The 57,671-nt window shown below is 41.7% G+C and carries 54 protein-coding genes and 1 other annotated feature (2 of these 55 only partly in view); of the genes, 3 read left to right on the top strand and 51 right to left on the bottom strand.

What is annotated here, in order from left to right; all coding sequences use genetic code 11:
• The 43 genes from EKQ44_RS02800 to EKQ44_RS02590 all read right to left on the bottom strand — a co-directional run.
• A protein-coding gene (locus EKQ44_RS02800) for a dihydroorotate dehydrogenase (RefSeq protein WP_237661991.1) crosses the window boundary here: on the bottom strand, positions 1-828 show its 5' portion. Its footprint begins 114 nt before the window's first position; 828 of the gene's 942 nt are visible here — the first part of the coding sequence; it begins with the start codon at positions 826-828; the stop codon falls past the left edge of the window.
• Positions 825-1,601: a dihydroorotate dehydrogenase electron transfer subunit gene (locus tag EKQ44_RS02795; protein ID WP_237661990.1), complete on the bottom strand. Its 777-nt coding sequence runs from the start codon at positions 1,599-1,601 to the stop codon at positions 825-827. The genes EKQ44_RS02800 and EKQ44_RS02795 overlap by 4 nt, the downstream gene beginning before the upstream one ends.
• Positions 1,601-4,816, bottom strand: a complete 3,216-nt coding sequence (gene carB / locus EKQ44_RS02790; protein WP_237661989.1) for a carbamoyl-phosphate synthase large subunit — start codon at positions 4,814-4,816, stop codon at positions 1,601-1,603. Before carB ends, EKQ44_RS02795 begins: the two co-directional genes overlap by 1 nt.
• Positions 4,801-5,898, bottom strand: a complete 1,098-nt coding sequence (locus EKQ44_RS02785; protein WP_237661988.1) for a carbamoyl phosphate synthase small subunit — start codon at positions 5,896-5,898, stop codon at positions 4,801-4,803. Before EKQ44_RS02785 ends, carB begins: the two co-directional genes overlap by 16 nt.
• Positions 5,895-7,184 carry a dihydroorotase gene (locus tag EKQ44_RS02780; RefSeq protein WP_237661987.1) on the bottom strand — a complete coding sequence of 430 codons (1,290 nt, stop codon included), beginning with the start codon at positions 7,182-7,184 and terminating at the stop codon, positions 5,895-5,897. The genes EKQ44_RS02785 and EKQ44_RS02780 overlap by 4 nt, the downstream gene beginning before the upstream one ends.
• Positions 7,150-8,076, bottom strand: a complete 927-nt coding sequence (locus tag EKQ44_RS02775) for an aspartate carbamoyltransferase catalytic subunit (protein WP_237661986.1) — start codon at positions 8,074-8,076, stop codon at positions 7,150-7,152. Before EKQ44_RS02775 ends, EKQ44_RS02780 begins: the two co-directional genes overlap by 35 nt.
• A 161-nt stretch (positions 8,077-8,237) precedes the next feature.
• Positions 8,238-9,557 carry a solute carrier family 23 protein gene (locus tag EKQ44_RS02770; RefSeq protein WP_237661985.1) on the bottom strand — a complete coding sequence of 440 codons (1,320 nt, stop codon included), beginning with the start codon at positions 9,555-9,557 and terminating at the stop codon, positions 8,238-8,240.
• 153 nt (positions 9,558-9,710) lie between these two features.
• Positions 9,711-10,253, bottom strand: a complete 543-nt coding sequence (gene pyrR, locus EKQ44_RS02765) for a bifunctional pyr operon transcriptional regulator/uracil phosphoribosyltransferase PyrR (protein ID WP_237661984.1) — start codon at positions 10,251-10,253, stop codon at positions 9,711-9,713.
• 207 nt (positions 10,254-10,460) lie between these two features.
• Entirely contained in the window at positions 10,461-11,375 is a 915-nt protein-coding gene (locus EKQ44_RS02760; RefSeq protein WP_237661983.1) for an RluA family pseudouridine synthase, read from the bottom strand.
• Positions 11,372-11,839 (bottom strand): signal peptidase II, encoded by a 468-nt coding sequence (lspA, locus tag EKQ44_RS02755; RefSeq protein WP_237661982.1) that lies wholly within the window; start codon positions 11,837-11,839, stop codon positions 11,372-11,374. The genes EKQ44_RS02760 and lspA overlap by 4 nt, the downstream gene beginning before the upstream one ends.
• Positions 11,840-11,968: 129 nt before the next feature.
• A complete protein-coding gene (gene ileS, locus EKQ44_RS02750; protein ID WP_237661981.1) occupies positions 11,969-14,737 on the bottom strand; it encodes an isoleucine--tRNA ligase in 2,769 nt (922 codons plus the stop codon).
• A gap of 350 nt (positions 14,738-15,087) precedes the next feature.
• Positions 15,088-15,329 (bottom strand) — a binding site (T-box leader).
• A 95-nt stretch (positions 15,330-15,424) separates the two neighbouring features.
• Entirely contained in the window at positions 15,425-15,925 is a 501-nt protein-coding gene (locus EKQ44_RS02745) for a DivIVA domain-containing protein (protein WP_237661980.1), read from the bottom strand.
• A 79-nt stretch (positions 15,926-16,004) separates the two neighbouring features.
• Positions 16,005-16,778 carry a YlmH family RNA-binding protein gene (locus EKQ44_RS02740; protein WP_237661979.1) on the bottom strand — a complete coding sequence of 258 codons (774 nt, stop codon included), beginning with the start codon at positions 16,776-16,778 and terminating at the stop codon, positions 16,005-16,007.
• 67 nt (positions 16,779-16,845) lie between these two features.
• Positions 16,846-17,115 carry a YggT family protein gene (locus EKQ44_RS02735; RefSeq protein ID WP_237661978.1) on the bottom strand — a complete coding sequence of 90 codons (270 nt, stop codon included), beginning with the start codon at positions 17,113-17,115 and terminating at the stop codon, positions 16,846-16,848.
• 6 nt (positions 17,116-17,121) lie between these two features.
• Complete coding sequence (locus EKQ44_RS02730) at positions 17,122-17,583, bottom strand: cell division protein SepF (RefSeq protein WP_237661977.1); 462 nt, start codon at positions 17,581-17,583, stop codon at positions 17,122-17,124.
• Between the two features lie 16 nt (positions 17,584-17,599).
• Positions 17,600-18,289, bottom strand: a complete 690-nt coding sequence (locus EKQ44_RS02725; protein ID WP_237661976.1) for a YggS family pyridoxal phosphate-dependent enzyme — start codon at positions 18,287-18,289, stop codon at positions 17,600-17,602.
• Positions 18,286-19,119 (bottom strand): peptidoglycan editing factor PgeF, encoded by an 834-nt coding sequence (pgeF, locus tag EKQ44_RS02720; protein WP_237661975.1) that lies wholly within the window; start codon positions 19,117-19,119, stop codon positions 18,286-18,288. The genes EKQ44_RS02725 and pgeF overlap by 4 nt, the downstream gene beginning before the upstream one ends.
• Before the next feature lie 105 nt (positions 19,120-19,224).
• On the bottom strand, positions 19,225-19,485 hold the full coding sequence (locus EKQ44_RS02715; protein ID WP_237661974.1) for a YlmC/YmxH family sporulation protein: 261 nt from the start codon (positions 19,483-19,485) through the stop codon (positions 19,225-19,227).
• Positions 19,486-19,685: 200 nt separating this feature from the next.
• A complete protein-coding gene (gene sigG / locus EKQ44_RS02710) occupies positions 19,686-20,465 on the bottom strand; it encodes an RNA polymerase sporulation sigma factor SigG (protein WP_060665819.1) in 780 nt (259 codons plus the stop codon).
• Positions 20,466-20,604: 139 nt separating this feature from the next.
• Entirely contained in the window at positions 20,605-21,324 is a 720-nt protein-coding gene (sigE, locus tag EKQ44_RS02705) for an RNA polymerase sporulation sigma factor SigE (protein WP_010193070.1), read from the bottom strand.
• Positions 21,325-21,495: 171 nt separating this feature from the next.
• Positions 21,496-22,425 (bottom strand): sigma-E processing peptidase SpoIIGA, encoded by a 930-nt coding sequence (gene spoIIGA, locus EKQ44_RS02700; protein ID WP_237661973.1) that lies wholly within the window; start codon positions 22,423-22,425, stop codon positions 21,496-21,498.
• Positions 22,426-22,830: 405 nt separating this feature from the next.
• Positions 22,831-24,006 carry a cell division protein FtsZ gene (ftsZ, locus tag EKQ44_RS02695; protein WP_237661972.1) on the bottom strand — a complete coding sequence of 392 codons (1,176 nt, stop codon included), beginning with the start codon at positions 24,004-24,006 and terminating at the stop codon, positions 22,831-22,833.
• A 204-nt stretch (positions 24,007-24,210) separates the two neighbouring features.
• The gene (gene ftsA, locus EKQ44_RS02690) at positions 24,211-25,503 is read right to left on the bottom strand and encodes a cell division protein FtsA (RefSeq protein ID WP_237661971.1); all 1,293 of its coding nucleotides are present in this window, start codon (positions 25,501-25,503) and stop codon (positions 24,211-24,213) included.
• Between the two features lie 114 nt (positions 25,504-25,617).
• Complete coding sequence (locus EKQ44_RS02685; RefSeq protein WP_047970782.1) at positions 25,618-25,980, bottom strand: small basic family protein; 363 nt, start codon at positions 25,978-25,980, stop codon at positions 25,618-25,620.
• Positions 25,981-25,982: 2 nt separating this feature from the next.
• The gene (locus EKQ44_RS02680) at positions 25,983-26,708 is read right to left on the bottom strand and encodes a DUF881 domain-containing protein (protein WP_237661970.1); all 726 of its coding nucleotides are present in this window, start codon (positions 26,706-26,708) and stop codon (positions 25,983-25,985) included.
• A gap of 62 nt (positions 26,709-26,770) precedes the next feature.
• On the bottom strand, positions 26,771-27,457 hold the full coding sequence (locus tag EKQ44_RS02675; protein WP_237661969.1) for a DUF881 domain-containing protein: 687 nt from the start codon (positions 27,455-27,457) through the stop codon (positions 26,771-26,773).
• Complete coding sequence (locus EKQ44_RS02670) at positions 27,441-28,232, bottom strand: cell division protein FtsQ/DivIB (RefSeq protein WP_237661968.1); 792 nt, start codon at positions 28,230-28,232, stop codon at positions 27,441-27,443. The genes EKQ44_RS02675 and EKQ44_RS02670 overlap by 17 nt, the downstream gene beginning before the upstream one ends.
• A 108-nt stretch (positions 28,233-28,340) precedes the next feature.
• Complete coding sequence (gene murB, locus EKQ44_RS02665; protein ID WP_237661967.1) at positions 28,341-29,249, bottom strand: UDP-N-acetylmuramate dehydrogenase; 909 nt, start codon at positions 29,247-29,249, stop codon at positions 28,341-28,343.
• A gap of 905 nt (positions 29,250-30,154) precedes the next feature.
• Entirely contained in the window at positions 30,155-31,255 is a 1,101-nt protein-coding gene (gene spoVE / locus EKQ44_RS02660) for a stage V sporulation protein E (protein WP_237661966.1), read from the bottom strand.
• A gap of 155 nt (positions 31,256-31,410) precedes the next feature.
• Positions 31,411-32,760 carry a UDP-N-acetylmuramoyl-L-alanine--D-glutamate ligase gene (gene murD, locus EKQ44_RS02655; RefSeq protein WP_237661965.1) on the bottom strand — a complete coding sequence of 450 codons (1,350 nt, stop codon included), beginning with the start codon at positions 32,758-32,760 and terminating at the stop codon, positions 31,411-31,413.
• Between the two features lies 1 nt (position 32,761).
• Positions 32,762-33,736 carry a phospho-N-acetylmuramoyl-pentapeptide-transferase gene (mraY, locus tag EKQ44_RS02650; RefSeq protein WP_237661964.1) on the bottom strand — a complete coding sequence of 325 codons (975 nt, stop codon included), beginning with the start codon at positions 33,734-33,736 and terminating at the stop codon, positions 32,762-32,764.
• Between the two features lie 315 nt (positions 33,737-34,051).
• A complete protein-coding gene (locus tag EKQ44_RS02645; protein WP_237661963.1) occupies positions 34,052-35,521 on the bottom strand; it encodes a UDP-N-acetylmuramoyl-L-alanyl-D-glutamate--2,6-diaminopimelate ligase in 1,470 nt (489 codons plus the stop codon).
• A gap of 242 nt (positions 35,522-35,763) precedes the next feature.
• Positions 35,764-37,701 (bottom strand): stage V sporulation protein D, encoded by a 1,938-nt coding sequence (locus EKQ44_RS02640; RefSeq protein ID WP_237661962.1) that lies wholly within the window; start codon positions 37,699-37,701, stop codon positions 35,764-35,766.
• A gap of 162 nt (positions 37,702-37,863) precedes the next feature.
• Positions 37,864-40,065 carry a penicillin-binding transpeptidase domain-containing protein gene (locus EKQ44_RS02635; protein ID WP_237661961.1) on the bottom strand — a complete coding sequence of 734 codons (2,202 nt, stop codon included), beginning with the start codon at positions 40,063-40,065 and terminating at the stop codon, positions 37,864-37,866.
• Positions 40,066-40,103: 38 nt separating this feature from the next.
• Positions 40,104-40,463 (bottom strand): cell division protein FtsL, encoded by a 360-nt coding sequence (gene ftsL / locus EKQ44_RS02630; RefSeq protein ID WP_237661960.1) that lies wholly within the window; start codon positions 40,461-40,463, stop codon positions 40,104-40,106.
• A 33-nt stretch (positions 40,464-40,496) separates the two neighbouring features.
• Entirely contained in the window at positions 40,497-41,435 is a 939-nt protein-coding gene (gene rsmH, locus EKQ44_RS02625) for a 16S rRNA (cytosine(1402)-N(4))-methyltransferase RsmH (protein WP_237661959.1), read from the bottom strand.
• A gap of 127 nt (positions 41,436-41,562) precedes the next feature.
• Positions 41,563-41,994 (bottom strand): division/cell wall cluster transcriptional repressor MraZ, encoded by a 432-nt coding sequence (gene mraZ, locus EKQ44_RS02620; protein WP_237661958.1) that lies wholly within the window; start codon positions 41,992-41,994, stop codon positions 41,563-41,565.
• A gap of 764 nt (positions 41,995-42,758) precedes the next feature.
• Positions 42,759-44,387 carry a bacillithiol biosynthesis cysteine-adding enzyme BshC gene (gene bshC / locus EKQ44_RS02615; RefSeq protein WP_237661957.1) on the bottom strand — a complete coding sequence of 543 codons (1,629 nt, stop codon included), beginning with the start codon at positions 44,385-44,387 and terminating at the stop codon, positions 42,759-42,761.
• 85 nt (positions 44,388-44,472) lie between these two features.
• Positions 44,473-44,862 (bottom strand): DUF3397 domain-containing protein, encoded by a 390-nt coding sequence (locus EKQ44_RS02610; RefSeq protein WP_237661956.1) that lies wholly within the window; start codon positions 44,860-44,862, stop codon positions 44,473-44,475.
• Between the two features lie 27 nt (positions 44,863-44,889).
• On the bottom strand, positions 44,890-45,792 hold the full coding sequence (locus EKQ44_RS02605; RefSeq protein WP_237661955.1) for a 2-dehydropantoate 2-reductase: 903 nt from the start codon (positions 45,790-45,792) through the stop codon (positions 44,890-44,892).
• Between the two features lie 151 nt (positions 45,793-45,943).
• Positions 45,944-47,488: an acyl-CoA carboxylase subunit beta gene (locus EKQ44_RS02600; RefSeq protein ID WP_237661954.1), complete on the bottom strand. Its 1,545-nt coding sequence runs from the start codon at positions 47,486-47,488 to the stop codon at positions 45,944-45,946.
• Between the two features lie 36 nt (positions 47,489-47,524).
• Positions 47,525-47,737 carry an acetyl-CoA carboxylase biotin carboxyl carrier protein subunit gene (locus EKQ44_RS02595; protein WP_237661953.1) on the bottom strand — a complete coding sequence of 71 codons (213 nt, stop codon included), beginning with the start codon at positions 47,735-47,737 and terminating at the stop codon, positions 47,525-47,527.
• A 32-nt stretch (positions 47,738-47,769) separates the two neighbouring features.
• A complete protein-coding gene (locus EKQ44_RS02590; RefSeq protein ID WP_237661952.1) occupies positions 47,770-49,113 on the bottom strand; it encodes an acetyl-CoA carboxylase biotin carboxylase subunit in 1,344 nt (447 codons plus the stop codon).
• A gap of 218 nt (positions 49,114-49,331) precedes the next feature.
• Here EKQ44_RS02590 and EKQ44_RS02585 point away from each other — a divergent pair, with 218 nt between their 5' ends.
• On the top strand, positions 49,332-49,832 hold the full coding sequence (locus tag EKQ44_RS02585; protein ID WP_237661951.1) for an N-acetyltransferase: 501 nt from the start codon (positions 49,332-49,334) through the stop codon (positions 49,830-49,832).
• A gap of 77 nt (positions 49,833-49,909) precedes the next feature.
• On the opposite strand, the gene EKQ44_RS02580 is transcribed toward EKQ44_RS02585, so the two are convergent.
• The 6 genes from EKQ44_RS02580 to EKQ44_RS02555 form a co-directional block, all read right to left on the bottom strand.
• On the bottom strand, positions 49,910-50,539 hold the full coding sequence (locus tag EKQ44_RS02580) for a methanogen output domain 1-containing protein (RefSeq protein WP_237661950.1): 630 nt from the start codon (positions 50,537-50,539) through the stop codon (positions 49,910-49,912).
• A gap of 18 nt (positions 50,540-50,557) precedes the next feature.
• Positions 50,558-50,968, bottom strand: a complete 411-nt coding sequence (locus tag EKQ44_RS02575) for a thiol-disulfide oxidoreductase DCC family protein (protein WP_237661949.1) — start codon at positions 50,966-50,968, stop codon at positions 50,558-50,560.
• A gap of 181 nt (positions 50,969-51,149) precedes the next feature.
• On the bottom strand, positions 51,150-51,767 hold the full coding sequence (locus EKQ44_RS02570) for an RsfA family transcriptional regulator (protein WP_237661948.1): 618 nt from the start codon (positions 51,765-51,767) through the stop codon (positions 51,150-51,152).
• Between the two features lie 92 nt (positions 51,768-51,859).
• Positions 51,860-52,618 carry an enoyl-CoA hydratase/isomerase family protein gene (locus EKQ44_RS02565; protein WP_237661947.1) on the bottom strand — a complete coding sequence of 253 codons (759 nt, stop codon included), beginning with the start codon at positions 52,616-52,618 and terminating at the stop codon, positions 51,860-51,862.
• Between the two features lie 548 nt (positions 52,619-53,166).
• Complete coding sequence (rpmF, locus tag EKQ44_RS02560) at positions 53,167-53,340, bottom strand: 50S ribosomal protein L32 (protein WP_047970756.1); 174 nt, start codon at positions 53,338-53,340, stop codon at positions 53,167-53,169.
• 47 nt (positions 53,341-53,387) lie between these two features.
• On the bottom strand, positions 53,388-53,903 hold the full coding sequence (locus EKQ44_RS02555; protein WP_237661946.1) for a YceD family protein: 516 nt from the start codon (positions 53,901-53,903) through the stop codon (positions 53,388-53,390).
• A gap of 160 nt (positions 53,904-54,063) precedes the next feature.
• Between EKQ44_RS02555 and EKQ44_RS02550 the strand changes: the two genes are divergently transcribed.
• The gene (locus EKQ44_RS02550) at positions 54,064-55,308 is read left to right on the top strand and encodes a nucleotidyltransferase (RefSeq protein ID WP_237661945.1); all 1,245 of its coding nucleotides are present in this window, start codon (positions 54,064-54,066) and stop codon (positions 55,306-55,308) included.
• A 127-nt stretch (positions 55,309-55,435) separates the two neighbouring features.
• Here EKQ44_RS02550 and EKQ44_RS02545 read toward each other — a convergent pair whose 3' ends face one another.
• Positions 55,436-56,461 carry a SepM family pheromone-processing serine protease gene (locus tag EKQ44_RS02545; protein WP_237661944.1) on the bottom strand — a complete coding sequence of 342 codons (1,026 nt, stop codon included), beginning with the start codon at positions 56,459-56,461 and terminating at the stop codon, positions 55,436-55,438.
• Positions 56,451-57,248, bottom strand: a complete 798-nt coding sequence (locus tag EKQ44_RS02540) for a patatin-like phospholipase family protein (RefSeq protein WP_237661943.1) — start codon at positions 57,246-57,248, stop codon at positions 56,451-56,453. The genes EKQ44_RS02545 and EKQ44_RS02540 overlap by 11 nt, the downstream gene beginning before the upstream one ends.
• A 340-nt stretch (positions 57,249-57,588) precedes the next feature.
• On the opposite strand from EKQ44_RS02540, the gene ylbJ reads away from it, so the two are divergent.
• Positions 57,589-57,671, top strand: the start of a protein-coding gene (ylbJ, locus tag EKQ44_RS02535; protein WP_237661942.1) for a sporulation integral membrane protein YlbJ. 1,159 nt of this gene lie beyond the right edge of the window; the window shows 83 of its 1,242 coding nt (coding positions 1-83); it begins with the start codon at positions 57,589-57,591; its stop codon lies off the right edge, out of view.

Genomic DNA, 57,671 nt, shown 5'->3' with positions numbered 1-57,671 from the left:
CGGACAGATAAAAGGATCTACAAAGTTTGCAGTCCCGACAGCGACGGCGCTTGCTCCTGCAAAAAGGTATTCCAAGACATCATCAGCCGACTGGACACCGCCCATGCCAATGATAGGGATGGAAACCTTTTGGCTAACTTCATGGATCATCCTGATGGCTACCGGCTTAATTGCCGGACCGGATAATCCTCCTGTTCCATTCGCCAATACTGGGCGTCCTGTTTTCAAATCTATTCTCATCCCAAGCAATGTGTTGATCATCGTCAACCCATCGGCTCCAGCCTGCTCAATTGCCATAGCAATCTCTGAAATGTTTGCAACATTTGGGGATAATTTAACGTAAACAGGCACTTCTGAAACTTCCTTTACTGCCTTTGTGACCTCAAAAGCTACCGCAGGATCTGTGCCGAATGCAATTCCCCCTGTTTTAACGTTTGGGCAGGAGATGTTCAATTCCAAGGCGTGAACATTCGGTGCCGCAGAGATTTCTTTTGCAACCTTTACATAGTCCTCAATCAACGATCCTGCCACATTGGCGATGATAGGCACATTGTAGTTGGCTAAAAACGGTAACTCTTCCGACAGGACCTTTTCCAGTCCGGGATTTTGCAGCCCAATTGCATTGAGCATTCCTGCGTTGGTTTCTGCAACCCTTGGAGTAGGATTACCAAACCTAGGCTCAGCAGTGGTAGCTTTTATCATGATCGCTCCAAGAATATTCAAGTCATAGAGCTTGGCATATTCCCTACCGAATCCAAAGCATCCGGATGCTGGCATAATCGGATTCTTCAAGTCCAGCCCTGGCAAATTAGTAGATAAGCAACTCATAGAACAACCTCCCCTGCCCGGAATACCGGTCCATCTGTACAAACTTTTTTGTAAGAATATCCTTGTGGATCGTTTTGAAGGTGACAGACACATGCAAAACACGCACCGATGCCACAGCCCATCCGCTCTTCAAGAGATAGATAGACATTCTCATCCGGGAAAAGGTTTTCAAGTGCTGCAAGCATTGGTGTTGGGCCACAAGCGAAGAGGGTATTAAATGATGGCTGAATCTCATCCAACACATTTGTAACAAATCCTTCCGTTCCATATGTCCCGTTTACCGTTGCTACATAGGTGTCTCCGAAGTATGCAAATTCATTTTTATAAAATACATCTTCTTTCGACTGGAAGCCAAGTACGTGGGTGGTGCGTACTCCTTTACGGTTCAATTGCTTGGTCAACTCTAGGAGTGGTGGGACACCGATCCCACCTCCAACAATCAATGCATGATCTTCGCGTTGTAATTCCTCTACTTGAAAACCGTTTCCCAGTGGCCCCAAAATGTCTAGCTTTTCACCTGGCTGTTTTCTGGCCAAAATCATTGTTCCTTTACCCTCAGCTCTGTATGTGATCTTACATTGTCGTTTTTTCTTATCAATGCATGATATACTGATCGGACGCCTTAAAAGGGTTTCGAATCCTTCTGTCACACGGATATGAACGAACTGACCAGGGGAACTCATCAGATCGACGAGTTCTCCTTCTAAGGTCATTTCATAGATGTTCCGTGCAATATTAGTTTGAGAGATGATGGTCATCCAGGCTTTTTTCATTAGCTGTACACCGCCTCTTTTTCTTTGCTTTCCAAGGTTTCAATCGATTCGATGGAGAATGTCATTGATTCTAGCACTCTCAAGATCGCTTTTGCTGTATCAAGTGATGTCAGGCAAGGGATCCCATTTTCCACTGATTCACGGCGGATTCTGAATCCGTCACGTGCTGGTTGTTTGCCTTTAGTCAGGGTGTTGATAACGAATTGTGCCTGCCCTTTTCTAATGACATCAATCAGGTTCGGAGACTCTCCACCAATTTTATTAACAACTGTTACAGGAATATCCGACTCCCCGAAGAACTCGGCAGTTCCGGCTGTTGCCAGAAGTTTATAGCCGATACGGTGAAACCTTTTCGCCAGTTGAAGAGCTTCTTCTTTATCTTTGTCAGCAATGGTGAACAATACAGAGCCGTATGTTTTTATGGAAATTCCTGAAGCAACCAATCCTTTATATAGTGCTTTTTCAAGGGTGATGTCTTTCCCCATCACTTCCCCAGTAGACTTCATCTCTGGTCCAAGCGTGATATCGACATTCCGCAGTTTTGCAAAAGAGAAAACTGGCACTTTCACGAAAACTCCTTTTGTCTCAGGTTGTAGTCCAGATCCATATCCTTGTGAAGTCAGTGTTTCACCTAGGATGATCTTAGTTGCAACCTTCGCCATAGGCACATGGGTAATTTTGCTCAAGAATGGTACGGTACGGCTTGATCTTGGGTTAACTTCGATTACATAAACTTCCTCTTTGTAGATGACAAATTGAATGTTTAGTAGACCAATAATGTTCAAGCCTTGCGCCAACCTTGTTGTGTAATCGATGATTTGCTCTTTGATTGCTGCACTCAGTGTTTGCGGTGGGTAAACCGCGATGGAGTCACCAGAGTGAACACCAGCGCGTTCGATATGCTCCATGATGCCTGGTATGAATACATCTTTTCCATCTGAGATTGCATCTACTTCGATTTCTTTACCTATCATGTATTTATCAATCAGTACTGGATGTTCCGGGTTAATTTTCACTGCATTTTTCATGTAGTGTAAAAGTTCTTCAGACTTATAGACGATTTCCATTGCGCGACCGCCCAAAACATAGGATGGACGTACAAGCACCGGGTAGCCGATTCCTTCAGCAATTTCGATTGCCTCAGGGATCGAGATGGCTGTTTTCCCTTTAGGTTGTGGAATGTCAAGTGTATTCAGTGTTTGTTCGAATTTATCGCGGTTTTCCGCACGGTCCAAGTCTTCCAAGGTAGTACCTAGAATCTTGACTCCTCTTGCTTCTAATTCTGCTGCAAGATTGATTGCCGTTTGGCCACCAAATTGCACCACAACTCCTTTTGGCTTTTCGAGATTGATGATATTCATGACATCCTCAATCGTTAACGGCTCAAAGTAAAGCTTGTCAGAAATACTGAAGTCTGTTGATACGGTTTCTGGGTTATTGTTGATGATGATTGCTTCATAACCAGCTTCCTTGATCGCCCATACAGAATGAACCGTTGCATAGTCGAACTCCACCCCTTGGCCAATCCTGATTGGACCAGAACCCAATACGACAATGCTTTCTTTTTCCGTAACTTCTGATTCGTTCTCATCCTCATACGTTCCATAATAGTATGGTGTACTGGATTCAAATTCAGCTGCACAAGTATCCACCATCTTATAGACAGGTGCTATTGTTTCTTGAAGGCGCAGTTCATATATCTCTCTTTCGGTTGTGGACCATAGTTTGGCGATCGTTTCGTCGCTGAAGCCCATTTCTTTCGCTTCTACCAGTGTGGAGAGGCAGCCATTGTTACTTGTGATGAACTCTTCCATCGCCAAGATTTTATGCAACTTCTGCAGGAAAAACAGATCGATTTCGCACCAGTCATGGATAGTGTGGATGGTGACGCCTCTTCTCATCGCTTCAGCGATATAGAACAACCTCTCATCTCCAGCTTTCCTGATGCGTTTTTCTACTAGTTCATCTGAAAACTCTTCGCTTCCTTCAAGTTCGAGGTAGGAAATGTTTGACTCTAAGGAACGAACCGCTTTAAGTAGGGATTCCTCGAACGTTCTTCCGATTGCCATTACTTCCCCGGTCGCTTTCATTTGAGTGCCAAGTCGGCGGTTGGCGGACTCGAACTTATCAAATGGGAACCTAGGGATTTTGGTTACGATATAATCAAGTGCCGGCTCAAAGCATGCATACGTTTTACCTGTAACAGGGTTCATCATTTCATCCAGCGTCAGGCCTACCGCGATTTTCGCTGCAAGCTTGGCAATTGGATAACCTGTTGCCTTGGAAGCGAGTGCAGATGAACGGCTTACCCTTGGGTTTACTTCAATGATGAAGTAATTGAAACTGTGTGGATCTAGCGCAAGCTGTACATTACATCCGCCCTCGATTTCCAGGGCACGGATGATTTTCAGGGATACATTACGCAACAACTGGTATTCCCTGTCACTTAGCGTCTGACTTGGCGCCACTACGATGGAGTCTCCCGTATGTACGCCAACCGGATCAATGTTTTCCATATTACAAACTACAATTGCGTTATCATTGCTGTCACGCATTACTTCATATTCGATTTCCTTGAATCCAGCGATGCTCTTCTCAAGTAGGCATTGCGTTACCGGACTATTTTTCAGTCCGCTAGTCACGATCTCAATCAATTCTTCTTCGTTGGAACAAATTCCTCCGCCTGTCCCACCAAGCGTATAGGCAGGTCTTACAATGACCGGGTAGCCTACTTCATTAACAAACTCATAAGCTTCTTCCAGATTTGTGATGATTTCACTTTGTGGGACAGGCTCTCCAAGCTCATTCATCAAGGTACGGAACAGGTCGCGGTCCTCTGCTTTTTGGATGGCAGATAACTTCGTACCAAGGATTTGCACGTTGCATTCTTCTAGAACGCCTGCTTCTGCTAGTTCCACAGCAAGGTTCAATCCAGTTTGCCCACCAAGAGTAGGAAGGATGGCGTCTGGTCGTTCCTTGCGAATGATTCTACTTACAAATTCGACCGTCAACGGCTCCATGTATACTTTGTCCGCCATCTCTTGATCTGTCATGATGGTTGCAGGATTGGAGTTTACTAGGATGACGCGGTATCCTTCTTCGCGAAGGGCGATACACGCTTGTGTACCTGCATAATCAAACTCTGCTGCTTGGCCGATCACGATTGGACCGGACCCGATTACTAAGATGGATTGGATGTCTAGACGTTTTGGCATACAAGTTCCTCCTTTTTCGATTCCTTGATAAGTTCCATGAATTGATCAAATAAGTAGTTCGCATCTTCTGGTCCCGGACTTGCTTCTGGGTGATATTGGACCGTGAATACCGGATAATCTTTATGTTTGACACCTTCGACCGTACCGTCGTTCAGGGCGATATGCGTTACTTCTAGTCTTGTATTTCCCAATGACTCTTCCGTTACGGTGTAGCCATGGTTTTGGGAGGTTAATGCAACCTTTCCAGTTTTCAAATCTTTTACTGGGTGATTGGAGCCTCTATGGCCAAATTTCATTTTTTCGGTGTCCGCTCCACATGCAAGGGCAAAAAGCTGATGTCCAAGGCAAATCCCGAACACTGGCACTTTTCCGAGTAATCCTTGAATCATGGTGATCGCTTCCGGTACGTCTTTTGGGTCTCCAGGTCCATTGGATAGCATCACTCCGTCCGGGCTAAGCTGCATGATTTCTTCTGCAGTGATGTTGTATGGAACCACTACCACGTCACATCCGCGTTTGTTCAATTCTCGTAAAATACCGTGTTTCATCCCAAAGTCCACAAGTACCACACGGTAACCGCGACCCGGGCTAGGATATGCCGTTTTGGTGGACACTTGATGAACCTGGTTGGTTGCAAGTGTCGTCGTTTTCAATTGTTGAATCACTTCTTCGCGATCTACATCAAGTCCGCATAAAGCACCTTTTAGCGTTCCATGCTGACGAATGATTCTAGTCAGTTTTCTCGTATCAATACCTGCAATTCCCGGAATGTCTTTTGCTTTGAAAAACTCATCCAATGTCCATTGATTACGGAAGTTGGAAGGGTAATCACTTACTTCTTTTACAATAAATCCGTGGATTGCCGGGTGAATGGATTCAAAGTCATCCCTATTCACTCCGTAGTTTCCAACTAGCGGGTATGTGAGGGTCACAAGCTGACCGCAGTAGGATGGGTCCGATAAGATTTCTTGATAACCTGTCATTCCTGTATTAAAAACCACTTCGCCAATAGAGTCCTTTAAGCTGCCAAACGCCTTTCCTACAAAGAAAGTGCCGTCTTCTAAAATTAGTTGTCGATTCATACTTGAACACTACCTTTCTGCCAAACTAGTTTTCCTTCTACTATTGTCATAACAGGCCATCCTTTGCATTCCCAACCTGTAAATGGAGTATTCTTCCCTTTGGAAAGGAAGCTCTCCGGATTAATTGTTGATATGCTATTCATATCGATGATGGTAAGATCTGCTGGTGCTCCTTCTTTTAGTTGCCCACTTTGCAGTTTAAAGACTTCTGAAGGCTTGACAGTCAGCCATTCTAGTAATTGTTTTAGCGTGAATTCCCCTGTTTCCACAAAGTTTGTATAAAGTAATGGAAAAGCAGTTTCCAATCCTACGATTCCGAATGGGGCCTTTTCCATGCCTTCCGCTTTTTCATCTGCTGTATGGGGAGCATGGTCGGTTGCGATGAAATCAATGGTTCCGTCAAGCAGCCCCTCTATTAGTGCTTCTTGGTCTGCTTTACCTCTTAAAGGTGGGTTCATTTTGAAATTCGGATCAAGTCCCGGGATATCATCCTCACACAAAAGCAAATGATGCGGGCTGACTTCCGCTGTGACTCTAATGCCAGCTCGCTTTGCGTCCCTTACCACTCTGACGGATTCTTTTGTACTGATATGGCAGACATGGTAGTGACAGCCTGCAGCTTCTGCAAGCAAAATGTCGCGTGCGATATGAACGGATTCACATACAGATGGAATGCCATTCAACCCATGTTCCTTAGAAAATTCCCCTTCATGAACAGAACCTTTGTTGATTAATGTATTTTCTTCACAATGAGCAACTATCGCCATATCAAGCGCCGCCGCTTGTTTCATTGCTTCAAGCATTTTGGAGGCATCCTGCACGCCAACCCCATCATCAGTAAAAGCGAATGCTCCAGCTTCTTTTAACTCGGCAAAGTTGGTAAGTTCCAGTCCAAGTTGTCTTGTTGTGATGCATGCATATGGTAGAACACGAACACTTGCTGTTTCTTCGATTCTATTAGTCAGCCATTCTAGCTGTTCTTTCGTATCAGGTGTAGGTCTTGTATTAGGCATGGCGCAAATGGTGGTGAATCCACCCTTGGCTGCAGCCAACGTTCCTGTTTCAATTGTTTCTTTCTTTTCCCCGCCAGGTTCCCTTAAGTGTACATGTACATCGATAAATCCTGCAGATACAAGGTTCCCTTCTAGATCGATCACTTCTTCATTGCCGTTATCTTCAATGTTGGAGGCGATGCTTTTAATGGTTTTATCCTCGATCAGAATATCCACCTTTTTCATTTCACCTTCAGAATTAAGCCATTTCCCATTCTTTAATAATGTTTTCATGCTCTTTTCCTCCTTCATTGTTTGTTAGTGCTCTTTTCAGTACAGCCATTCTCATGTATAAGCCGTTTTCCATCTGCTTGAAAATCCTTGAGCGCTCGCATTCCACAAGTTCTGAAGCAATTTCCACGCCGCGGTTGATCGGCGCAGGGTGCATGATGATACTGTTCGGCTTCATTTCTTTTTCTCGTTGGATTGTCATACCGTATTTCTTGTGGTAATCATCCAATCCTGCTTTTTCACTGTGATGCCTTTCATGCTGGATTCTCAAAAGCATCACCACATCACTGGTTTGTATCGCCTCATCCATTGTGATGTAGGCATCTTGATGATAGGTTTCATCCTTCCATTCGTCAGGGGCAACAAACTTCACTACCGCACCTAACCGATGCAAAACTTCCGCGTTAGATCTTGCCACCCTGCTATGGCGGATGTCACCAACAATGGTTATGTTCAATCCCGCAAATTTCTCATATTCCTGGTAAATCGTCATCAGGTCCAATAAAGATTGGGTAGGATGATTTCCACAACCATCTCCACCATTGATGATCGCTGCCTGAATAGTATGTAGTTGGTTGAAATATTCTTCTTCAGGATGGCGGATGACAAGAGCACTTACACCTAGGGACTCCAATGTTTTAGACGTATCGTACAAGCTTTCACCTTTGTTGACGCTTGAGGTGCTGACTTCAAATGGCAGTACTTGAAGACCCAGACTTCTTTCTGCGACTTCAAAGCTGCATTTTGTTCTTGTACTTGACTCGTAGAAAAGGTTGGCAACGAATGTCTGCTTTTCTGGTGTCCATTGTTTTCCTTGTTGAAAATCCATTGCTTCTTCAATCAGCGCCATAATCTCCTCGTTTGCCAAATCACTCATCGTTCGTAAGTGTCTCATTTCCATCCCTCCCGTTTCATAAAAAAACACCCTATCCATTTTGGCGGAAGGGTGTTTTGCTCATACTCAGGTAAACAAGAGGATACTATTGCAGAATCTTCCTTGTTTACTAAGTGTTCGCTTTGCACCCTTCTCAGCCTCTCTGGACTTGTCTTAAAAGGTTAAGCTACTGTATTTTGTTCTTCATCCATCACATCATGTTCTGATGCTGCGGATTCTCTCCCCGGTAAGAAAATGTTAAGGAAGATCCCGATGATCGTTGCCAGCGCCATTCCTGCAATCTGCACGTCAAGCACTTTAATGAAAGCTCCTCCCACACCTATTACCATGATCACAGAAGCGATGATCAGATTTCGTTTTACACTGAAATCTATTTTATTGTCAATTAACGTTCTTAAACCACTTGAAGCTATTATTCCAAACAAGAGGATGGATACCCCACCCATTACCGCACTTGGAATGGTGCCGATCAAAGCTGATATTTTACCGATAAATCCGAACATGATGGCAAGGACTGCCGCTCCTCCGACAACAAAGACACTGAAAACTCTCGTTATGGCCAGGACCCCGATGTTTTCACCATACGTTGTGTTAGGTGGACCACCAATCAAGGAGGCGATCATCGTTGCCACACCATCCCCTAGGATGGAGCGGTGTAGTCCTGGTTTTTTAATAAAGTTCTTTCCGACAATTTTACTGATTACCATTTGATCTCCAATATGTTCTGCGATGGTTACAATTGCTATCGGAACCATGATACCGATGATGGACACTGTCACCATTGGGGAATAATCAACAAACGGTACGATAAAGTTCGGTGCTTCGATCCACTTTGCTACACTCACTGGTGTCAAGTCAATCAATCCTGCAAAATATGCTGTAATATATCCACCGACGATACCAATCAGTATCGGGATGATGCCGAAGATGCCTCTTAAGAAAATCGCACTTACAATGGTAATGGCAAGTGTTGTCAAGGCTACCGTAAGATGTTTCACACTATAGATGAGTTCAGCTTCTGGTGCGCCGGGATTTTCATACATTGCCATATCGACTGCAACTCCGGCTAAACCTAGTCCTATAACTATAATCACCGGCCCTACTACAACCGGAGGCAAAATGGTTAAGATCCATTGATGGCCAAGCTGCTTGATCAATAGGGCCACAATTCCATATACCGCCCCTGCAAGGAATCCCCCTACCATCGCTCCGCCGGGACCTGCAAGTTCCGAGGCCGCTATGATCGGCACGATGAAGGCAAAGGATGAACCAAGATATGCTGGGATCTGTCCTTTAGTGATGAAAATGTAAGCAAGCGTTCCAAGGCCACTTGCTATCAACGCAACTGCTGGATTCAGTCCTACAAGTGCAGGAACTAATATCGTTGCGCCAAACATGGCGAATAAATGTTGTATACTGAAAATCAACCATTTTGATTTGCTAGGTACTTCATGTATGTCTAAAACTGGTTTCTCTCTCATCAGATTACCTCCCTATTTTCCCATAAAAAAACTCTTTGGCAGCCTGATGGCGCAAAGAGGTAGAGAGGCTCCTCGAATATCCGCCAGCAGCGGATTCTCAAAACCAATTTACCCCTTTGCCAGCCTCACGGGACTGCAATTAAAAGGGTCTATTTATTTATCATGTATACTAACTTGATCATTATTATCTATTTCGGATAGCTCCACTACTATCTTTTCGGTGCTTGCCGTCGGAATATTCTTTCCTACGAAATCAGCTCGTATCGGAAGCTCCCTATGTCCTCTGTCTACAAGTACAGCTAATTGGATTTGTGATGGTCTACCGAAATCCATTAGCGCGTCCATTCCCGCTCGAACGGTTCTACCTGTAAACAATACATCATCTACCAAGATAACTTTCTTATTGTTTATGTCGACCGGGATGTCAGAACCTTTAACAAGCGGTTCATTATCGGATGTTTTGGTAGTAAGGTCGTCCCTGTACAACGTTATATCCAATTCCCCAACTGCTATTTCCTTTTCTTCTATTTGATTGATGCGCTCGGCCAATCGTTTGGCTAAGTGAATCCCTCTTGTTTTTATCCCAACAAGAACGGAGTCTTCCACACCTTTATTTCGTTCAATTATTTCATGGGCGATGCGAGTTAACGCTCTTCTTATTGCCTGCTCGTCTAAAATCAAAGCCTTTTCTGCCATTTTTCCTCACCCTTTCTTACCCTTACCTGTAACGAGAAACAAAAAACCTCTCACCGTATGATGAGAGGTTTTTGTACATGAAAATAGAGGGGTGGCTATAGATATAGCTTCTCCATTCACATATGCCGTTACCTTCTCAGCCTCACGGGACTGTCATTTAAAGGTCTTATTCAACTGTAATGATTATCTCAAAATAACTTTAGGATGTCAATGATTTTTTAAATGTTTTAAAACGCGCTCGAATTCTGGCGGATTAGGTGCCGCAAATTCCATGTATTCTTCCGAACGTGGATGGATAAAACCAAGGATTCCCGCGTGAAGAGCCTGTCCTTCAATATCCAGTGATTTTTTCGGACCATATTTCGGGTCCCCCGCTAAAGGATACCCAATATACTTCATATGGACACGAATTTGGTGTGTGCGCCCGGTTTCAAGCTGGCACTCAATATGCGTGAAATCTTTAAATCGTTCTATCACCCGGAAGTGAGTGACGGCGTTTCTGCTGTTTTCATCTGTCACTGTCATCGCTTGGCGATCTTTTTTATCCCGGCCGATCGGAGCATCGACAGTCCCTACGTCATGGGAAATAACACCGTGAACAATTGCTTGATACTTCCGTGTTACAGTCTTTGCCACAAGCTGGTTGACAAGTTTTTCATGTGCAAAGTCGTTTTTTGCGATCATCAAAAGCCCAGATGTGTCTTTATCAATTCGATGTACTATGCCAGGCCTTAAGACACCATTGATACCTGAGAGGTCTTTGCAATGAGCCATCAAACCATTTACAAGTGTCCCGGTCGCATGCCCTGCTGCAGGATGGACCACCATGCCTCGCGGTTTATTTACCACAATGACATCCGCGTCTTCATAGTAAATATCAAGGTCCATCTCTTCTGGCACTACATCCAATGCCTCCGGTTCGGGTATGGTAACGGTAATGTCATCACCTACACTACACTTATAGTTAGGTTTTGTTTTTTCTCCGTTTACAAGCACTTGTCCCTCTTTGATCCATTGCTGGACCTGCGAGCGTGACCATTCCTCATTCTGGGTGGAAAGCACCTTGTCGATACGGTCATTCTTCTGTGATTCATCGATCTGAATCGTCATGGTTTCTGTCATTTTTTTGATAACTCCTTCTCTTTCTTGCCTTCAAGTATCGTTAAGACTAATATGATTCCAACGCCTATCACTAATGCAGAATCCGCCACATTGAATATTGGAAAATCATAGGTGAATATGAAAGTGTTGATGAAGTCAATCACTTCCTGGTGTAACACTCGATCAATGAAGTTACCGATCGCCCCTCCTAGCATCAAACTCAATGCAAGCTTCATCCAAGGTTGGTCTTTAGGCAACTTTTGCAAGTACACAACAAGTCCGATTACAACACCTACTGTAATAATATAAAAAAAGTACATCTGGCCTTCTAATATCCCCCAGGCAGCTCCACGATTGCGGTGGGAGGATAAGTACAAAAAGTTATGTATGATCGGAATGCTTTCTCCAAGCTCCATGTATCGTACAACCAACCATTTTGTTAGTTGGTCGAGAATGATAATTCCAAGTGCAATAAGATAATACATCTTGACAAATACCCCCAGCTTTTTATATGTACTTTTGAATTATAGCAAATAGAGGGTAGTAAATAAAGCTGAAGTATTGACAGATTGGTTTCCATATAAAAACCGCTGACAAATGTCAGCGGTTTTCTTTTATGCAGTGTAATTCTCTTTAACAACGGAAGCACAGCGTACACATAGTGTCGGATGATCCGCATCTTTACCTACTGTTGGTGTTACAACCCAGCAACGGTCACATGTTTCCCCATCGGCTGGAGTTACGGAAATTGCGACGCCTTCAAATGCTTGGGCATTCTCAGGAGCATCTTCCTTCAGACCGGCTACTTCTAAACCAGATACGATAAATAGCTGTTGAACATTTTCCTCGATGGAATCAAGCAATGTCTTTGTTTCAGCATCAGGGTACAACGTAATTTTCGCAGCAAGCGATTTACCAATCACCTTTTCGTTACGTGCAACCTCCAGGGCTTTCAGAACATCGTCACGCAAGGACATGAATTTATCCCATTTTTCTTCGATTGCATCCGCATTATCAACAGGCAATACATCTGGCATATCCACCAGCTGCACGCTTTCCTCTTTTACAAACTCGATATGGGACCAAACTTCATCAGCTGTATGAGGAAGGATCGGTGTCACAAGCTTTGTAAGAGCAAGTAATGTCTCGTATAGAACTGTCTGGATAGCACGGCGGTCATGCTGATCTTTCGCTTCAATGTAAAGGATATCCTTTGCAAAATCAAGATAGAAAGAACTTAGTTCAATCGTACAGAAGTTATGAACCGCATGATAGATACCTGCAAATTCATAGTCTTCATAGGATTTCTTCACCTTTGTGATCATGTTGTTAAGCTTCACCATCATATAGCGGTCCACTTCACGTAGATCTTTCATCTCTACAGCGTGTAGAGTAGGATCGAAATCAGCAAGGTTTCCAAGAAGGAAACGGAAAGTGTTACGGATCTTACGGTACACTTCAGCTACTTGCTTTAAGATGTTATCAGAAACACGAACATCCGATTGATAATCAACAGATGCCACCCATAGGCGAAGGATGTCTGCTCCAAGCTGGTTCATTACCTTGGATGGAAGAACTACGTTACCAAGGGACTTACTCATCTTGCGTCCATCCCCATCCAGTGCGAAGCCGTGACTTAAAATCCCTTTATAAGGAGCTTTTCCTGTCACTGCTACACTGGTTGTCAAGGAAGAGTTAAACCATCCGCGGTATTGGTCAGAACCTTCAAGATATAGGTCAGCCGGACGTTGCAGGTCATCTCTTTCTTCAAGGACGGATTGATGGGAAGAACCGGAATCGAACCATACATCCATGATGTCCATTTCTTTGAAGAATGTACCATTCGGGCTTCCTTCATGCGTAAAACCTTCCGGTAGCAGGTCTTTTGCTTCTTTTTCGAACCAGATGTTTGAGCCATGCTCCCTGAAAAGTGAAGATACATGATTGATTGTCTCATCCGTGATGATTTCCTGTCCGTTTTCTGCGTAGAATACCGGAATCGGAACACCCCACGCACGCTGACGGGAGATACACCAGTCGCCACGGTCACGTACCATGTTATACAGGCGCGTTTCGCCCCATGCCGGTACCCATTTTGTCTCTGCCACTGCTTCTAGCAATTGATCTCTGATTTTATCGATTGATGCAAACCATTGTGCCGTTGCACGGAAAATGGTCGGCTTCTTTGTACGCCAGTCATGCGGATAGGAGTGAGTGATAAAGTTCAATTTAAGAAGTGCTCCTGCTTCTTGAAGTTTTTCTGTGATCGGCTTGTTAGCCTCGTCATAGAATAGCCCTTCAAAGCCAGGTGCTTCTTCTGTCATGTTTCCTTTTGCATCAACCGGGCACAAAACATCCAGACCATATTTCTTCCCGATGATAAAGTCGTCTTCCCCGTGACCTGGTGCCGTGTGTACACAACCAGTACCAGCGTCTGTTGTGACATGGTCACCGAGCATTACTAAGGAAGTACGATCATATAGTGGGTGCTTGGCAACAACATGATCAAGCTCTGCACCTTTAAATGTTTTTACCACTTTGGCATCTTCCCACTCAAGCGTGCTGGATACCGTTTCTAGAAGCTCTGCAGCAATTATGAATTTATCACCGTTCACTTCTACCACACTGTAATCAAGATCCGCATTTACGGCAATTCCAAGGTTAGCCGGGATCGTCCAAGGAGTAGTCGTCCAGATGATGAAGCTTTCGGAACCGTCCAACACTCCTTTTCCGTCTTCTACCTTAAATGCTACATAGATGGAAGGAGAACGCTTATCTTGATACTCGATTTCCGCTTCAGCAAGCGCGGATTCACTGGACGGGGACCAGTATACAGGCTTCAATCCTTTATAGATCAGGCCATTTTTCGCCATTTCACCGAAAACTTTGATTTGCTGTGCTTCGTATTCTGGCTTTAATGTGATATACGGGTTGAACCAGTCTCCACGTACCCCTAGTCGCATGAACTGCTCACGCTGGCGGTCTACTTGATCATAGGCGTATTCTTCACACAATTTACGGAAATCTGCCACAGACATTTCCTTGCGTTTCACTTTTTTGTTTTTTGTTAAAGCTGTTTCAATTGGCAAACCATGAGTATCCCAACCCGGAACATATGGAACATGGTATCCACTCATGGACTTATAGCGCACGATAAAGTCCTTTAAGACCTTGTTTAGCGCATGACCCATATGGATGTCTCCATTTGCATATGGAGGTCCATCGTGCAATACATACATCGGACGGTCCTTAGTGCGTTCTTGCACCTTTTTATAGATGTCCATTTCATCCCATTTTTGTTGTAGCTGTGGCTCGCGGTTCGGCAGGTTTCCGCGCATAGGGAATTCGGTTTTTGGCATTAATAACGTATCTTTGTATTCCATGGTATTTCCTCCAACTTTCACATTTTTAATTTGTTGTTTTTTCATAAAATAATGATCTGATAAACACCACTGTTAAGTTTTGCAAACTGCTTCGCTTTCCTCATACAGATATGAAACTCTTTACCTTAAAATAAATTGCTCTGTTAAACTCCGCTGTTGATTTCCGCACTAGGCTTCGCTTTCCTAGGGGCGTTTGGGAGCCTCCTCAGCTTGCGCCTGCGGGGTCTCCCCTAAACGCTATCTCCCTCAGGAGTCTTCGCCTATTGCTCCAATCAACAGCTAAGTTGCAACTAAAAACCAACAGTATGCTTTAACAGAGCCAAATAAATAAAAAAATCCCCTCATCCCAAAAAAGGGACGAGAGGATCTCCCGTGGTACCACCCTAAATTGACCAAACTGTTTTTTTGATACAGTATCCGGTCCACTTTAGCATTCGTAACGTGAATGTGACGATTGAACTTACAAGCTATCAAGCCTTCAGTCCAATGCTCTAGGGTGATGTTCATTCCTCTCCTTATACCGGGCTTCCACCATCCCCGACTCGCTTCAATAAGTGATAAGAGAAACTACTGTCCCTATCAACGCTTTCTATTTTGTATAATGTAAATAAGTTCATTTAAACTATGATATGAAAAAACTTTGATTTGTTTCGTTATTATACTGAATATAACCTTATATCGTCAAGGTTATACGCCACTTTCTTCTAATTCTTTATCTTTTTCCTCGTATTCCATCAAATGTTCCCAATCGTCATTATCAATCAATTCCAATTGTGCTTCAACAAGCATCTTGAAACGGTTACGGAAAATCTTTGATTGTTTTTTCAGTTCATCGATTTCCACTTGCAACTTTCTTGACTTTAAGAGGGACTCATTGATGATGCGGTCTGCGTTCTTTTCTGCCTCTTTAATGATCAGCTTCGCTTCCTTTTGAGCATTCCTTCTGACATCTTCTGCAGATTCCTGAGCCACCAAGATGGATTTATTCAATGTTTCCTCAATGGTCGTGAAATGAGATAGGCGGTCATGTAATTCTTTCACCTTTTCCTCATGTTCCTTCTTTTCTCGTAAAATCATTTCATAATCCTTGATTACCTGATCTAGAAACTCATTTACTTCATCTTCATCATAACCACGAAAAGCCTTATTGAACTCTTTATTGTGAATATCAAGCGGTGTTAAGGGCATTGATGCCACCTCCATTAAAATCTCTACTATTACTTAACATTATTCGACAGGTATCCAATTTTTCCTGCCTAGCTATAAATTATTTTTGTTTTCCTACAATAATTCTCCATTTATCTTTTTTTGTTTTCCCATCAAGGGTAAGTAGTTTACTTCTACCATATCCCCTTACAGAAAGGATATCCCCTTCTTGACATTCAAAAGCTGTCTGCTCAACAAGCCTCCAATTGACCTTCACTTTTTTCCCGTCAATCAGTAATTGAGCTTTTTGTCTGGACAGATTGTAAATGGAAGCTATCATGACATCGAGCCGGAGGGATGCTGCTGTTGTTGACTTCTCCTCCCAGCTGGATTCTGCCGCAAATAAGGTGTCAAGTGGGACTTCGGAAAGAGTTACCTTCACTCTTCCCACTTCTTGTAGTTGAAGTTCGACAAATTTACTTACCTCAGCCCCAAGAACCAACTGAACATGTTTATCATGAAAGTAAATATCTCCGAACTTGCTTCTTTTCAATCCTATCCCCATTAATGAACCAAGTACCTGTCTATGTTCAATCTGTACAAATTTATCGGGATAGGATAGCTGAAACGATTTTAATTGAAAATCGTCGATGGTTGGTTCAATATAAGGTGGATATAGTAAAGCACGTTTACGTTCCGCCCCTTCTGCTCCACCGTGAAATGCAAGATTCACTTCATCATTGTTTCCAACGACACTTTTCACAATATCTTGCTCGCGCGGATCAAGGAAGTCCGTAAGCTTTGGGGCATATTGCTCCAACACGGTGTCTTTCCATTCCAATACCTGATCGATGAAATCATGTTCTTCTTGACGAAAATGTTGATAAATACTCATAATATCACTCTACTCATAGAAAAGTTAAATAGGGAATCCGCCTTGAGGAGATTCCCTACTTTTATGGTTAGTATAGACCTAGCATACGAAATAGTGCTTGAAGACCGTATACTGCATAGCGTAAGACAAAGATTGCTACGATTGGAGAAATATCGATCATCCCCAGCGGTGGAATGATTCTACGGAACATATCTAGGTAAGGCTCGCAAATACGCCCTAAAATTCTTCCAAATGAAGATTCTCTTGCACCTGGGAACCAAGACATGAAAATATAGATGATTAACGCGATTGTGTAAATAAAAACTAACTGATTAAGTAAATTAAAAAACATATACATTTATGCCTACCACCTCTTATCACTAAAGTTTTCTTGCTCTTGCTGCATAATCTCGGAAATGGATCCCGATACATCCACATTATCAGGGGTGCATAGGAAAATATTCTGCCCGATTCGCTGAATATCCCCACCTATGGCATAAACGGTGCCACTGAGGAAGTCCACGATTCTCTTAGCCTGATCCATATCAATCCTTTGAAGATTGACAATGATTGCCCTCCGGTTTTTCAGATGGTCGGCAACATCCTGTGCTTCCGAGTAAGACCTTGGCTCATATAGAACCACTTTGGATGTTTTTTGAACACTTTGCAAGCTTACAACATTTTGTTTTGTTGGTTGGGTTGTGCCCGATCTTGTTCTTCTTGGTTCTTCCATTACCTCTTCTTCCTCATAGGCATCTGTTTCTTTGTATTCATATTCTTCATCATCCAAAGCAAAAAAACTTTTAAATTTAGATTTGATTGTCATACCTTACACCTCCACTTTATTGTTCGTTTCCAACAAGCGCACTTCCAATTCGGATAAAGGTGGCACCTTCTTCAATCGCTATTCTATAGTCGTTGGACATTCCCATTGACAATTCTTTACATGGTGCATATGGAAGGTTCATTTCCTGGATGTGACCCTGCAGTGTTTTTAACTCACGAAAGCAATTTCTTATTTCTGCTTCATCGTCGGTGTAAGGTGCCATCGTCATTAATCCAACCACCTGGATACTAGTGTATTTTTCTAGTTTTCGGACAAATGCCAACGCTTCTTCCTTTGGCAATCCATGCTTGGAGTCCTCTCCTGAAACGTTCACTTGAATAAAACATTTTACGGTTTTTTCTGTACGTTTATGTATCTCTTCCGCGAGTGATTCGCGATCTAAGGAATGGATATACTCCACTTTATCGATGATTTTCTTTACTTTTTTGGATTGTAATGTCCCGATAAAATGCCAGGTTGCTTTATTGGAAAGCACCTCCCATTTCTCAAGTAATCCATCGTCCCTATTTTCTCCAAGGTGATGTACCCCGGCCTTTACAGCTTCTTTCGCCCTGTCAGCTGACACATACTTAGTAACTGCAATGATATTTATTTCCTCAGGGGAACGACCCACATTTTCACACACATCACGAATGTTTTTTTGAATCGTTTCCAGATTATTTTCAACCGAATCCAGAATGCTCATTTTCGATTCGCCCCTTTCAAACCGATGAAGCTCATCATTCTTCCAGTATTGCCTTTATCACGTCGGTGGGAAAAGAATAAAGAATCCGCCCTGCTTGTACAAAAAGAGCTGGAAAGTATGTTTTCGTCTTTGACCCCTGCCTGCACAAGAAGTTCATAATTTACTCTTTTTAAATCTAATGCAAACTGCCCCTCGGACACTTCCTTCATGTACTTGTCCTGATTGATAGTTGGAAGGACATCTTTCACCTTATTTACAACAAAGTGATCCACTACATAAGCTTCTGCAGAAATGGAAGGCCCTATTGCCACAAGTATAGAATCTTCCTTTATTCCTTCCGACTTCCATAACTTGATCATCTTTCCCGCTATATTTTTTACCGTACCTTTCCAACCTGCATGTGCAATCCCTACTATGGAATGATCCGGGGCAAAAAAATACAATGGTACACAATCTGCAAAGCAAAGAGTAAGCAATATGTCCTCTCTGTCTGTGTAGATGCCATCCGTTCCTGTCAATGCAGTATCGTATGAAAATACGCCTTTGCCTTTATATGACTCGTCTACTTTCACAATATTATCTTCATGGGTTTGATCACAGCCCACCCAATTCTCGGTGGGCATGTTCAGCAATTCAGCCACAGTCTTTTTGTTCTGATATACTGCATCTTGAGAATCCTTTACATGCAAGCCCATATTCAGTGTATTATAATGTCCTTCACTGATTCCTCCGTTTTTAGTAGTAAAGCCGACAACCAAGTTTGGTTGAAGCTTCTTCCATTTATGGAGGGACAATGTTTGTTCATTTTCCAGAACAAATGGCTCTGTCATAGTCGACACCTTCTTTATTGGTTACGCTGATATTCCTTCATATTGTACCACATTTTTCTACTAACATTGAATTATATTGTATGATTCGACAGCTTTTTTCGCGTTTTATTCTTCATAAGCAGTTTCCACCTTCGTTTGATAACGAACAAGTATCACATCTGCACCAATTTTAACAATATTACGCCATGGAATGACTACTTCCTCGTCTTTTCCAAAGAAACCAAGCATCCTTCCCCCGCCTGTTATGATAATGGCCTCTATTTTGCCATTGGTTAAGTTAATGTCGATATCACCGATATTTCCAAGCTTCTTCCCATCTGACACACTGACAACATCTTTCATCTGGAAATCTGATATTTTCACCATTGCCATTCCCCCATTTTATCCATCATATTAAACTATATGATAGTTGACTGCTTCTTCATGAAGGGAAATTGAAATAGTTTCAGTAATCTGTCGATAACATCAAGAAGGTATTGATATCCACTTAATAATTTCAGCTTGTCCGAAAAAAAGAACCAGTTTCCCATTTTGGATACTGGCTCTTTTCTTTATATTATCCTGGTTTAGCTTTGGATATTTTTATTCATTTGCTTGATTGCCGCCTTTTCAAGGCGAGATACTTGAGCTTGCGATATTCCGATTTCATCAGCAACTTCCATCTGTGTTTTTCCTTGAAAGAACCGCTTTCTCAAAATGAGCTTTTCCCTGTCATTCAATCGCCTCATGCCTTCTTTTAAAGCGATTTCTTCTATCCATTGGATATCTTTATTCTTTTCATCACTGATTTGATCCAATACATAGATGGGGTCTCCACCATCGTTATAGATCGGTTCGAAAAGTGAGACAGGATCCTGAATGGCGTCAAGCGCGAAAACAATTTCTTCATGTGGCACTTCCAACACTTTTGAAATTTCCTCGGCTGTCGGTTCCCTCGATGTTTCACTCATCAATCTTTCTCTCACTTGCAACGCCTTGTAGGCAATATCACGCAACGACCTCGATACTCTTATCGGGTTATTATCACGTAAATAACGTCTGATTTCCCCGATGATCATCGGCACTGCATATGTAGAAAACTTTACATTTTGACCTAAATCAAAGTTATCAATGGATTTCATCAATCCAATACATCCTACTTGAAATAAGTCATCGACAAATTCTCCACGGTTATTAAACCGTTGAATAACACTTAATACGAGCCTCAAATTCCCATTCACAAGCTTTTCACGAGCGGAGAGTTCACCACTTTGCATTTCACGAAATAACTTCCGCATTTCTTCATTTTTAAGAACAGGAAGTTTTGAAGTGTCCACTCCGCAAATTTCAACCTTATTACGTGTCATTCTTTCCCCTCCTAACAGGAGTTGCTGTTCAGAGTTAAGTATCTCCTCAGGAGGGAAAAATATGCATATCCAGAAATCTATCTATTCTGACAAATATTCTCAATCCTTATCATTATTGATAAAATTGCTCTAAAAATTTTTATACCATTTTATTGAATTCTTTTCTTAGTCTTTTAATGATCCGTTTTTCCAATCTGGATATGTATGATTGCGATATACCTAACATATCCGCTACATCCTTTTGGGTTTTTTCTTCTCCACCGATGAGTCCGAAACGAAGTTCCATAATCTGTTTCTCCCTATCATTCAATTGTTCAAGGGCTTTTAAAAGAAGTTTTCGGTCTACGTTTGCCTCCAAATCTTTTGTGATGATGTCCTCCTCTGTACCAAGAACATCTGATAACAGCAGTTCGTTGCCGTCCCAGTCAATATTCAAAGGTTCATCAAAAGACACTTCCGAACGAACCTTATTATTCCTCCTTAAGTACATTAAAATCTCGTTCTCAATGCATCTTGAGGCGTACGTAGCCAATTTAATCTTTTTCTCTGGATTAAATGTATTAACAGCTTTAATAAGTCCGATTGTCCCGATACTAATTAGATCCTCGATATTGATCCCGGTATTCTCAAACTTTCTTGCAATATAGACGACAAGTCTGAGATTTCTTTCAATAAGGATGGACCTTGCTGCTTGATCGCCATTTGGCAACTTTATGAGCAAGTGTGCTTCCTCTTCCTTTGACAAAGGGGGTGGCAACGCTTCACTACCACCAATATAATAAATTTCATCTGTCTTTAATCCCAGCTTGATCAATAATTTGTACCATAAATAAGTGACTTTTATTTTTAGCTTCCCCAAAATAACTCCTCCTTTTATTATCTTTAGGCTCTTTTTCCAATGGTTGTGGCTATTCACATGCTTTTCCTTCCAAAGTCGTGATAATGCAAGTAGTCTTCTTAGCACACAAGGAAAAGAGCACGACAGTAAGCAATATAACGAATGACATGGAATATAGAAAACAGCCTCTCTTTATGAAACCTGTCCCACCACTTCTCCCTGTAACATTTTAGGGTGAAGAATACACACGTAGTCTCCTTCTGAGGATAGTTGTGTTTTAGTGAGTCCCAATAGGAATTTACTTGTTTCATAGCGCATATTATCATGATGAATGACTGCCTTATCAGGTTTGATTGCCAGCATTAAAGTAGTATCTTTACCGACTGCCCGGTATGGGATGATTCTAATTCTCTCGACCCACCTGGTTTCATCTGAAAAAGTTGGCCAACCTTGTGTTTGTTCAATGGAATCCATAGCTTGTATGATTTCTTCAGGGATGAAGGTTTGAAGAGCTGCCACTTCCACAATCATGACAGGAGTCTTAGTGATGGGGTCTAGAAGCTGGTTTCCACTATCCAATAAGCCTGGTAAAGTGATCACATCCTTTTCGATTGTAATGGTAATGGTGGCCAATTGATCATATTTAAATTTTCTTGTTTCCACTGCATGAAATTGCTTCTTAGATAGATACAAAAGAACCGGGAAACCAATCAGGACAAAGAGCCATGATACTGGATCTCCAAGTCCACTTGTAAGGCTTGCGATGGTTTCATTTGCAAAACGCTGATCCACTTGTAATGCATAATGAACAGCAAGCATGCCCCCTCCAACTGCAAAGGTGGTTACATAAAAAACAGTCAGGTTTTCTACAAATGTCCTTAATCTGTGAAAGCCGAAAGCTGCAAGGATAATGGTAAGGGAGATGAGCATTTTCACAAAAGGATTTGCAACAAGAACCTGCGCTGGGGTGAACATGAGAACTACAATCAATGACCCGATGAATGCCCCGAGTAATAGCCTCCATGTTACAATCTGTCGCTTCAGGATGAGACCGGTTATCTTTAAAAGCAGAAAATCAAAGCCGAAATTCAATAGCCAGATTGCATCTAAATATACGGTCACAATAAGTCCCTCATTTATACCTTATAGATTTGAAACTAGTATAAATCACTGCTAGTAGAAAGTCTGTCAGTTCCTGCCGATAGTAGAATACAATTTTTGAAGGTTTTTTTGCTTATTTGTCGGAGGGGACAAGAGAGGGGGAATATAGGATTTTAGTTCTTGTACAAATAGCTTAAATACTTGGATTGTGACTTTTCGAAGGCTGATTGTAACTTTTTCTGTAGTTATTGTCACTTTTTCAAAGGGTATTGTGACTTTTTAACGGGTTATTGTGACTTTTTAACGGGTTATTGTGATATTTCGGTATTCGAAATAGAAACGATACATTCTTAAATAAATAAGCACCAAACCATTTTTCACTTACAATGGTTTGGTGCTTTTGATTGAAGCCGGGAGCTAATGAAATTAGCGACGGCGGTTTCTATTACGTAGGAAAGTTGGGATATCCAACGTTTCTTCTTGTTGTTGCGGCTGTTGTTGACGGCGTGGTTCCTGTTGTTGCTGTTCTTGGTGTTGGTGAACAGGCTCCTCACGTCTTACTTCACGTTGCTGCTGTTGCGGTTTTTGTGAAGGTGCTTTTTGAGCGCCGAAAACAGGACGTGCACCTTGCTTTGTGTGGTTGATTTCAGCTTCACTGAAACCAGTAGCAATTACCGTAACAACGATTTCATCTTTAAGGTTCTCGTTAATAACGGAACCGAAAATCATGTTCACTTCTTGATCGGAAGCAGACGCTACGATATCTGCAGCCTCTTGTACTTCATAAAGACTAAGGTTCGTTCCACCGGTAATATTCATAAGTACACCTTGAGCTCCATCGATGGATGTTTCAAGTAGCGGGGAAGATACAGCTTTTTTCGCTGCTTCCGCTGCACGGTTTTCACCAGTTGCAACACCGATACCCATCAAAGCGGATCCCTTGTTGGACATGATTGTTTTTACATCTGCAAAGTCAAGGTTGATTAATCCTGGAGTAGCGATTAGGTCAGAGATACCTTGTACACCTTGGCGTAGAACGTTATCTGCTTCACGGAACGCTTCAAGCATCGGTGTGTTTTTATCCACGATTTCAAGAAGGCGATCGTTAGGAATGACGATTAATGTATCTACTGCTTCTTTCATGGAAGCGATACCGCCTGCTGCTTGAGTAGCACGCTTACGGCCTTCGAAAGTGAATGGTCTTGTAACAACACCCACTGTCAATGCTCCTAGGTCGCGGGCAATCTGTGCGATAACAGGTGCAGCACCAGTTCCAGTACCTCCACCCATGCCAGCTGTTACGAAAACCATGTCCGCGCCTTTAAGTACTTCTTCCAACTGTTCTTTACTTTCTTCGGCAGCTTTCTTGCCAACTTCAGGATTAGCACCTGCACCAAGTCCACGAGTTAACTTGCCACCGATTTGCATTTTCACTTCTGCCTTTGATAGGTTAAGAGCCTGTGCATCCGTGTTGACTGCAATGAACTCCACTCCTTGAACACCATGCTCTATCATACGGTTTACAGCGTTGTTTCCGCCTCCACCTACTCCGATTACTTTAATGGTAGCTAATTGATCGATACTGTTATCAAAATCTAACATGACTGTTCCTCCTATTTCTCGAAAGTACTTGCAAGCTAAAGTTAGTAACTGTTGAACACCGCTGTTGTTTTCCGCACTGGGCTTCGCTTTCCTAGGGGCTGACGAGAGCCTCCTCGTCTTCGCCTGCGGGGTCTCCACCTATCGCTATCTCCCCCAGGAGTCTTCGTCCTGTGCTCCAATCAACAGCTATGTTATCCTTTATCATTATTCAAAGAATAGTCCGAAGAATTTTTTTACTTTGTTGCCTACTTTTTCTTCTTCGTTTACAGGCTTCGCTTGCTTTCCTTTTTGCTGAATTTGTTTTCCACTACGTTGTTTTTCAGGGTATTCGCTCGGTGCTGTTGTAGTTTCAATTTTTCTACCTTGTAGCTTTGCATTTTTATATGCAAATTGGATAAGTCCTACTCCTGTTGTATATTGAGGCTCTCTTACGCCAATATAGTCCGGAACAGCTTTTCTAACATTGTTGTTAAGTATCAATTGCGCCAATTCCAGTACGCCTGGCATGGAGACAACTCCACCGGTCAATACATACCCCCCTGGAATCTCGCGAACACCTAATCTCTTAATCTCATGTTGCACAAGCTCGAAGATTTCTTCCATTCTTGCTTCAATAATATCAGAAATCTCAAGTTGGCTAAACTGTTGATGCTGATCGCTACCAATGATAGGTACACTGAACACCTCTTCATCAGAAGCATGATCATAAAATGCATGTCCATGTTTTTGCTTAATTTTCTCTGCGTCTTCCGTGGATGTGCGCAATCCTATTGAAATGTCTTTGGTGATATACTCTCCTCCGACTGGCAGGACACTTGTCGCTTTAAGGAAGCCATCCTCAAAAACGGCAATGGTAGTTGACCCACCACCAATATCCACCAGGGCCACACCTAGATTACGCTCATCCTTTGACAATGCGATTGATCCAGATGCAAGCGGCTGCAAGCAGATATCCGTAATTTCCAATCCAGCTTTCTCTACACAACGCAGTAAGTTATGTAAGACTGTTTTTGACCCTGTAATAATGGTACCTTCCATTTCAAGTCGAACACCAAGCATTCCTCTTGGATCATTAATTTCATCCAATCCGTCTACGATGAACTGCTTGGGGATACAGTCGATGATTTCCCTCTCAGGAGGAATGGAAAAGACCTGTGCGGCATCAATGACGCGTGCTATGTCTTCATCCCCTATTTCCCTGTTTTCACTTGAAACGGCAACCACTCCATGGCAATCCTGAAGTTGAACATGGTTTCCGGTGACACCAACCACCACTCTATTGATTGGCATCCCTACCATTCTCTCAGCTTGTTCAATCGCCTTGTTAATGGAATGAACAGTTTCATCTATGTCTACTATAGATCCTTTTCTTAATCCTGTTGATTTTACATTACCGACTCCAATTATATTTAAAGTATCATTCACCATTTCTCCAATGATTACTTTAACACTGGATGTACCGATGTCCAAACTGACGTATATTTCATTGCTGTTCATTCTATGGCACCTCCTTCTAATCCTAAAAACAACCAATTATTTAAGAACAACATCTGAAAAAACATATTATATTAGAAAGTATTCCACAAATATGATGTTTTCCCTTTTTTAAAATCATTTTTTTTCGTTTTTTTCTTTAGAAAGCGACCATTTGGATAATAATATTCTTCTTATCACTGCAATGTTTTGGAAAAGCCTTACTCCAAAGGCGAAAACGGCAGCTAAATATAAGTCTACACCAAGATGTACGCCTAGAAAAGCTAAACTTGCAGCAAGGAGGATATTAAAGAAAAACCCGGATACAAATACTTTATCATCATAATTGTTTTGCAGGTGTGCACGTATTCCACCAAACAAAGTATCCAGAGCAGCCAGCACTGCAATTGATAAATAATTGGAATATTCATCAGGCACCCGGATTTCCGAATAGAGCCCCAAAACAATTCCTATGATCAACCCAAGGAGAGGAAGCCACATCGTTAGTCCCCCTCCTTCCCAGCTTTAACCGGTTCCATGAACTTCACACGAATTTGTTCGTCATAAGCAGGGACGGTTACTTGATTGATAGGCGTGGAAACTTCCAATAGCAGGTTTTCTATGGCGAATTCATCCATCGCCCTTGATACTTGCAATCTGTTATAAAGCTTTGTTGGATCGCTCGTTATCACAATGATTTCGAAGTTTGCATTAGGTATCCAAGCATTATTCACTTTCGTACGGCCATTTATTTCACGGATGACCGTATTACTGACAACCCGTTGATTTGCAATGCTTATTTCCTCTACACCATAGGAATTCAGTTCATTTACAAATCTCCTCAGAAGATCAGCAGAGATATTACCCTGTACATTTCCAATTATATCTTCATCAAACAAAGGTTTGATTGTCATCTTTATGCCCGGTCCACTCATTTCTGTTAACCCTGCTTCTCTTTTAAGTTCTTCCAAGGTTTCCCGAACGATATTTTCTTTGGATTCATCCCGTTCTTTGGAATACTCTTGTAGCATTTTATCGTATTTCCTGATTTCCTGGATTATCTGAGACTGAATTTCCTGCTCACGATTCAAATCACTTCGAAGCTGCCAAGTATCCCGTGTGTCACGTATAATTGGTTGCTTTACCGTTTGAAACTGGATGGCAATCATCAATCCGACAATAACTGTTATGATAGTAAAACTGAATTTACGTTTGTCCAACTTGTACACCTAACCTTACTAAACAGTAGTATGCATTATAGTCACTACTGCTGATGTCCTTTCAACAGAGATTATCGAATAACAGGGTCAAGCACTACCAGGTCCTTCTTCTGGATTTTCACTGTAATATTGTCGGCAATCAACTGGTCCTTCACACCGCCAAGTATATTAAGTGCCGGTATCAATACGTCAGAATCACCAATGGCGGAAATGACGAAGGGAGCGGGGTATTGATTCCCATCTATCGTTATGACAGGACCATTACAAATGACATAAGAATCCTTCGTAATCCTTTGTCCGTTTATGGCGATTGCAGCAGCGCCTGATATAAACATTTCGTTCATCACCTTGAATACGTGGCTTTCATGAACAATATAATTATTAATATTTTCCTCAGAAGGGACGTAGGAGGCGTCAGCCAACGTTACCTCCACCCCTTCTCCCTGGACTTTGACATTACCATTGTACATTCTAAGCTTGTCCACATCCTCTACTAGGTTAAATAGTAGCTGTTCTCCAGTGGCAAGCTCTTCTTCAATGGTTTGTACTGCCTCTTGTTTTTCTTGAAGCTCTAATTGCAGCTCCAAGTTTCTCTCTTCCGTTCTGATCAGGGTTTCCCTTATTGCTCGATCACGTTGCCATTGTCTGTCTGTGCCCAAGACTTCTTCCTCTTGTGTAAGTTGATACGAATATGACACGATAAAACCAAGGACAAGACATACGAAAGATAAGACAACATGCTTACCTGTCACTTTCATCTGTTACTTCCTCTTCCTCTCCAGCTGTTTCATACGGCTTGAAAAAAGTACCTACCTCCAAGTTGATGACTCCCTTAACCGACGGGTCCAATTGTTCAACGATAGAAGGGTAGGCAAGCATTTTGCTCGAGAAGTCCCTTACGGTCGCGGTGACCTCAAAGCCATCATTCATAAACATGGTGATATGATAAGGATCGATGTCAGACGGAGTATGATGTATCTCCGAGATGGAATAGATGATGGATTCCGGTAATTTGATCAGCTCCACAATGAAGTTCTCGACCATTTCTCCATTTTTCCAATTCATCATGAGTGGTGCATCATCAGGAAGAGCATCCTCATCGTCCATAACAGAAAGCATTTTTCCGTTCTCCATTACTGGATAATAATTTCCGCTTTCATATATATATGCAACCCGTTTATATTCTTCAATGCTGATTTCAACACTATTTGGAAACTTCCTTTGAACTTCAGCTCCGGAAATTTCTTTATGTTGCTGAATCATTTCAGCAACGGTCCCTTCATTCACTCTCCAGATGCTTGTCTCTTTTGTAATCTCACTTAATTTAATGACTTCATCTTCCGTCACATGCACATTTCCATCTACTGTGATCCCGGAAACCTTGCTCAATGAAGATTGCGAGTAAATAATCAAAAACAATAAAATGAAAAATAAGGACAGATATATAACCAATCTCCTGTTTGCCTTTTGCTTTCTCTGCTGTTTGATTTTAGGTACACGATCTTCTAACGTCAGTACTTTCCCTTTTTCCATTTAAGACTTTTTCACCCCACCGCGCGCCATTGGGCATCGCTGTTATTATGCATAGATTTTCTAGCATAATTATATCATATGTGGGGTGAAAAATACGGAAAATATCTACTATTTTCTTCCTATAATTTCAACCTCTGTTTCGAGTTGAACATTGTCTTCCTCGAGGATTGTCTTCTTGATATATTCAATCAGGTCCAAGACATCTTGCGCTTTTGCTCCTCCATCATTAACGATGAAATTGGCATGCATATCGGAGACTTTCGCTCCCCCTATCTTATAGCCCTTTAGACCCGCTTTTTCAATAAGCTGTCCTGCATAATTTGGAAGTGGATTTCTGAAAATGCTTCCCGCACAAGGGTAGTTGAAAGGTTGGGTGTCCCTGCGATAGTCTTTATTCTTTTGGAGCAGGGCGACAATCTCCTCCCTGTTTCCTTCCCCTACATTCAGCACTGCTTCAAGGCAGATGCCTGGCCTTTCTTTTTGTAGCAGGGAGGTACGGTAGGAAAACTTTAATTCTTCTGCGGTAAGCCATTCCATCTGTCCATCCTCAAACAGTATATGGGCTTTTTTCAGTACTTTTGACATGTCTGATCCATGGGCGCCAGCGTTCATATAGACCGCCCCTCCGACTGTTCCAGGGATGCCTGCTGCGAACTCAAGATTAGAAAGTCCTTTTTTACTGATGATGGTCACAAGCTTTATCAAGGAATAGCCGCCGCCAACATGGACTTCATTCTCTTTCAACTCCATATGATCCATGCCAGCTCCAAGCTTGATGACGACTCCTTCGATTCCAAGATCTGAAACCAACAGGTTAGATCCACGTCCGATTGCTGTCCACTTCACATCATGATGATGGATGATTTTCATCGTTTCTTGCAGCATTTCCAGGCTCTTCGGTTCTACCAGTACATCAGCGGGTCCACCGATTTTCATGGTCGTATGATTCGCCAATGGTTCTTTCGTAAGGACTTTACCTACTTCCTTATCTTTTAATTCCTTTACTAATTGTTCCAATATAAAATCCTCCTAAATCCACGTTCATATAGCAATTTTCATAACCTTTTAAAAGTAGGAAAATAAGACATCGTTTCATTGTAGTCCTGAACTGATACTACCTATAGTATGCATGTTGAATAGTAACGGTACATCAGCCTACAAGATTCAATTATTTGATATCTGGTTCATGACAATTATGTAATTAGTATAAAAAGGACTATATTTATGTACCCGATTGTACCTATATCCTAAACCTGCTTTTGTCATTAAGGCAAATTTTCTTAGACTGAAATTCCTTGTTATGAAATAACATTGCACAAATATTTATCGCACAATACTTTAATAGTATATCCCTTGTTAAAGATGTGCAACGAATATTAGTTATTGTAATGAAATTTTTATTTTTTGTCATATAATGTCCAGTATTGTAATAGAAAAGCCGACCCACAAAGGATCGGCTCTAGACTGTCGAAAAACTATTAATTAGTTAGTTAGGGTAACTGTTGAAACAGTTGATCTCCGTTTCAGGAGCTTCGCTTTCCGCGGGCGGTCCGGAAGCCTCCTCAGGCTACGCCAAGGCCACTGAAAAAGTAATGAATGTTAATAATCTGGTTAACACCGCTGTTAATCTCCGCAAACGGCTTCGCTTTCCGCGGGGCGACCTTTAGCCTCCTCGAGCTGCGCCCTGCGGGGTCTCAAGATTGTCGCTATCCCCCCGCAGGAGTCTGCGCCAATTGCTCCAATTAACAGCTAGAAATCATTTGAACGATAAGTTATTGGGTTTTTCAGTGGCCTCGGCTACGCCTTGCGGGGTCTTCCCTGTCCCTTCGTCCCGCAGGAGTCTCAGCTCCTTACACTGCAATCAACTAGAGATTTTTATCAATTTTGACCTTTGTCTATACACTCAAACTGACCCACGAAAATCAATATTTTGCGTATCTACTAATATTTAAAAGAACGCCTACAGCAAGTAACATGAGAGTTAAGGATGAACCACCGTAGCTTAGGAACGGAAGGGTTATTCCGGTAACAGGCATGAGTCCCGTCACCACCCCTACATTGATGATAACCTGAATGGCGATCATCGCAATGATTCCAACTGCCAAAAAGCTACCATACAGATCAGGTGCCCCCAATGCAATCCTTATCCCTCGCCATAACAGAAGAGCAAAAAGAAGAACGACAAATGATCCCCCGATAAAGCCAAGTTCCTCTGCAAGGATGGCGAAAATAAAATCCGTCTGGGGTTCTGGTAAATAGAAGAATTTCTGTCTGCTTTGACCAAGCCCAAGTCCCAGAAGCCCCCCTGGTCCTATAGCATACAAGGATTGAATGATTTGAAACCCACTTCCCAAAGGATCTTCCCAAGGATTTAAAAAAGAAGTGATCCGCTTTATTCGATAAGGAGCGGATAAGACAAGAACAACGAATCCGGCCACACCAATGAGCCCAAGCCCCACAAAATGACTGATTCTCGCACCAGCAACATAAATCATGACAATACAAGTCCCGACCATTACAGTTCCGGTTCCTAGGTCGGGCTGCAACATGATCATCCCAAAGGCCAAGAAGACAAGCGAAAGACTTGGAACCAATCCTTTTTTAAAGGAAGTGATTTTCTTTTGATTTTCACTTAGATATTTGGCAAGAAAGGCGATCATCGCAATTTTCATAAATTCCGATGGTTGAACGGAGAATGCTCCCACCCCGATCCAACTTCGAGAACCATTTCGTTCCATCCCTATTCCTGGAATCAATACAACGACTAGCAGGAAGAAGCAAACAAGAATAATGAGCTTTGCCCAGGTTCTCCAAGTCCAATAGTCCACATTCATGATAAAGAACATCGCAACTACACCTAATCCGGCAAAGAGCAGTTGCCGTTTGGCAAAGAAGAAAGTGTCCTGAAACTTGTAATCAGCCCATACCGCACTTGCACTGTACACCATGATAAGTCCGACCGCTAGCAAGGTCAAGGTGGTCAAGATTAATATTATGTCCGGGGTTGATCGCTTATTTGCCAACGTGAAACACCTCTACTACATATATTAGGGCAGTTAGATGTGCACGTATAAACTACATCCTCAAATGTTAGCCAAAAAAAGGCCTTGTCCGTATGCAGCCCTCCTTATCGGAAGGAGCTATCAGAACAAAGCCTCTTGAACATGTGGCCAAGCCCTTATTTAAGCTTATGCACGGCGTCAATAAAAATGTCTCCTCGTTGCTCAAATGTTTTATATTGATCCCAACTCGCACAGGCAGGTGACAATAGAATAACATCTCCGCTTTCAGACATCTCATAGGCAACCGTTACGGCTTTTTCCACATTATCGACATGTTTTATTTGTTTTATTCCAGCAGTAGTAGCTGTTCTTTTTAATTTTTCCGCAGTTTCACCAAAGGTTACAAGGACCTTGACATTTGCAAGGTAAGGAAGTAGTTCGTCAAATTCATTTCCGCGATCAAGCCCTCCTGCAAGCAGGATGACATTTTCGCCAAAGGACGAAAGTGCTTTTTGTGTTGCCAGTATGTTTGTTGCTTTTGAATCATTATAAAAGCGTCTTCCCTCTATTTCCCCAATGAATTGCAATCGGTGCTTTACACCGGAGAAGTTGGAAAGCACATCTTGGATGGCTTTATTGCTAGTGCCACTAAGTTTCACAGCAGCAACCGCGGCCAATATATTTTCTAGATTATGCTTGCCCGGAAGTACGATATCCTCAATCGCCATCACTTTCTCTTCTTTAAAGCAAACGAAACCATCTTCTATATACGCCCCATCGACTTTAGTCGTTGTGGAGAAAGGAACAAGTGAAGCGCTAATCCCTTCAGCAAGCCTCATCACTTGGGTATCATCTGCATTGACCACTGCCAAATCATCACTGGATTGATTCTTGAAGATCCTTGCTTTTGCTTTAGCATACTCATCAAGTGTTCCGTGATAATCCAGATGTGCTTCAAAAATGTTCAACAGTACGGATATCTTAGGATGGAAAGTGTCAATTCCCATCAATTGAAAGGAGGACAATTCCGTAATCATTATATTTTTTTCAGATGCTTCCTGTGCTACCTCGACGGATACTTTTCCGATATTTCCTGCAATTAGAGGGAATTTTTGATCCGCAGCTAGCATTTCATCAATCAAGGTAGTGGTTGTCGTTTTTCCATTGGAACCGGTGATACCAATAAAAGGAGCTTCACTGATTTGATAAGCAAGTTCCACTTCTGTTAAAACGGATATGCCCTTTTGGATTGCAAGTTCCACTAACGGATTACTATAAGGGATGCCGGGGTTTTTAAACACAACATCTATCCTTTGGTCAAAAATGCTTGCAGGATGGCCTCCGCATACAACCTCCATTCCTTTGGATTGTAAATACTGAGCCTGCTCATTTCCTTCCAATGGGCTTCTGTCGTTCACAATTACATTTGCACCTAGTTTATGTAATAGATCAGCAGTTGCCGTTCCACTTTTGGCTAATCCAAGAACAAGGACATTTTTACCTTTGTAATGGTTGATTTGTCTCATATTAGATCCACACCTCTAAATAAATTCCAAGCATTGCGCATAATAGTCCAACCGTCCAGAAGGTTACGACTACTCTCCATTCGGACCAGCCGACAAGTTCATAATGGTGATGAAGCGGGCTCATTTTGAAGACCCTTCTCCCTGTTGCTTTAAAGGAAATAACTTGGATGATGACGGATAGTGTCTCGATAACGAAAACCCCACCTATTATAATCAGGATGATTTCCAGTTTCAGCAATACTGCTACCGTCGCAATGGCACCACCTAGCGCGAGAGAACCTGTATCTCCCATAAACACTTTTGCGGGATGTGCATTGAACACTAGGAAACCAAGTAAAGCACCTACAACTGCTACAGCGAAGATGGATACCTCAAACTGTGATTGAAACCATGCCAATACGGCAAACGCACCGAAAGCTACTGCCGCTGTACCTGATACCAATCCATCAAGCCCGTCGGTCAAGTTGACGGCATTAGAGAACCCAACCAACCAGAAAATAAGGAATAGGACATAAAAGAATCCCAATTCAATAGAGATGCTTGTTCCGGGTAAAGATACCGCAGTGGAAAATTCAAACTGTACAAAAACAAAATAGAATACTACTGCAATGACTATTTGCCCAATCAATTTTTGCAAGGACGTCAATCCAAGATTTCTCTTTAAAACTACCTTGATAAAGTCATCCAAGAATCCAAGTAGACCATAACCTACCATTACAAAGAGCAATAAATAAGTTTCTACAGATGTTTCTGCGAACTGGCCTGTGATAACAAGTGTCGTAATCGCAACAGACAGAAGGATCATGATTCCACCCATAGTCGGGGTGCCTGTTTTCTTTTGGTGGGATTGCGGTCCCTCTTCCCTGATACTTTGACCGAACTTCAGTCTGCGCAGGAAGGGAATAAAAATTGGTGATACTAGTACAGTAATTAAAAAAGACATAACGATAGCAAATAAAACAACCTGTTGTTCCATCGTTATTCCCTCCTCTCTTCATTTCATGATTATAGGTATTATCACAGACCAAACATGAACTCCTCGATCTTTGGAGCCCCTGTAATGGAGAATGATAATACCTTTAGTTGGACTTTGGAATTCTTTCCGAATAGAAAAAATTAAAAGATATACCAAAAGTAAATTTTATAGGTTTTTCACCCACATGAAAATACTTTTTTTCATCTTTTTAAATTTTCTTATGAAATCGAAACTATTTTAATGTCTTTTACTCATTAAATGGGATAACGGGTGACAAAAGAAATAGTTAATTATGTGGATACACACCTTAACAGTCTATGAGCTTTTCTTTGCTTGTATGGCTTCCAGAGCAATTTTTCTATCATCAAATTCAAGCACCTTGTCACCGATGACTTGGTATGTTTCATGTCCTTTTCCAGCAATAAGGACGATATCCCCTGTTTTTGCCAGTCCAATTGCCTTGAAGATTGCCTTCTTACGATCCTCCACAATCTCATAAGCAAGATCAGGCACTCCGGATTTCATGTCATTAAAGATCTGTATCGGGTCTTCAGAACGCGGGTTATCCGAAGTGAAGATTGCCTTGTTTGCATAGTTCACCGCAACAGCTGCCATTAATGGACGTTTTGTCCGGTCCCTATCCCCACCGCAACCGACTATGCAATAAATATCGTTATTTGAAAGCTGCTTGGTGGTCTTCAATACATTTTCCAAACTATCCGGTGTATGGGCGTAATCCACTATGACTGTAAAGTCCTGCCCCCCTTCGATCGCTTCAAACCTTCCCGGGACACCTGACATCTGTTCCACCACCGGAATGATGGTCTCCATGGGAATATTGGACACATAACTGGCAGTAATGGCAGCAAGAACATTATACACACTGAATTGGCCCACCAATTTCAATTGGATGGGAATACATTTATCATCGTACATTAAATCAAAGGAAGTTCCCTTTGCAGTTGTCACCACATTTTTGGCCATCATATCACATTTTTCATGTATGCCATAGGTGACAACCTGTGCTGCTGTTGCACGCCTAAAAAAATCACTTGAAGCATCATCAGCATTTAATACAGCATATTTCGGTTTAGTAAGATTATAGGTGTTACCTAAAGAAGAGAATAACAGGGACTTAGCAAACTGATATTCTTCCATTGTTTTATGATAATCCAAATGATCCTGTGAGAGATTGGTGAATACAGCGACATCAAAGTCACATCCAAACACCCTTCCCATATGGAGTGCATGGGAAGATACCTCCATCACCACCGTATCCACCTTGTTTTCCACCATTTGGTGAAAGGATTCCTGAAGGGTCAAAGCATCAGGAGTGGTATTCTTCACAGGGTACGTTTTATTTCCTATTTTCATATTAATGGTACCGATCATGCCGGTCTTCTGCTGATGACTTTGAAAAATAGACTCTATAATGTGCGTGGTAGTGGTTTTTCCATTTGTACCAGTGACACCGATCAAGTGAAGCTTATGAGTAGGCTGGTCAAAAAAAACATCTGCTAAAATTGCCATTGCCCTCATGGTATCTGGTACCACTATCACTGGAACAGGTAGGTTCATCTTTTTTTCGGAAATGATGGCTACGGCACCTTTGGCCACAGCATCTTTGGCAAATTGATGCCCATCTACCGTGTACCCTTTGATACAAAAAAATAAACTCCCTTCGATGACTTTACGGGAATCCATAACAATCGAAGATATTTCAAGATCATACTCAGAGGACACTTCATATCGGTGAAGATGGTGAATAAGTTGCTGAAGTTTCATGCGAATCAAACCCCTTTGGCATACTTGGAGACTAAATGCCTGATGTCTTAAGAGAAAAGGCTTCTATCTTAATAAAGTTGCAAACAGGACATACAGATGCCTTATCACCATTCTATCCTATTTAGGAAAATTAAACCAAGCCGACATAAGAATAAACTCTCTTCACCTACTCACAACAGATTTTCTGAAGAAGAAAAAACAGCATTTCTTCTTCAGGAAACCCAATTGTGATCAGAACAGAATCACTCTTCATCCGTACCGCTTTTACCAGCCATATATACCCTGACAGTGGACCCCTCCTCCACTTTTGTGCCAGGTGCAGGCGTCTGTTGCACAACTGTATCTCCCTCACCACTAATATCAAGCTTAAGAGTAACCAGCTGCTGAAGAAGTTCTTTTCTTGTCATCCCTTTAAGGTCAGGAACTTCCACAAGCGGGACATCCGGCCATTTCAATTCTTTTTCAATTTGACCTTTTCTCTTTTCTATCCCTAATGCATTTAGGCTATCTTCCATTATATTCCCGACAATCGGCGCTGCTACAACCCCACCGAATTGGATGGTCCCCTTGGGGTTATCTACAGCTAAGTACACCACAAGCTGAGGGTCGTCCGCCGGAGCGACACCTATGAAGGAAACGATATGATTGTTTTCCATATATCTTCCGTCCTTAACCTTTTGTGCAGTTCCAGTTTTACCTCCAACTCTGTAGCCCTCCACAAAGGCGTGTCTACCTGACCCTTTAGCGACGACACTCTCCAATGCATACCGAACCTGGGCAGATGTATCTTCCGATATAACTCTTCTCTTTTCTACAGGAGTCTTTCTCGACACCACCTCTCCCGTTACCGGGTCCACAAATTCTTTAGCGATATAAGGTGTGTAGAGGATGCCGCCATTCACCGCTGCCGCGACAGCTGCCACCTGTTGGATCGGGGTGACAGATACCCCTTGACCGAATGCTGTCGTAGCCAATTCCACTGGTCCCACACGCTCTGGTTTGAATAGAATTCCTTTCCCTTCACCAGCCAAGTCAATCCCAGTTTTCTCTCCAAAACCGAAAGACTTAATATAGTCAAAAAGTGTATCTGTTCCTAGACGTTGACCGAGCTCGACAAACCCAGGGTTACAAGAATTCTGGACAACTTCTAGGAACGTCTGATGTCCATGCCCTCCTTTTTTCCAACAGCGCAGCCTTGCTCCATCAACCATAGCGGCACCGCTATCATTGAACGTGTCATTCTGTAAGTTGACCTTGTTTTCCTCCAAGGCCGCTGCAAGGGTTATGATTTTAAATGTGGAACCAGGCTCATATGTACTCCATACAGGCAGGTTCCTATTATAAATTTCAGGCGCTACATCTTGGAATTGTGCCGGATCAAAATCAGGTCTGCTCGACATTGCCAAGATTTCACCTGTTTTTGGATCCATTGCGATGGCAATGATACCATCTGGATTGTACAATTCCTGTGCCAGATCTAACTCCCTCTCTATGATCGTCTGTACTTTTGAATCAATGGTCAGCTTTAGGTCCAAGCCATCTTGTGGAGCTTCATAATCATCTGGAATATCAGGCATTCTTCTTCCCTTAGCATCAGAATAAAATTGCACATAACCTTTTTCCCCTTTTAATTGTTCATCATAATAAAGTTCGAGTCCCATCAAACCTTGATTATCAATACCGGCAAATCCTAGTACATGGGAAAGATAGCTTCCGAATGGATAGTGACGCTTGGAATCCTCGGCAATATAGACGCCCTTTAATCCTAGTGCTCTGATTTCCTTTGCTTTTTCGTGAGAAATCTTCCTTCCTTCCGGATTGATTCTTTCCATTGAAGAGCTCTTGGTAACAAGCTTGTACACCTTCTCCTTGGACATATTCAGGACTGCTGCTAATTTTTCAGACGTTTCATTGGGATCTTTAATTTGTCTTGGTACAACTAGGACAGTTGGAGCACTCATGTTCGTTGCAAGAGGAACTCCGTTTCGATCAAGAATTTCACCGCGCTCTGGCTCAAACGGTATGTTCCTGCTCCAGGAATCCTTCGCACGATCTGTCAACATATTCCCCAGTGCAAATTGGACATAGCCAAGACGCAGATCTATGATGCTAAAAAGTAGTATTCCTACAAGAAGTACAATGGTCAACCTTCTCCGAACCGTCACATGAGAAACACGCATGTCATATGAACCCCCTTTAATATTCGTAGTAATATATGCTTGTACGATGGGGGTTAGAACTTGTACAAGACCCTTTAATCATTCCTGTATCGTTACCAAGTAAATAAAAAAGTTGCAATGTAAAAAGGGAAAAGCCCCTTTCACAATGCAACTCCATGATCATTAACTATCGTCTTCTTCTGTCGTTTCCTCTTCTTGCTCTCCCTCTGTTTCCCCTTCAGGTTCAGTCTCTTCTGTCTGTGGTAAAGGTCGGTTGGATCCTAACTCGACGACAAGACTGTTTCCATCTTCGACAGGTGTCCCTGGCATGATGTTCTGTTTTTGCACATAACCATTGCCCGTTATGTCTGTTTGAAGTCCGAGAAGGTTGGCAATTTTCCGGACATCCCTCAAGCTCCATCCTGTCATGTCAGGTATCGGAGGTGATTCTTCCGTTAGTAACATAATCTTTTCCCCTTTTATGACTTCCCTGCCAGCTTTTGGGGTCTGCTTCAATATTCTAGTTCCCTCTCCAACCACCACATAATCCGGAGCCTGTGTCCCAGAAGAGATTTCTTGAACTGTTTTCCCTACTAGGTTAGGAACCTTCACGCCGACTTTTTTCTTCTTCGGTGCAGATTCTTGTGTTTCATCAGGTTGGATGCTCAAATATTGTAAACTCCTTCTCATGACCGAATTGAATACCCCGGAAACCGGCCCCGCACCATTTTCATGCTGAGCAATTTTCGGTTTTTCCACCGCAACATACATCAAAAGTTCCGGATCATCAGCAGGTGCCATCCCAGTGATGGAGTAGATGTACTCTCCATGTCCGGACAAATATCCACCAGGACCAGGTATCTGTGCCGTCCCCGTCTTGGCTGCCACACTGTAGCCCTCAATGCTATAAGGGCGACCTGTACCATTTTCCGAGCTTACCACTGACTCCATGATGTCCAGGACTTTATGTGCCGTACCCTCGGAAATAGGCTTGCCTTTTTGCTTTGGTTTGTTCTCAAGAATCACTTCATTCGTGTTTGGATCCACTATCTTATCAATCACATATGGTTGCATCATCTTGCCGTCGTTTGCAATCGCAGTTGCTGCTTGAATCTGTTGAATGGGTGTAAATGCTGATCCTTGACCGAATGCGGTGGAAATCCTGTCACGATAGTAATTGTAGTTAATATTACTAGTCGTCTCATCTGGCAGGTCAATCCCCGTAGGTTTATCCATTCCAAATGCCTGGATATACTCCAGTAACGTATCCGTTCCCATTCTATCCGCGAGCAGGGCAAATGCCACGTTAGAGGATCGTTGAACCCCTTCATCAAAGCTTATCATGCCCCATCCAGACCTGTTATGGTCATAAACCGGAACAGGGTCGTTCGGTAATGAATAGGAGCCAGATTGATACATTTCAGATCCATTGTAAACTCCTTCTTCAATGGCAGCAGCCAAGGAGAAGATTTTCATGGTGGATCCAGGTTCATATCTATAGGATATCGCGTCATTGTTCCAGTTGTCTGTCAGCCCTTCTCTTGTATTCAAATCAAAAGTAGGCCTTGATCCCATGGCGAGGATTTGACCCGTTTTGGGGTCTGCGACAATTGCAATGATCCTTTCCGGTTTATATTCCTTTGCTACAGTGTTCATCGCTTCTTCCAGAAAAGTTTGGATGGTTTTATCCAATGTCAGATGAACATTATTCCCGTTCATCGCTGGGACATAGGATACGTCCGAATTCATGGATAGCTTGATTCCTTTGTTGTCTGTTTTTACAGCCAAGGAACCGTCCTGCTCCTTCAATTCTTCCTCAAGCATTTTCTCAAGTCCTGTAACGCCGCTTACTTCGCCATTGTCATTGGCCCTTGCAAAACCGACAACATGACTAGAGAATTTTCCATTGAAATAAAATCGTTTAGATCCCTCGATGAAGCCGATTCCAGGTAACTTCATGTCTTCGATTTCCTGTTTGACAGATAAAGGTAGATCTCTCCCTATCGCCCCGAATTCTACCTGTTTACTGTCTCGCATCAATCTTTCGAGAATCTCGCTTCGGTCTGCTTCCAAGACATCCGCAAGTTTTGTAGCGGTTTCTTCTGGATTTACCACATGACGTGGTTTCTCTTCATTCGTTGTCAACGATTCGTCCAACACAGCAACTAAATTGAAAGAAGGAGTATCCTCTGCAATTGGATCACCACTTCTGTCGTAGATAGCTCCTCGTGTTGCGCTGATTGTCTTATTAACATTATATCTCTCGCTTGCTTCATCAGAAAGGTTATGTCCGTGTGCCTCTCCTGTCGCTTGAAGGTAGAAAAAACGCCCAATCAATAGAAAAAAGAGCAACGCAAAAAATCCGAGTAAGATTGCTGCTCCCAAGTGAATTCTCTTTTTTTGAACGATATTATGTGTACTCATTAGTTCCCTATGTTCTTCACATTATTTTCATTTAATGTAAGGCCTAGGTTTTTTGCTTTTTCCAGGATGACTTCATAGCTGCTTTCTTCTGCAACCCGAAGTTCCAATTCACGGTTTTTCTTTAATTGAGATTCTACTGATCCTTCAAGCGTTTGAATTTCACTGTTGACATGGTAAATACCCACATGATTTGATACAACATGGATGGAACCGAAAGCGAGCATCCCGATAAACATGCAGCCAAGCACTTTTTCCCCAAGTGTTATTTTAGCCCGCTTCTTAACAACTAATTGCCTTTTAGGTGACTGCTGTTTACGCTCTTCATGTTGCCTCTGAATTTTATGAGCTAAATTACTCATTCCCTTTCCCCCTAGTCTACATTTTTATTTTATTTAGTCTTTCGCTTTTTCCGCGATTCTAAGCTTTGCCGACCTTGCACGATTGTTGGCTTCTAGTTCATCCTCACTAGGTAATATCGGTTTCCGTGTGATAAGTTTTAGTGTCGGTTCATATTCCTTTGGTATGATTGGGAGCCCAGGTGGAAGTTCGGGCAATTGACTTTTTTCCTTAAAGGCTACTTTACACATTCTGTCTTCAAGTGAATGGAAAGTGATGACACAAACCCTTCCGCCCGGTCTAAGAACTTCAATGGCCTGATGGATGGCATCTTCAAAAACTCCCAGTTCATCATTGACCGCGATACGAATTGCTTGAAATACCCTTTTCGCAGGGTGTCCGCCTGTTCTTCTTGCGGGGGCGGGTATCCCATCCTTGATGATTTCCACTAATTCCAGTGTTGTCTCAATAGGTTTTGCTTTTCGATATTCTTCAATTTTTCTCGCAATTTGCTTAGAAAACTTCTCTTCCCCATATTGAAAGAAAATGCGAACTAATTTTTCGTATGGCCACTCATTGACAACATCATAGGCACTAAGCGGACTGTCGGTATCCATTCTCATATCAAGTGGTGCTTCGTGGTGATAACTGAACCCTCTTTCTGGAGTATCCAGTTGTGGAGAGGATACCCCAAGGTCGAACAACACACCATCGACCTTTGTAATTCCCTGCTCGTACAATTTCTCTTTCAAGTGCTTGAAGTTGCTCTTAATGAAAATGACCCGGTCCAGATAGTTATGTAACACACTCTTTGCATGTTCTAAGGCATGGTCATCCTGGTCAAAAGCAATTAATCTCCCTTTGTCGGATAGCTGTTTCACAATTTCGGAACTATGTCCTGCTCCCCCTAGGGTACAATCCACATACGTCCCATCTTCCTTGATTTGAAGGCCATCAACTGCTTCGTTTAATAAAACGGTAACGTGGTGAAACATATTCCACCGCCTTTCTAGCTCTTAGCTGTTTTTCTTAGGTGCTGCAAATTCTTTTCTATCGGTATTTTCCCACCGACCATTTTGTTTTATCCAAGCTGTCCTAGTATTCGTTGTAATGTAATCCCTTTTATAAGTCAAAATCCACGAGGTTTTCTGCAATCTCTGCGAAGGAGTCTTCTGAATCCTCCACAAACATATTCCAGTTTTCCTTGCTCCAGATTTCAATTCTATTAGATACTCCGATCACGACACATTCTTTTTCAAGCTGTGCATATTGGACAAGCGGAGTGGCGATATTCACACGCCCCTGTTTATCCAACTCACACTCTGAAGCCCCAGAAAAGAAAAAACGTGTAAATGCACGGGCATCCTTTTTAGTAAGTGGTAGTTGTTTCAGTTTGTCTTCAACTGTTTTCCATTCAGTGAGAGGATAGCCAAATAGGCATTTATCGAGGCCTCTGGTAAGAACAAAGGTTTCACCTAAATGATCACGGAATTTCGCAGGCACAATCATACGCCCTTTTGTATCGATTGTATGATTATATTCCCCCATGAACATTTGGCTCTCCCACCTTTCTTCTACTTTCCCCCACAATCCCCCACTTCTCTCCACTTACTTTATTGTACTATTCTCTTCCCTAAAAGAAAATCCTTTAAGCCTACTTTTTTTTCGTTTTTCATCTTTTTACAACATTTTTTGACAAAAGGACGAATTTCGTTCATACATGGCTTTTTTTGACTTCAATTAAACATATTTACCTACCATTCTTCATCGTTTGTTCCAATACGACTAACTATATTTATTTCCGTGTCATAAAAAGAAAACAAAAAAACAGCGGCAAAGATGCCGCTGTCTGACTGTTGACAAACCCTAATAATCTTTAGATTTGTATTTAACTGTTGATTTTCGTTCCAGGCGCTTCGCTTTCCTGTGGGCGGTCCGGAAGTCTCCTCGGGCTACGAATACGCTACTGAAAAAGTCTATAAATTTAAATGTAGCTTAGACACCGCTGTTGATTTCCGAAAAAGACTTCGCTTTCCTAGGGGCGCTGCTGAAGCCTCAGCCTTTTTCTCCAATCACCAGCTAGAAATCATTTAAGTACATGAGATTCCAGTTTTTCAGTGGCTTCGGCTCCGCCCTGCGGGGTCTTCCATGTCCTTTCCTCCCGCAGGACAAGGAATACTTCGACAGTGATTCATCGCACGAAGAAAATGCGTTAGCATTTTCGGGGAGTCTTCGCTCCTTCCACTGCGATCAAGTAGATACTTTTATCATGGTTAGAATTTGTCTACACACTGTCAGAGGAAAAATTGCCGCTGTTCTTAAAGTTTTATTATTTTATGTTTTCCGTTGTGCTTTAATGGGAGCTCACATAGGCGTTGTACAAAATCCAGGCCGTATCTGTTCAGGAAGTAGCAAATATTCCATACCCTTTCCTGTGGCATGCCCTTAGGCAGCAAAGCAAGCTCGACACGTTCATATTTCTTCATTACTGTCTCATGCTTTTCATATGCAGATCTTTCTATCAATCGATGGATATAGGAGAATTGTTTATCAATCAGGTTCCAATTCTTTTCAAATGCCGGTTTCATATGTGGCAAAGTCTCGTTTCCTACTTCCCGGAACTTCCCGTGTACATCTTTGTACTGCTCCTTAAATGATGACAAGGTCTCCTCAATTGATTGTAGTTCCTGCTTATATAGCCACGCTTTACGCTTTTCTTCCAGCCCATCTTGCAACACATCCTGAACTGGTTCCCCAAGCTCTTCCATTGTACTTTCAATATGCCGCTCCAACAAAGTCAGGGAAATCCTCGGAATGACAGGGGGCATTTCTAATTCCACAGAATGGAAACATCGCCCCAACTCAGCCCAATAACTGATTTCTCCCGGTCCGCCAATAAAGGCAAGGGACGGGAAAAGGAACTCTTGCATTAGCGGTCTAGTCACCACATTATTGGAGAAATTCCAAGGCTCTTCTTCCACCTGTTTTTCTAATTGTTCCATCGTAAACTCCCGCTTAGAATCCTTTGCATAAGCCAACTGCTTCTCTTCATTCCAGTAAAGGAGTTCGCGATCCCCATGATGGTGAGTAAATAGGTTCATGGATTCATCATCCACTTCCAACATCGGGGAAAATCCCTTCTCTTTCAATTCTTTTTGGGTTTGGAGGATTCCTTCACTGATCTCTTCATGGTGGATCAATACCTTCTGCATATAGGGTGTCTCCAATTTTCTGAGGGAAGGATCGGAGGCATTTACCAGTACGAGCCCAGTTCCCTGGAAGAGATGTGTAATCATGCTTGCAAACACATCCACAAAGGTGGTAGATGAATCGATATCCCGCATCAACACATCCTTGAGGTCTGTTGTAAAGGACGTCTCGCCAAATGAGTTGATCACATCAAGCATCCAGGACTTCAAGTTTTCTTTGTCATACTCTAGGTCAGACACCATTTTTTTACCAGCTTCCTTTAAACGGAACACATGCTTTTCAATGTCACTCCCTTTTGGAAAATGTACATGGTTTATTTCTTGGAAGTCATGATCTTCTCCGGCAATCCAGAATACTGGTATAACCGGAACACCCATGATAGATTCCTGTTCTTGCGCAAGCCTAATAATACTTACTATTTTAGAAATAGTGTAGACTGGTCCGGTCAACAAACCAGCCTGTTGTCCACCAATTACGACGAGGGATTCTTTCTCTTTCAATTTTTCAATATTATGTAGAGTATGGCTGTCCGCATCAAACTTTTTATTAAATTCCAACAGATGATCCGCAAGCTCTTTTCTTCTGAAGTTCCTGACTTCCAATCTCTTCTTTCTTTCGGTGAATGAAGACTGGGAAAAAGGATTATATGTAAAAAAGGGGAGGATACTCTCCTTTTGGTGTATATAAGCGGATGAAAATTCATTGATAGTAGGGAGCATAAATTCTACTACATTCATAAAGGTACTTCCTTTCTGATTCGTTCATATATGAGTATATCTTTATGAGTATAGCATTGATTTCCAATGATTCAAAAAAACTTGCTTACGCAAATGTTTCATAAACTCTTTTAATGACACCAAAGACCGCCAGGCAGAAATAGGCGAAAGAAAAGAGCAGAAAATTACATCGCCAAAACCCTTTAAGTACCTTTAGAAAATGTATCTCTTCTTTTATTTTATAATGCAGAAGAACCATAATGGTGGCAATGGCCAGTAGGACTGTTAATATCACCCAAAAGAGGGATTGTTCCCATATGATGAGGATGAGGAAGTGCACCGCTAATATAAAGAAAAAGGTGGAGGTGTCGATGGCAACGTGGAAAGATCTTTTATTATTTTTAGTTACGAACCGCGCAATGATGTAGAACATGATTAATGCTAAAATAGGTACCGTCACGATTGTAGCGAGCGTCCCAACGATAAATCCAGTCATTTTCATCTACCTCTTTCGCATACCTGATTATTTGGAATGAACCTGAAGCCCTTTAACAGCTTGATAAATAAATTCTGTTACAGGTACCGATTTTCCTTTGCGCTTTGCCATTTTTCTTATGTAACCTAAAATGGATTCTATTTCTGTCTGTCGGCCTTCTTTTATATCCCGCTCCATGGAAGACCAGTTTTCTGCTGTTTTTTTACATATGCTGCAAATATGTTCCCACATTTCTTCTTTTTTATCTTCTTTTAATAGAAAGCTGATTTCTTCATATAAGATTTCCATCGTTTTTTGATAGTAAGGATTTGTCAAGAGGGCTCCGTTTCTGACATGGTAAATGGCGGTGAGTGGGTTGATAACGGCATTTACCAATAACTTCTCCGTCATCATGGAATGATAGTCATCGCAAATTTCTACTGGAAACGAGTTGCCAAGGTGCTCTTCCCAATTATTTATGAATTCTTTCGGATATGGATGAAGCGGTTTCTCATAGAATGCTATTTTTGTTAGACCTTTTCCGGTCCAATCGATACGATAATCATTATTTTTCTTCACACCATGCTCCACTACCCCAAGTAAAATAGAGGGATTGCTTATCTTTCCTAGGACTTCTAAATGAGACATCCCATTTTGGAGAAACAAGACCGTTTGCTTCTTTGTGCAATCTTTAAGTGTGGGAAGAATGCCTTGGATGGCATATTGTTTTACTGCAACCACAATAACATCTTCATTTGGTTGAATTTTTTTGTTCCATTGTAGGAAGTTAATCTCCCTTTCCGCCACATCATCAGACATGGAGACCCCATACTTTTCTAGCAACTGCAACTGCTCTCTTCTATTGACGTATAGAGTGACTGGAAAGGCTTTGGATAATTGAAAAGCATATAGAAGGCCGATTGCACCTCCACCGATAATCCCAACTTTCATATGGACCCCTTCTTTATACCTATTTTTTCTTATTGTACCAATTAATGCGTTTTGATTGTACTACTGTTTTTTGCATTTTAAAGTCCGCATGGTTTCAAATAATAAAAAACTACTCAGAATCCCTTAGAGAGACCTGAGCAGTTTTGACTTATTATACAGGATACACTGGATGCTTACGGTGACTGAATGTCATCTGCTTACTTGAATAGTAATGGAAACGGCTGATTAGTACTTCACGCAAATCTTTAGCAGGAACGATATCATCTACAATCATTTCCGAAGCAAGTTTATAAATATCAATGTGTTCTTTGTATTCCTGATGTTTCTCCTGAACAAAGGCAATGCGTTCTTTCGGGTCTTCAATCTCATTTATTTTATTGGAATAGACCGCATTCACTGCCGCTTCCGGTCCCATAACTGCTATTTGCGCAGTAGGTAGGGCAATACAGCAATCTGGTTCGAACGCTGGTCCGGCCATGGCATAGAGTCCTGCTCCATATGCTTTCCTTACCACCACTGAGATCTTTGGCACAGTTGCTGAACTCATCGCCGCAATGAGCTTGGCACCATGACGAATGATTCCGGCACGTTCCACTTTTGTACCAATCATAAATCCTGGAACATCCGCAAGGAAAAGTAATGGTATATGATAAGCGTCACAAAGCTGAATGAATTTGGCTCCCTTATCGGCCGAATCAACGAACAGTACCCCGCCTTTTACTTTCGGCTGGTTAGCAATGATGCCGACCACTTTTCCGTCCATTCTGGCAAAGCCAGTAATAAGTTCAGGAGCGAAAAGCTTTTTAATTTCAAAAAAACTGTTGGCATCAATCAGTTGATCGATAGCTTCATACATATCAAAAGGCGCATTCTGATTTACAGGGATAATATCAGTAAGCGATCTTCCCTCCTTCGGGCTGACAGCATCCACCTCTTTGGTTTTTTCCTGATAGCTCCCCGGAAAATACTCAAGATATTTGCGCGCCTGCTGAATTGCCTCTTCTTCCGTCGCAGCAAGAACATCGCCACAGCCACTTACTGAACAGTGCATTCTCGCCCCACCCATTTCCTCAAGGGTTACCTTTTCGCCGATAACCTTCTCCGCCATACGTGGGGACCCTAAGTACATGGATGCATTTCCGTCCACCATCACGACAATATCACAGAAGGCAGGAATATATGCACCTCCTGCTGCAGAAGGGCCGAATAACAGACATATCTGTGGAACCATCCCAGATAGTTTTACTTGATTGTAAAATATTTTCCCTGCTCCACGTCGGTTTGGGAACATATCAAGCTGATCAGTGATTCTTGCTCCAGCAGAGTCTACCAAATATAGGATTGGCACCATAAGCTTTTCCGCTGTTTCTTGGATGCGGATGATTTTTTCTACGGTCCTTGCTCCCCATGAGCCGGCTTTGACAGTAGAGTCATTGGCCATTACGCACACTTTCTGGCCATTAATTTTTCCGATTGCAGTAACTACTCCATCAGCCGGAAGTCCCTTTGCCTTGTTGTTGGCAAAAAGACCATCCTCCTCGTACTGTCCATTATCGAATAATAATGCCAGTCGATCACGGACAAACAGCTTGTTCTGCTCTTTTAACTTTTCATGATATTTTTCACTGCCACCACGTTTTATCGTTTCAACCGTCTCTTGAAATTCTTGTTCAAGATCATTTGTTGTTTTAATCATCTCGTTTCCCCGCTTTCTCCTCAACGTTGTAAAAGACTATTCCAACTCTAGCAGCACATCTCCATCGTTTACGAATTCGCCTTCTGCCGTATGAAGGACAGAGATCTTCCCATCCATCATCACTTCTACAGGGATTTCCATTTTCATGGATTCCAATATGATGACTGTCTGACCAGCTGTTACTTCTTCCCCCACTTCAACTAAAACCTTCCAAACTGTACCTGCCATAGACGCTTCAATTTTTTTCATGATTTTTTCCTCCTGATTTCTTGTTGTAATAGTTAGATGGTAATAGGTTTCATGTTTTGTATGAAGCCTGTATGATAATTCCCCGAAATAAACTCTTCCGTTTCAAGTGCATGAATTAAGAAAGGTAGGTTTGTTTTTATTCCTTCCACAGAAGCATTCCTCAAATAATTTAAGGATTTATCTATCGCTTCTTCCCTCGTATCACCTGAGATGATTATCTTGGCGATCATCGGATCATAGAACGGCGTGACTTTTAAATCTGGTCCGTAGCCACTGTCGATACGTACCCCTTCTTCAACAGGTAGGTGCCATTTTGTTATAAGTCCCGGTGAAGGAAAAAACTTTACTGGGTCTTCTGCATATAGACGGAATTCTATGGCATGACCAGTGCTTGTAATTTGATCCTGTTGTAACGGAAGAGCCTTCCCGCTCGCAACCAATAACTGCCATTCGACGAGATCCAGCCCAGTGATACATTCAGTGATTGGGTGTTCAACCTGCAGTCTTGCGTTCATTTCAAGGAAATAGAAGTTTTCTTCTTCATCCATGATGAATTCCACTGTTCCTGCATTCTTGTAATTCACTTCTTTCGCCGCCAAAACAGCAGCCTCACAGATTTTCCTTCTCGTTTCTTCACTTATTGCAGGGCTTTGCGCTTCCTCGATCACTTTTTGATTACGTCTTTGGACAGAGCAATTTCTTTCAAACATATGTACAACATTCCCATGTGCATCCCCGAAGATTTGCACTTCTATATGTTTGGCGTTACCCACATATTTTTCAACGAACATATCTTCATTTTTAAAATATGCTTTTGCGCGCTTTTTGGTTTGTTCGAATGTATTTTCAATATCCTTCCTGCTCTCACAGCGATGCATGCCAATTCCCCCGCCACCACCACTAGCCTTCAACATGACAGGAAACCCTATTTCTTCTGCAAGAGCACATGCTTCCTCCAATGTTTCAACAGGATGTTCTGAACCAGGAACTACAGGTACACCAGCTTGTATCATGGCTCTTCGGGAGGATAGTTTATCCCCCATCAATTTGATAACATCAACAGATGGCCCGATAAAGGTTAAACCGGCCTTTTGAAGTGCTTCCGAGAATTCCCCATTTTCTGATAGAAAACCATATCCCGGGTGGATGCCATCTACTTTCTCCTCTTTGGCAATCTCTAAGATTCGCCCTACATTCAAGTAGGATTTTTGAGGGGGTGCCTCCCCTACATGTCTTGCTACAGTAGCTTGTTGAACATATGGCATATCTTTATCAGCGTCTGAATATATAGCAACTGTTTCTACGCCTAATCGTTGACATGTTCGTATGATCCGTTCTGCAATTTCCCCTCGATTAGCAATCAGTATTTTCTGCATGGAGTTATCCCCTTTCTAAACAACTTGCATAATAAACCTCTCACAAACTACTATTTCTACATAATTCCTTGTATTCCTTCTTCTTTTGCAAACGCTTTCTAAAATTATTGCAGAATTTTTTGTTTTTTTGTTATATAATTAATATTAAAATAAACCATTTTACTTAATATGTATAGTGGTAAGCGCTTTAAAAGAGATTTACGAGGGGGAAATATGAGATGACCGTCAAAAAACTATCCATTAACTATAAAACACTGGAAGAATTCAAGCAGTTCAGGGAATATGGCATGCAGGAACTTTCCATGCTCGAAGACCTTCAGGACAATATCATTGAAAATGACAGCGAATCACCTTTCTACGGCATATATTATGGTGAAAAATTAGTTGCAAGAATGAGCCTTTACCGCGTACCAAAAGAACTTGATAAATATTTCGAACCACGTCAAGATTATTTAGAACTCTGGAAGTTAGAGGTTTTGTCCAACTACCAACGCAAAGGATTTGGGAAAGAGCTAGTAGATTTCGCCAAAGGATTCGGCCTTCCGATAAAGACAAACCCAAGAATCAAATCTGCTGATTTCTGGAATAGAATGGGCTTCACTTCCGTTAACTATGACGTAGAGAGAGATTTAGGGGAAAATCCACTTGTATGGTATCCAGAAGGCGTAACTGCGCAAGAGAGGGCCTCACAATCTATAAACATTGACGAATCACTTTAAACAGGGTGATTTTTTATAAACAGAAAAAGGTGATTGCTCGCAATGCGAATAATCACCTTTTTATCCTAACTCCCCACTCACCCCTGTTGGACCTGCCTTTTCAGAGATTCCAGCTCGTCTAAAAGCTTAACCACAAGCTCATCACTTTTGCGGAGTTCTTCATTTAAAAGCACGATTGTTTCACTTTCCCATTGAAACGGATCCATGCTCTCCGGTGTTCGAGGAAGATTATCATAAACATCTCCATTGACATCAGGATTAGGCTGAAAATAAATGACCACTTCACAACCTAGATCTCCCACAGCGATTCTCTTCCGCAAGTCAACCTTGCTGTAACCAAACTTCCTAGAAGCTATGCCTCCAAAGACACTTGAAGTCATATTACAGAGATGTGGAGCGTCTTTCACCATTTCACCAAATGGACAATGATTTGATTTCACAACCACATAATCTGGATAAATGGATGAAATATAAAATTCTCCACCAATGGCATTCTTCAAATCAACGATTACTTCTGCATACTTATCTACGGACCATTCATCTTCTCTATTGCCATAAAAATCCTCAATCCATTCTCCAGTTCTTAACCCAATTTGACGGATATACTCACCAACTGTTTTTCCTACTGTTTTTTCATGGATGAATGCATATTGAGTGATTAGTTTCGAAAGAAATATCGAGCCAGTCAAGCTTGATTTTGTGCTCATTTTTTCCCCTTCTCTCTCCTAAAGAAATCTTTTTTTTACCTCAGGATTTGGCAACATACACTGATTTCTTTTTCCGAACCACCTATATCGATTTTTTGCAACATAGGAATAAACTATATCTCTTAATGGTTTAGGGATAAGAATTAGTGGATAAAACAGTTTCCATGCACCATCCAGTTCTTTGGCCACTTTTAATGCTGCACTCGACTTAGTATAAATCTTTTTACCATCAACAAAATAAAAGCTATCAAACTCTTCCATAGGGAGAGAATACTCCCTGAGTAAGTGTTGCCCAACATCAGATTGAAGAGATGCAAATTTAAAAGTTGCTTTTTGATCTCGTTTAATTACAAACGTCACCATTGAATTACATAAATTACATACTCCATCAAAAAGTAAAATAGGGTGTTTTTTAGCGATTTCAGGCATGATATCTCTCCTTTCGAGAACCATCCAGATCATTCCATCTTTTTTTCATTATACAACTTATTCTCCATAATGTATCGTTTTTTATTGTTCTTTCTTTTTCATCCTGTTTGCAGGACGGAAAATTTATGTTCCTAGGCATAGAAAAACCACCCTTAAAAAGGATGGCCTGGTGAATAGTATGCTATTTCTCCACTCTCTCTAAATTTCCGTTTCGGTCCATTTGGAACTTTACCTTTTTATTCTTTTCATCATCTTGTAAAACAACCATTTTGCGTGCTCGCTCCATTATTTCAATCAACGCTCTGTAATCCTCTTCTACGAGATTCATGGAGGATTCCAGTTCCAATTTAGCCTCTGCTAAATGCTTCAGGTCCCCTTCTAGTTGTTCCACTTTCTTTTTCAGACTATGATTCTCTTCTTTGATTTTTGTATATTCATTCTCCAGTTGCTCCAGATGGTTCAAATAACTGATCACAGCGGATATGGTCAGGTTATCTCCTGCATATAATTTATTATTGAGTGCATTATAACTGTTCTGTGCTTCCACTGGCTGAGGAGCAGCCTGCTCTTTCTTTAACTCTTTCCGCTGTTTTTTTGCCAATTCAATTCCAGTGGCATATTGTTTTCTTACATAAGAGTTCCATCTGAATCCACATGCTGCTGATGTCCGAGAAAGTTTTTTCCCCACTTCCTCAAACGCAGTCAACTGTGTTCCTCCATCTCTTATATATCGTAAAACCACTTCCGCCAACAATAGGTCTTCATCTTGAGTCCAAGCATCTTGACGAACGGTAGACATATCGCTATCCCCCTCACACACTTTTTTAACCTATACATATGCGTGTAATAGAAAAGATAGACTAAGTGTTGAGTAAAATGCCCTGTATTCTCTTATTTTTTCTTCAGTTTTAGAAAGGCATTTACCGCTTCATGATGCTCATCCTGTTCCCAAAGAAAGGAACATTGCTCTATTTCTGCTATCATTCTTTCTTTTAGAGCTGTTTGTTCCCACTTGGAGGTGAATGTCTTTTTATAACTTCTTAACACTGAGGAAGAGATTGCAAGTTCTTCTTCAATAGGCTGCGAATCGAAGGATGGGACTACTTTTTGTATAAATCCTAGCTCCATTGCTTCATTGGCTGTATATGTTTTGGCTGAGGACAGCATTTTAATGGCGTTTGCATGTGATACCTTTTCCATCAGCATGCTCGCTCCGCCCCATCCTGTTGTGATACCCAGATTTCCCTGCACAAATCCCATCTTGGCAGATGGGACTGCCCATCGCTGATCACAGGCAGAGGCAATTTCACACCCTCCCCCTATGGCAGTACCATTAATCCATGCAAAAGTTGGAACCGGCAATGTCATAAGTTTATAGAGTAAATTTCCCATTTTGGAAAGCATCATGAATGCATCCTCTTTTGTCCGTAAGGCATGGAACACGGAGAGGTCACCTCCCGAGCAGAAGGAATGCTGGCTACCGGTTATGATAAACCCACGGATAGCGGTGTTCTCTCTAACTTCAACCAGCGCCGCTTCCAATGCATTCATCACATCATAATCAATGGCATTACGCTTCTCAGGGCGGTTGATGGTAAACCAGTAGAAGTTATTATTATCTATGTATGTATGGACTTTGGAATCGTTCATTTTTTATGGACCACCTTTTTTAATTATTGTGTTTTATTTTAACTTATATTTTGTGGTAAGTGTGATTTTTTAGTGGATTATAAGGGGCGAGGAATATTGGGGTGGGGTTACGGATTTGTAGATAGCCCAGGTGACCCGGCTAGTGTTGCTCGGTTCAAATGTCCGAAGATTTCTGGATTTTGTCCCAAGTTTTTGCTTACTTGTCCAAAGAAATTGAATAGTTGTCCAAAGATTTCGCTCAATTGTCCAAACGCTAAATTTCAATGTCCGAATGGTAAGGTAAAGTTGGCCAATCTTAACTGTAAATTGTCCGAACCCCTCAATAATTACAAAGTTAAGTGTCTGAAGAAAGAAGATAAGTGTCCAAACCACATTTTGTAGCAAAAAAATAAGAATTTTTCGATGAAAAGGAAAGCTCTTTTAGCAAACTTTGTTGCTTTTACGCACTTTTGAATCACCGGTTTTTTCATCGTCACTACAATAATTTTCGCTAAATCCAGAAACATAAAAAAAGCACAAGGTCATCAACCTCATGCTTTTCCTACTATTTATTTGCTTACTACTTCTTTCCCTTTGTAAGTACCGCATGCCGGGCATACACGGTGTGATAATTTCTGTTCACCGCAGCTTGGGCATTCTACCATACCAGGAACTTGTAGTTTAAAGTGTGTACGACGCTTTCTTTTTACAGTTTTAGACGTTCTTCTGAAAGGTACAGCCATTCTTCCCACCTCCTTAAAAAATGAGCATCTACTACATCATGTAATTTCTACTCTTTGTCTTTCTCAAAAAACTTAGCCAGTCCTGCAAGTCTAGGATCCACTTTTTCCTGTGTTTCCTCTTCTGAAATGACGCCCCAGTCTTTTCCTGATTGGGGAGCAGCCTCATCCTTGTCAGGAGATTCGCTGAATACCTGCATAGGCACTTCCAGGATGATCGCTTCTCGAATGATCGGAAGTAAATCGACCACATCCCCTTCGACCGTATGCAGTTCTTCCTCGTCGGTTTCATACTCGTCAGGCTGAAAAAGATAAGTTTCAGTTGTTTTTATCGTAAAAGGATAGTCCACATCAACCAACGTACGTGAACATGGTAAAACCATACTACCTTCCACAGTTAGATGAAACGTAGCTTTTTTTGAACTTAAATCAGCTCTTCCAGTTACATGAACTGGTTTGACAGATCGAATTTCACTATGTGCCGTAATTTCACTTACATCAACTGTTTCATCGATTTCTAAACCTTTATGTTGTAACTGATTTAACTGGAATAATGTCCATTTCAACAAGATATTCACCTCAAGGCAACAAAAGTAATTATAGCTTTCGCATGTTTATTTGTCAATATTTTTTCTTTACACTATAATTATAGACATAATAACGTAATTTGAACAAGTATCCAAATAAAAATAGCGCTAATCTGAAAAATGATATGGTGGGTGAACGATGAAATCATTAGGTGTAATTGTTGAATACAACCCTTTTCATAATGGGCATTTATTTCATTTGACAGAATCAAAAAGAAAAACAGGTGCTGAAGTTGTCATTGCCGTAATGAGCGGACAATACCTTCAGCGCGGCGAACCTGCACTTGTTTCGAAATGGACGCGTACGAAAATGGCTCTTGCCAATGGAATAGATATCGTGGTGGAGTTGCCTTACGCTTTTGCCACACAAAAAGCGGAGGTATTCGCCAGCGGCTCTATTTCTATTCTTTCAGGCCTAAAGTGTCATTCTGTTTGCTTCGGAAGTGAACAAGGTAACATGGAGGATTTTAAGAAAACAATATCTTTGATGGATCATAAAAAAGAACAACATGACTTTCTAGTACAAACATTCATGGGACAAGGATACAGTTTTCCAAAAGCATCCTCCCTTGCTTTTTTAAAGTTGACGGAAAATAAAGATGATATTTTGGATTTAACCAAGCCAAACAATATTCTTGGATATCATTATGTAAAGGCAATCCAAGAGCAGCAAAGCACTATGCAGGCTTATACTATCGAGCGGACAGCCGCAGGTTATCATGACCCCGATTTCAATGATACACCAATCGCAAGTGCCACAAGTATAAGGAAACATCTATTCGATAACAATGGAAATATTGAAAAAGTCCAGCGCTTTGTACCCGAGAAAACATATGACCTTTTAGATCACTATCTCCACAAGGTCGGCAGTTTTCACCAGTGGGAAGACTATTTCACCCTTTTGAAATATCGAATTCTTTGTAGCACTCCGAAAGAACTCGCTAAAATCTACGAAGTGGAGGAAGGGCTTGAGCATCGTTTGATCCATACAATGAAAGAAAGTATGAACTTCCATGAATTCATGACAAAGCTAAAAACAAAGAGATATACGTGGACAAGGCTACAACGAATGTGTACACACCTCCTCACCAACACCAAAAAGGATGTTATGTTGGATGTTTCTTCAACCAAGAGAAGCGAATATATCCGGTTGCTTGGTATGAGTAGAAGAGGCCAGCATTATCTGAAACAAATAAAGAAAGAAGTAGAGATTCCCATCCTATCAAAGGTTTCTGGAGTGGAAAGTCCTATGCTTGACATGGATATCCGCGCTACCAGTACATATGCGATGAAATTCAATGAGCCTGCACGCAGTGAGTGGATGCAACAAGAATTCTCTAAACCTCCAATCAGGTACGATGAAGATATGGAATGTTTTCTTTAAGCTCTATGCTTGAAAGTTCGTTACTATTCACTAGTAAAAAGTCAGCAATTGGACATTTTACCGCTTCTTTACTCTAAATGTGCATAAACAAACGCCTCACAACCAACGTGAGGCGTTTGTTTGTCATTTATTCAGATTTATGATCTAATTGATCCAAATACTCAATTGCATCTTCAAATGTATCAACCGGCACAATTTTCATCGATGTCTTAATATCTTCAGCAGCAATAAGAGCCTCCTGATAATTAGAACCCTCCGCCCCTTTTTCGTTCGGTGCGAAGAATATATCCACGCCAGATTTATCCGCCGCTACAATCTTCTGTGCAATTCCACCAATTCTTTGTACTTCTCCATTTTCATTGATGGCACCAGTACCAGCTATTTGATATCCTTTTGCAATATCTTCTTCTAATAGCTGATTGTATATTTCTAAGGAAAACATCAACCCTGCAGAAGGCCCACCAATTTGGGCCGTGTTAATTGTGATAGGTGGATCCATCGTTATTTCATAATCGGTCAACAAGCTGATCCCAAGTCCTGCGCGATCAGGATCTTCCGGATGTTGTCCTAGCGTAATGGAAATCGTATCTTCCTTTTGATTTCTGTCGAATGTAAGAATGATTTCATCACCAATGGACTTCTCTCCCACCTTCTCCATCAGTTTCTCCGCGGTTGCTGTAGGCTCTCCGTCAATATGTGTGATGCGATCCCCTATTTTGAGCTTCCCTTCCGCTGCCAAGCCTTCTTTCACGCTAAATACGTAAACGCCTTTGGAAATCAGTTCCACTTCTTTCCCGGCTTTCTCGTAGGCAATCTTAATGGCCGTCTCTTTTGAGCTTTCCATCATATGTAACTGACGATAGGAATATTCTTCATCAGATTCATCTTCGGAACGGATTTGATTGATGGGAAAGATATTTTGATATTCGCTTATCTTTGCAAGAGCATAGGTGAATATATTTGCTTTACCCATCTTAACTGTCGTCAGCATGAAACTTCCTTCGTCTTCATATCCACCTTCTACAGAAACAAGCGGCCTCAATTCCTGTGCATCTCCAGGTCGAGTCACATAAAAGGGCAATGTTATAAAATTGAGCACCACCGCGAGTACGATCCCAATTAGAAGGGACCTCATTACATATCTACTTTTCATGTTGATGTTTCTCCTTCCACTCCTCTAGCAACTTTCTGATATAAGGTATTTGTAATCTTGTTGCTTCTTCCCCGATTCGGATTATTTCTTCAATATTGGTGAATGCCCTTGAACTGTAATGAGCCACAGAAGGCCTTATCATTATATCCGCTTCCAATTCACTTCGTTTCACCAATTCATTCTGCATTATATCAATAGTCTGCATAATCACATCAAATATTGAATCCACGGGTTCATTTGTTTTTACTTGTGACACATCAATGGCAATGACAATATCCGCCCCCATTTCCTTTGCCACACTGACAGGAACTCGATCAACAACCCCTCCGTCTACCAACAGGCGGCCATTTACCTTTTCCGGCACAAAGATACCTGGAATGGATATACTTGCCCTGACAGCATCGGAAATGGGACCACTAGTAAATACCACTTTTTCCGCTCTTTCCAAATCGGTTGCAACAATGGAAAGCGGAATGTCCAATTCTTCTATTGTTTTATTTTGAGTAAACATGCGGATGAGTTCCTTGACACGGTTTCCACTCACAAACCCCATTTTGGGAACAGTAAAATCCAAATAATATTTTCGTTTGAAGGCAGTCGCTATTTTATAGAGGCGGTCCATATCATGACCCATTGCATAAAAGCTTCCGACAAGCGCCCCCATGCTGCTACCTGCAATAAGGTCTATGGGTATATTCTCTTCTTCCAATACTTTAAGCGCACCAAGATGAGCGAATCCACGAGCACCACCAGATCCCAATGCAATTCCTATTCTAGGTTCCTTCAAGTCATCACCTCAAGCTGTTTACAGCCACCTAGTGCTGGACAGCAACCAAAGTCTTATATGGTTATCCTTTGATAACCTCTTTCTATTTATCATACGCTTTTCCTTTTTCTTGGTGAACAAACTGTGAAGACTTGGGTCAATTTAGGTTCTAATTCCCTGTCCCATCCACGTATATTGAAAGGTAAGGTAGCTGGACAATCTAGTTGCCACTGTATGGGTAATTAATATTATTCTAACAAAAACCTAATCATTCTTGTACAAAAAAGAAATCCGCACATCTTCTACAGGAGCACGAGCCTTTCATTTTTCATGCAACATTCTACGCAAGGGGGGTAACAGCTTGGATTCTTCAAAATGGAAAACGCTGTTTTTTGCTATTATTATTTCCCTACTTACACTATCTCTTATTCTTAATCCTCAAGC

Origin of the sequence: Sutcliffiella horikoshii, assembly GCF_021991925.1 — a bacterium.
GTDB classification, from domain to species: domain Bacteria; phylum Bacillota; class Bacilli; order Bacillales; family Bacillaceae_I; genus Sutcliffiella_A; species Sutcliffiella_A horikoshii_F.
This window is presented reverse-complemented; position numbering and strand designations above follow the sequence as displayed.

What these genes read in the sequence shown, in the direction of transcription:
- pgeF (WP_237661975.1), bottom strand. Translation starts at nt 19,119, where the DNA reads ATGACAGAGCCATTTGTTCTGGAAAATGAACAAACATTGTCCCTCCAT.
- EKQ44_RS02640 (WP_237661962.1), bottom strand. Translation starts at nt 37,701, where the DNA reads ATGCGTGTTTCTCATGTGACGGTTCGGAGAAGGTTGACCATTGTACTT.
- EKQ44_RS02780 (WP_237661987.1), bottom strand. Translation starts at nt 7,184, where the DNA reads ATGAAAACATTATTAAAGAATGGGAAATGGCTTAATTCTGAAGGTGAA.
- rsmH (WP_237661959.1), bottom strand. Translation starts at nt 41,435, where the DNA reads ATGTTTCACCACGTTACCGTTTTATTAAACGAAGCAGTTGATGGCCTT.
- EKQ44_RS02785 (WP_237661988.1), bottom strand. Translation starts at nt 5,898, where the DNA reads ATGAATCGACAACTAATTTTAGAAGACGGCACTTTCTTTGTAGGAAAG.
- sigG (WP_060665819.1), bottom strand. Translation starts at nt 20,465, where the DNA reads ATGACACGTAATAAGGTTGAAATTTGCGGAGTGGACACTTCAAAACTT.
- lspA (WP_237661982.1), bottom strand. Translation starts at nt 11,839, where the DNA reads ATGTATTATCTTATTGCACTTGGAATTATCATTCTCGACCAACTAACA.
- EKQ44_RS02600 (WP_237661954.1), bottom strand. Translation starts at nt 47,488, where the DNA reads ATGATTAAAACAACAAATGATCTTGAACAAGAATTTCAAGAGACGGTT.
- EKQ44_RS02735 (WP_237661978.1), bottom strand. Translation starts at nt 17,115, where the DNA reads ATGTATATGTTTTTTAATTTACTTAATCAGTTAGTTTTTATTTACACA.
- carB (WP_237661989.1), bottom strand. Translation starts at nt 4,816, where the DNA reads ATGCCAAAACGTCTAGACATCCAATCCATCTTAGTAATCGGGTCCGGT.
- murD (WP_237661965.1), bottom strand. Translation starts at nt 32,760, where the DNA reads ATGAGACAAATCAACCATTACAAAGGTAAAAATGTCCTTGTTCTTGGA.
- EKQ44_RS02775 (WP_237661986.1), bottom strand. Translation starts at nt 8,076, where the DNA reads ATGAGACACTTACGAACGATGAGTGATTTGGCAAACGAGGAGATTATG.
- EKQ44_RS02570 (WP_237661948.1), bottom strand. Translation starts at nt 51,767, where the DNA reads ATGTCTACCGTTCGTCAAGATGCTTGGACTCAAGATGAAGACCTATTG.
- EKQ44_RS02575 (WP_237661949.1), bottom strand. Translation starts at nt 50,968, where the DNA reads ATGCCTGAAATCGCTAAAAAACACCCTATTTTACTTTTTGATGGAGTA.
- EKQ44_RS02610 (WP_237661956.1), bottom strand. Translation starts at nt 44,862, where the DNA reads ATGACTGGATTTATCGTTGGGACGCTCGCTACAATCGTGACGGTACCT.
- EKQ44_RS02550 (WP_237661945.1), top strand. Translation starts at nt 54,064, where the DNA reads ATGAAATCATTAGGTGTAATTGTTGAATACAACCCTTTTCATAATGGG.
- EKQ44_RS02670 (WP_237661968.1), bottom strand. Translation starts at nt 28,232, where the DNA reads ATGGAAAAAGGGAAAGTACTGACGTTAGAAGATCGTGTACCTAAAATC.
- EKQ44_RS02770 (WP_237661985.1), bottom strand. Translation starts at nt 9,557, where the DNA reads ATGAGAGAGAAACCAGTTTTAGACATACATGAAGTACCTAGCAAATCA.
- EKQ44_RS02565 (WP_237661947.1), bottom strand. Translation starts at nt 52,618, where the DNA reads ATGAACGATTCCAAAGTCCATACATACATAGATAATAATAACTTCTAC.
- EKQ44_RS02645 (WP_237661963.1), bottom strand. Translation starts at nt 35,521, where the DNA reads ATGAAACTTCAGCAACTTATTCACCATCTTCACCGATATGAAGTGTCC.
- EKQ44_RS02725 (WP_237661976.1), bottom strand. Translation starts at nt 18,289, where the DNA reads ATGAGCATTCTGGATTCGGTTGAAAATAATCTGGAAACGATTCAAAAA.
- ftsL (WP_237661960.1), bottom strand. Translation starts at nt 40,463, where the DNA reads ATGAGTAATTTAGCTCATAAAATTCAGAGGCAACATGAAGAGCGTAAA.
- ftsA (WP_237661971.1), bottom strand. Translation starts at nt 25,503, where the DNA reads ATGAACAGCAATGAAATATACGTCAGTTTGGACATCGGTACATCCAGT.
- EKQ44_RS02590 (WP_237661952.1), bottom strand. Translation starts at nt 49,113, where the DNA reads ATGCAGAAAATACTGATTGCTAATCGAGGGGAAATTGCAGAACGGATC.
- EKQ44_RS02730 (WP_237661977.1), bottom strand. Translation starts at nt 17,583, where the DNA reads ATGACAATCAAATCTAAATTTAAAAGTTTTTTTGCTTTGGATGATGAA.
- EKQ44_RS02605 (WP_237661955.1), bottom strand. Translation starts at nt 45,792, where the DNA reads ATGAAAGTTGGGATTATCGGTGGAGGTGCAATCGGCCTTCTATATGCT.
- EKQ44_RS02580 (WP_237661950.1), bottom strand. Translation starts at nt 50,539, where the DNA reads ATGAGCACAAAATCAAGCTTGACTGGCTCGATATTTCTTTCGAAACTA.
- EKQ44_RS02795 (WP_237661990.1), bottom strand. Translation starts at nt 1,601, where the DNA reads ATGAAAAAAGCCTGGATGACCATCATCTCTCAAACTAATATTGCACGG.
- bshC (WP_237661957.1), bottom strand. Translation starts at nt 44,387, where the DNA reads ATGAATGTAGTAGAATTTATGCTCCCTACTATCAATGAATTTTCATCC.
- EKQ44_RS02545 (WP_237661944.1), bottom strand. Translation starts at nt 56,461, where the DNA reads ATGAAAAGTAGATATGTAATGAGGTCCCTTCTAATTGGGATCGTACTC.
- ftsZ (WP_237661972.1), bottom strand. Translation starts at nt 24,006, where the DNA reads ATGTTAGATTTTGATAACAGTATCGATCAATTAGCTACCATTAAAGTA.
- pyrR (WP_237661984.1), bottom strand. Translation starts at nt 10,253, where the DNA reads ATGGCAGAAAAGGCTTTGATTTTAGACGAGCAGGCAATAAGAAGAGCG.
- rpmF (WP_047970756.1), bottom strand. Translation starts at nt 53,340, where the DNA reads ATGGCTGTACCTTTCAGAAGAACGTCTAAAACTGTAAAAAGAAAGCGT.
- EKQ44_RS02740 (WP_237661979.1), bottom strand. Translation starts at nt 16,778, where the DNA reads ATGAGTATTTATCAACATTTTCGTCAAGAAGAACATGATTTCATCGAT.
- mraY (WP_237661964.1), bottom strand. Translation starts at nt 33,736, where the DNA reads ATGGAACAACAGGTTGTTTTATTTGCTATCGTTATGTCTTTTTTAATT.
- EKQ44_RS02675 (WP_237661969.1), bottom strand. Translation starts at nt 27,457, where the DNA reads ATGAAAGTGACAGGTAAGCATGTTGTCTTATCTTTCGTATGTCTTGTC.
- EKQ44_RS02585 (WP_237661951.1), top strand. Translation starts at nt 49,332, where the DNA reads ATGACCGTCAAAAAACTATCCATTAACTATAAAACACTGGAAGAATTC.
- EKQ44_RS02715 (WP_237661974.1), bottom strand. Translation starts at nt 19,485, where the DNA reads ATGGTGAAAATATCAGATTTCCAGATGAAAGATGTTGTCAGTGTGTCA.
- EKQ44_RS02595 (WP_237661953.1), bottom strand. Translation starts at nt 47,737, where the DNA reads ATGAAAAAAATTGAAGCGTCTATGGCAGGTACAGTTTGGAAGGTTTTA.
- EKQ44_RS02760 (WP_237661983.1), bottom strand. Translation starts at nt 11,375, where the DNA reads ATGACAGAAACCATGACGATTCAGATCGATGAATCACAGAAGAATGAC.
- EKQ44_RS02685 (WP_047970782.1), bottom strand. Translation starts at nt 25,980, where the DNA reads ATGTGGCTTCCTCTCCTTGGGTTGATCATAGGAATTGTTTTGGGGCTC.
- mraZ (WP_237661958.1), bottom strand. Translation starts at nt 41,994, where the DNA reads ATGTTCATGGGGGAATATAATCATACAATCGATACAAAAGGGCGTATG.
- EKQ44_RS02745 (WP_237661980.1), bottom strand. Translation starts at nt 15,925, where the DNA reads ATGCCCTTAACACCGCTTGATATTCACAATAAAGAGTTCAATAAGGCT.
- ileS (WP_237661981.1), bottom strand. Translation starts at nt 14,737, where the DNA reads ATGGAATACAAAGATACGTTATTAATGCCAAAAACCGAATTCCCTATG.